The organism is Hylemonella sp. W303a (assembly GCF_046452315.1).
Taxonomy (GTDB): domain Bacteria; phylum Pseudomonadota; class Gammaproteobacteria; order Burkholderiales; family Burkholderiaceae_C; genus Hylemonella.
On sequence record NZ_JBKFDG010000004.1, the window covers coordinates 394958 to 435376 of the forward strand.

Annotated in this window: 40 protein-coding genes (1 of these 40 running past the window's edge); 25 read left to right on the top strand and 15 right to left on the bottom strand. The window is 65.0% G+C overall.

The window, feature by feature from the left end; all coding sequences use genetic code 11:
- The 5 genes from ntrB to ACLBKS_RS10280 form a co-directional block, all read left to right on the top strand.
- On the top strand, nucleotides 1–364 hold the 3' end of the coding sequence (gene ntrB / locus ACLBKS_RS10260; RefSeq protein ID WP_410192702.1) for a nitrate ABC transporter permease. The gene continues 542 nt to the left of window position 1, outside the view; only the last 364 of its 906 coding nucleotides appear in the window; its start codon lies off the left edge, out of view; the stop codon is at nucleotides 362–364.
- Nucleotides 365–419: 55 nt separating this feature from the next.
- Nucleotides 420–1214: an ABC transporter ATP-binding protein gene (locus ACLBKS_RS10265; protein WP_410192703.1), complete on the top strand. Its 795-nt coding sequence runs from the start codon at nucleotides 420–422 to the stop codon at nucleotides 1212–1214.
- A 40-nt stretch (nucleotides 1215–1254) separates the two neighbouring features.
- On the top strand, nucleotides 1255–1698 hold the full coding sequence (cynS, locus tag ACLBKS_RS10270; RefSeq protein ID WP_410192704.1) for a cyanase: 444 nt from the start codon (nucleotides 1255–1257) through the stop codon (nucleotides 1696–1698).
- 148 nt (nucleotides 1699–1846) lie between these two features.
- Complete coding sequence (locus ACLBKS_RS10275; RefSeq protein WP_410192705.1) at nucleotides 1847–2569, top strand: methyl-accepting chemotaxis protein; 723 nt, start codon at nucleotides 1847–1849, stop codon at nucleotides 2567–2569.
- 25 nt (nucleotides 2570–2594) lie between these two features.
- Complete coding sequence (locus ACLBKS_RS10280) at nucleotides 2595–3062, top strand: DUF1348 family protein (protein WP_410192706.1); 468 nt, start codon at nucleotides 2595–2597, stop codon at nucleotides 3060–3062.
- Nucleotides 3063–3141: 79 nt separating this feature from the next.
- On the opposite strand, the gene dmeF is transcribed toward ACLBKS_RS10280, so the two are convergent.
- The 4 genes from dmeF to gatC all read right to left on the bottom strand — a co-directional run bounded on the left by dmeF (nucleotide 3142) and on the right by gatC (nucleotide 7646).
- Nucleotides 3142–4116 carry a CDF family Co(II)/Ni(II) efflux transporter DmeF gene (dmeF, locus tag ACLBKS_RS10285; RefSeq protein ID WP_410192707.1) on the bottom strand — a complete coding sequence of 325 codons (975 nt, stop codon included), beginning with the start codon at nucleotides 4114–4116 and terminating at the stop codon, nucleotides 3142–3144.
- 44 nt (nucleotides 4117–4160) lie between these two features.
- On the bottom strand, nucleotides 4161–5651 hold the full coding sequence (gene gatB, locus ACLBKS_RS10290) for an Asp-tRNA(Asn)/Glu-tRNA(Gln) amidotransferase subunit GatB (protein ID WP_410192708.1): 1491 nt from the start codon (nucleotides 5649–5651) through the stop codon (nucleotides 4161–4163).
- 2 nt (nucleotides 5652–5653) lie between these two features.
- A complete protein-coding gene (gene gatA, locus ACLBKS_RS10295; protein WP_410192709.1) occupies nucleotides 5654–7171 on the bottom strand; it encodes an Asp-tRNA(Asn)/Glu-tRNA(Gln) amidotransferase subunit GatA in 1518 nt (505 codons plus the stop codon).
- A 142-nt stretch (nucleotides 7172–7313) separates the two neighbouring features.
- A complete protein-coding gene (gene gatC, locus ACLBKS_RS10300) occupies nucleotides 7314–7646 on the bottom strand; it encodes an Asp-tRNA(Asn)/Glu-tRNA(Gln) amidotransferase subunit GatC (protein WP_410192710.1) in 333 nt (110 codons plus the stop codon).
- A gap of 233 nt (nucleotides 7647–7879) precedes the next feature.
- Between gatC and ACLBKS_RS10305 the strand changes: the two genes are divergently transcribed.
- From ACLBKS_RS10305 to mrdA, 4 genes are all read left to right on the top strand, one after another.
- Nucleotides 7880–8923 (top strand): rod shape-determining protein, encoded by a 1044-nt coding sequence (locus ACLBKS_RS10305; protein WP_410192711.1) that lies wholly within the window; start codon nucleotides 7880–7882, stop codon nucleotides 8921–8923.
- 51 nt (nucleotides 8924–8974) lie between these two features.
- The gene (mreC, locus tag ACLBKS_RS10310) at nucleotides 8975–9895 is read left to right on the top strand and encodes a rod shape-determining protein MreC (RefSeq protein ID WP_410192712.1); all 921 of its coding nucleotides are present in this window, start codon (nucleotides 8975–8977) and stop codon (nucleotides 9893–9895) included.
- A complete protein-coding gene (gene mreD, locus ACLBKS_RS10315; RefSeq protein ID WP_410192713.1) occupies nucleotides 9892–10422 on the top strand; it encodes a rod shape-determining protein MreD in 531 nt (176 codons plus the stop codon). The genes mreC and mreD overlap by 4 nt, the downstream gene beginning before the upstream one ends.
- 138 nt (nucleotides 10423–10560) lie before the next feature.
- Nucleotides 10561–12732 (top strand): penicillin-binding protein 2, encoded by a 2172-nt coding sequence (mrdA, locus tag ACLBKS_RS10320; RefSeq protein WP_410192714.1) that lies wholly within the window; start codon nucleotides 10561–10563, stop codon nucleotides 12730–12732.
- 112 nt (nucleotides 12733–12844) lie between these two features.
- On the opposite strand, the gene ACLBKS_RS10325 is transcribed toward mrdA, so the two are convergent.
- The 3 genes from ACLBKS_RS10325 to ACLBKS_RS10335 all read right to left on the bottom strand — a co-directional run bounded on the left by ACLBKS_RS10325 (nucleotide 12845) and on the right by ACLBKS_RS10335 (nucleotide 16227).
- Nucleotides 12845–13603: a sulfite exporter TauE/SafE family protein gene (locus ACLBKS_RS10325; RefSeq protein WP_410192715.1), complete on the bottom strand. Its 759-nt coding sequence runs from the start codon at nucleotides 13601–13603 to the stop codon at nucleotides 12845–12847.
- 320 nt (nucleotides 13604–13923) lie between these two features.
- Nucleotides 13924–15663, bottom strand: coding sequence for a GMC family oxidoreductase (locus ACLBKS_RS10330; protein WP_410192716.1), 1740 nt, complete (start codon nucleotides 15661–15663; stop codon nucleotides 13924–13926).
- A 24-nt stretch (nucleotides 15664–15687) separates the two neighbouring features.
- Nucleotides 15688–16227, bottom strand: a complete 540-nt coding sequence (locus tag ACLBKS_RS10335) for a hypothetical protein (protein ID WP_410192717.1) — start codon at nucleotides 16225–16227, stop codon at nucleotides 15688–15690.
- Between the two features lie 126 nt (nucleotides 16228–16353).
- On the opposite strand from ACLBKS_RS10335, the gene ACLBKS_RS10340 reads away from it, so the two are divergent.
- Nucleotides 16354–17403 (top strand): amidohydrolase family protein, encoded by a 1050-nt coding sequence (locus ACLBKS_RS10340; protein ID WP_410192718.1) that lies wholly within the window; start codon nucleotides 16354–16356, stop codon nucleotides 17401–17403.
- Between the two features lie 34 nt (nucleotides 17404–17437).
- Here ACLBKS_RS10340 and ACLBKS_RS10345 read toward each other — a convergent pair whose 3' ends face one another.
- On the bottom strand, nucleotides 17438–18958 hold the full coding sequence (locus ACLBKS_RS10345) for a CoA-acylating methylmalonate-semialdehyde dehydrogenase (protein WP_410192719.1): 1521 nt from the start codon (nucleotides 18956–18958) through the stop codon (nucleotides 17438–17440).
- Nucleotides 18959–19078: 120 nt separating this feature from the next.
- Here ACLBKS_RS10345 and ACLBKS_RS10350 point away from each other — a divergent pair, with 120 nt between their 5' ends.
- On the top strand, nucleotides 19079–20083 hold the full coding sequence (locus ACLBKS_RS10350) for a LysR family transcriptional regulator (RefSeq protein ID WP_410192720.1): 1005 nt from the start codon (nucleotides 19079–19081) through the stop codon (nucleotides 20081–20083).
- A gap of 27 nt (nucleotides 20084–20110) precedes the next feature.
- Here the strand turns inward: ACLBKS_RS10350 and ACLBKS_RS10355 are convergent, their stop codons facing one another.
- From ACLBKS_RS10355 to ACLBKS_RS10365, 3 genes are all read right to left on the bottom strand, one after another.
- Complete coding sequence (locus ACLBKS_RS10355) at nucleotides 20111–21622, bottom strand: DASS family sodium-coupled anion symporter (protein ID WP_410192721.1); 1512 nt, start codon at nucleotides 21620–21622, stop codon at nucleotides 20111–20113.
- A gap of 112 nt (nucleotides 21623–21734) precedes the next feature.
- Nucleotides 21735–22214: a carboxymuconolactone decarboxylase family protein gene (locus tag ACLBKS_RS10360; protein ID WP_410192722.1), complete on the bottom strand. Its 480-nt coding sequence runs from the start codon at nucleotides 22212–22214 to the stop codon at nucleotides 21735–21737.
- A gap of 48 nt (nucleotides 22215–22262) precedes the next feature.
- Nucleotides 22263–23180 carry an RNA polymerase sigma-70 factor gene (locus ACLBKS_RS10365; protein WP_410192723.1) on the bottom strand — a complete coding sequence of 306 codons (918 nt, stop codon included), beginning with the start codon at nucleotides 23178–23180 and terminating at the stop codon, nucleotides 22263–22265.
- 163 nt (nucleotides 23181–23343) lie between these two features.
- Here ACLBKS_RS10365 and ACLBKS_RS10370 point away from each other — a divergent pair, with 163 nt between their 5' ends.
- The 3 genes from ACLBKS_RS10370 to ACLBKS_RS10380 are packed head-to-tail and all read left to right on the top strand — an operon-like array spanning nucleotide 23344 to nucleotide 26320.
- Nucleotides 23344–24438 (top strand): TRAP transporter substrate-binding protein, encoded by a 1095-nt coding sequence (locus tag ACLBKS_RS10370; RefSeq protein ID WP_410192724.1) that lies wholly within the window; start codon nucleotides 23344–23346, stop codon nucleotides 24436–24438.
- A 15-nt stretch (nucleotides 24439–24453) separates the two neighbouring features.
- On the top strand, nucleotides 24454–25002 hold the full coding sequence (locus ACLBKS_RS10375) for a TRAP transporter small permease subunit (protein ID WP_410192725.1): 549 nt from the start codon (nucleotides 24454–24456) through the stop codon (nucleotides 25000–25002).
- Nucleotides 24995–26320 (top strand): TRAP transporter large permease subunit, encoded by a 1326-nt coding sequence (locus ACLBKS_RS10380; protein ID WP_410192726.1) that lies wholly within the window; start codon nucleotides 24995–24997, stop codon nucleotides 26318–26320. The genes ACLBKS_RS10375 and ACLBKS_RS10380 overlap by 8 nt, the downstream gene beginning before the upstream one ends.
- A gap of 22 nt (nucleotides 26321–26342) precedes the next feature.
- Here ACLBKS_RS10380 and ACLBKS_RS10385 read toward each other — a convergent pair whose 3' ends face one another.
- Complete coding sequence (locus ACLBKS_RS10385) at nucleotides 26343–26969, bottom strand: MarC family protein (RefSeq protein WP_410192727.1); 627 nt, start codon at nucleotides 26967–26969, stop codon at nucleotides 26343–26345.
- 17 nt (nucleotides 26970–26986) lie between these two features.
- Nucleotides 26987–27748, bottom strand: a complete 762-nt coding sequence (locus tag ACLBKS_RS10390; protein WP_410192728.1) for an SDR family oxidoreductase — start codon at nucleotides 27746–27748, stop codon at nucleotides 26987–26989.
- Between the two features lie 82 nt (nucleotides 27749–27830).
- Between ACLBKS_RS10390 and ACLBKS_RS10395 the strand changes: the two genes are divergently transcribed.
- From ACLBKS_RS10395 to ACLBKS_RS10405, 3 genes are read left to right on the top strand one after another with little or no spacing between them, the layout of a single operon-like run.
- On the top strand, nucleotides 27831–28520 hold the full coding sequence (locus tag ACLBKS_RS10395; protein ID WP_410192729.1) for a dienelactone hydrolase family protein: 690 nt from the start codon (nucleotides 27831–27833) through the stop codon (nucleotides 28518–28520).
- 19 nt (nucleotides 28521–28539) lie between these two features.
- The gene (locus tag ACLBKS_RS10400; protein WP_410192730.1) at nucleotides 28540–29523 is read left to right on the top strand and encodes an amidohydrolase family protein; all 984 of its coding nucleotides are present in this window, start codon (nucleotides 28540–28542) and stop codon (nucleotides 29521–29523) included.
- A 24-nt stretch (nucleotides 29524–29547) separates the two neighbouring features.
- A complete protein-coding gene (locus ACLBKS_RS10405) occupies nucleotides 29548–30204 on the top strand; it encodes an LON peptidase substrate-binding domain-containing protein (RefSeq protein WP_410192731.1) in 657 nt (218 codons plus the stop codon).
- 31 nt (nucleotides 30205–30235) lie between these two features.
- On the opposite strand, the gene ACLBKS_RS10410 is transcribed toward ACLBKS_RS10405, so the two are convergent.
- Nucleotides 30236–31351 (bottom strand): magnesium transporter CorA family protein, encoded by a 1116-nt coding sequence (locus ACLBKS_RS10410; protein ID WP_410192732.1) that lies wholly within the window; start codon nucleotides 31349–31351, stop codon nucleotides 30236–30238.
- A 16-nt stretch (nucleotides 31352–31367) separates the two neighbouring features.
- Nucleotides 31368–32369, bottom strand: a complete 1002-nt coding sequence (gene hemB / locus ACLBKS_RS10415) for a porphobilinogen synthase (protein WP_410192733.1) — start codon at nucleotides 32367–32369, stop codon at nucleotides 31368–31370.
- A 371-nt stretch (nucleotides 32370–32740) separates the two neighbouring features.
- On the opposite strand from hemB, the gene ACLBKS_RS10420 reads away from it, so the two are divergent.
- From ACLBKS_RS10420 to fusA, 8 genes are all read left to right on the top strand, one after another.
- On the top strand, nucleotides 32741–33169 hold the full coding sequence (locus tag ACLBKS_RS10420; protein ID WP_410192734.1) for a CopD family protein: 429 nt from the start codon (nucleotides 32741–32743) through the stop codon (nucleotides 33167–33169).
- A 26-nt stretch (nucleotides 33170–33195) separates the two neighbouring features.
- Nucleotides 33196–34377 carry a VanZ family protein gene (locus tag ACLBKS_RS10425; RefSeq protein WP_410192735.1) on the top strand — a complete coding sequence of 394 codons (1182 nt, stop codon included), beginning with the start codon at nucleotides 33196–33198 and terminating at the stop codon, nucleotides 34375–34377.
- 65 nt (nucleotides 34378–34442) lie between these two features.
- On the top strand, nucleotides 34443–34784 hold the full coding sequence (locus ACLBKS_RS10430; protein WP_410192736.1) for a (2Fe-2S) ferredoxin domain-containing protein: 342 nt from the start codon (nucleotides 34443–34445) through the stop codon (nucleotides 34782–34784).
- Between the two features lie 25 nt (nucleotides 34785–34809).
- The gene (locus ACLBKS_RS10435) at nucleotides 34810–35469 is read left to right on the top strand and encodes an alpha/beta hydrolase (protein ID WP_410192737.1); all 660 of its coding nucleotides are present in this window, start codon (nucleotides 34810–34812) and stop codon (nucleotides 35467–35469) included.
- The gene (locus ACLBKS_RS10440) at nucleotides 35466–36848 is read left to right on the top strand and encodes a D-alanyl-D-alanine carboxypeptidase family protein (protein WP_410192738.1); all 1383 of its coding nucleotides are present in this window, start codon (nucleotides 35466–35468) and stop codon (nucleotides 36846–36848) included. The genes ACLBKS_RS10435 and ACLBKS_RS10440 overlap by 4 nt, the downstream gene beginning before the upstream one ends.
- Before the next feature lie 152 nt (nucleotides 36849–37000).
- On the top strand, nucleotides 37001–37378 hold the full coding sequence (gene rpsL / locus ACLBKS_RS10445; protein ID WP_006297701.1) for a 30S ribosomal protein S12: 378 nt from the start codon (nucleotides 37001–37003) through the stop codon (nucleotides 37376–37378).
- 165 nt (nucleotides 37379–37543) lie between these two features.
- A complete protein-coding gene (gene rpsG / locus ACLBKS_RS10450) occupies nucleotides 37544–38014 on the top strand; it encodes a 30S ribosomal protein S7 (RefSeq protein WP_410192739.1) in 471 nt (156 codons plus the stop codon).
- 68 nt (nucleotides 38015–38082) lie between these two features.
- Nucleotides 38083–40185, top strand: a complete 2103-nt coding sequence (gene fusA, locus ACLBKS_RS10455; RefSeq protein ID WP_410192740.1) for an elongation factor G — start codon at nucleotides 38083–38085, stop codon at nucleotides 40183–40185.
- Nucleotides 40186–40419: the final 234 nt, after the last annotated feature.

Here is a 40419-nt window from a genome sequence, read left to right on the forward strand (position 1 = left end):
CTGCTCGGTCTGGCCCATGCTGATCAACACGGCCTTCGGTGTGGCGGCGGTCCGGCGAGATTGGCTCAACGTGGCCGCCACGCTGGAAGTCAGCCCCCTGCGCAAGGCGTTTCTGGTCATCTTGCCTGCCGCCGCGCCCACCATCGTCACGGGCATGCGCATCAGCATGGGCATCGCGTGGCTGGTCATCGTGGCGGCCGAGATGCTGGTCGGTGGTACCGGCATCGGTTATTTCGTCTGGAACGAATGGAACAACCTCTCGCTGTCCAACGTGATCTTTGCGATCACCCTCATCGGTGTCGTGGGCATGCTGCTCGACCTGCTGTTCGGCCGCTTGCAGAAAGCAGTGAGCTATGTGGAGTGACGCTCGCAATGCCATTCACCCTGAGACGAACAAGCACGTTGAGGAGCCGGTGGGCGTGAAGACTTTTCTGAAAATCGAGGGGCTGGCCAAGGCCTATGTGCCCGAGCGGCCGGTGTTCGCCGACGTGTCCTTCACCTTGGACAAGGGCGAGTTCGTCTGCATCATTGGCCATTCGGGCTGCGGCAAGACCACCATCCTCAATGTGCTGGCGGGGCTGGACCAAGCCAGTGCCGGGCACGTGTTCATGGACGGTCGTGAAGTCTTGGGGCCCAGCCTGGAGCGGGGCGTGGTCTTCCAGGGGCATGCGCTGATGCCTTGGCTCAGCGTGCGGCAGAACATCGCCTTTGCCGTGCGTTCGCGCTGGCCTGACATGAAGGCGGTCGAGCTGCGCAGCCATGTGGAGCGTTATGTCGCGATGGTCGGCCTGAGTCACGCCATCGATCGCAAGCCCAGCGAACTGTCGGGCGGCATGAAGCAGCGCGTGGGCATCGCGCGGGCTTTCTCGATCGCGCCCAAGATGCTGCTCCTGGACGAGCCCTTCGGCGCGCTGGACGCGCTGACCCGTGGTGCCATCCAGGACGAGCTGATGGCCATCGTGCGCCAGACGCAGCAGACCGTGTTCATGATCACCCACGACGTGGACGAAGCCATCTTGCTGGCCGACCGCGTTCTGCTGATGCGCAACGGCGGCGAGCACGAAGGCCGCTACCAAGCCGGTGGGATCGCCGAGGTGGTGGTCAACCCCTTGCCGCGAGACCGCCAACGCGCTGGCCTGCACCACCTCGACGGCTACTACGCCTTGCGCAACCACATTGTCGATTTCCTCGTCTCGCGCGCGCACGCCCATTGAGGGCACACAGCACGCATTCCCCCAAACCCAGGAGCATTCCATGAACCGCAACGACGTTACCGAAAAAATCATCACCACCAAGGTGTCCAAGGGCCTCAAATGGGAGGACGTGGCCGCCAAGGTGGGCCTCAGCAAGGAATGGGTCACCGCCGGTTGCCTGGGCCAGATGACCTTCGACGCCGCGCAGGCCAAGACCCTCGGCGCCGTCTTTGGCCTGAACGAGGAAGAGCAGAAATGGCTGCAGGTCGTGCCCTACAAGGGCTCGCTCACGACGGCCGTGCCGACCGATCCGCTGATCTACCGCTGGTACGAGATCGTCAGCGTCTACGGCACCACGATCAAGGAACTGATCCACGAGGAATTCGGCGACGGCATCATGAGCGCCATCGACTTCAAGATGGACATCACGCGCGAGGCCGATCCCAAGGGGGATCGCGTCAACGTGGTGCTCTCGGGTAAGTTCCTGCCCTACAAGACTTACTGATTTTCGATCGCCTCGATCATTTCGCGCGCTACGGCCGGTTTGACCGACCCTGGGCTCCCAGCCGCCGCTGCGCTCCACGCGGTCGGGCGTGCGGCGTGGCGGGTGTGCAGGCTCGGGGCCGTGGACGGACCACGGCACTGCGTCATCCATGAACACGACTACTTTTCCCGTCGCGACCACGCGCACGGTTTCCAAGCCCCGCGCCCTGACGCCCGCGCACACCTCGGAAGGACCCGCGCACATCCAGGGGCTCTCCCTGGTCAACCTGTCCGCGCGGCAGCGCATGCTCTCGCAGCGCATGATTTTGCAAACCCTGCTGGCGTCACGCGGCGACGCGCGCAAGCTGGAAGACGCGCAGCGCAGTTTGCGCGTCTTCACCGAAAGCCAGCAGCATTTGCAGGACACGGTGCAGACGCTGGACCCGCCCTCCGCAGAAAAGATCGCCAACACCTACCACGGTCCAAAGGGCGTCGGCCCAGTGATCGCTGCCTTCATGCAGCTCATGCAGCGCACCTTGGAGCAGATCGAGCGCAAGTCGTCTGGCGTGGAAGACTCGATGCTGGAACTGGTGGGGCTGATCGACCGCGTATTGGAGGTGCTCAACATCGCGACCACGGCCTTCGACGAAGTGACGAAGGCCAAGTCCGATACCATGATGACGGAGCTTGTCGGCATCGTGGGCGACATCCAGAGCGTTGCCAAGGAAGCCAAGGTGGTGAGCTTCAATGCCCAGATCATGGCGGCGCGCGCGGGGCAGCATGGCCGTGAATTCGCGGTGGTCGCCAACGTGTTGTCGGACATCACCGGAGAAATCGACCGCCTGACGCGCCAGGCGGTCACGCTCGCGGACCGCAGCAAGCGCGCGACTTGAGTTGCAACCCCTGAGGAGCTTTGCCATGGACCCGAAACCGCCCCTGCCCCCGTTCACGCCCGAGACCGCCGCGCAGAAAGTGCGCATGGCCGAAGACGCCTGGAACTCACGCGACCCCGATCGCGTGGTGCTGGTCTACACCGAGGACACGCGTTGGCGCAACCGCGCCGAGTTTCCCGTCGGGCGCGATCAGGTGCGCGCCTTCCTTCAGCGCAAATGGGCGCGTGAGCTGGACTATCGCTTGATCAAGGAGCTCTGGGCCGTCAGCGAGCACCGCATCGCCGTGCGCTTCGCCTACGAGTGGCACGACGACTCTGGGCAGTGGTACCGCTCCTACGGCAACGAGAACTGGGAGTTCAACCCGCTGGGCTACATGCAGCGGCGCTTTGCCAGCATCAACGATTTGCCCATCAAGGCCGAGGAGCGCAAGTTCCACTGGCCCTTGGGGCGGCGGCCGGACGACCATCCCGGTTTGAGCGATCTGGGCTTGTAAGTTCTTCTGGCAAACCCTTCGATCTTCTCGCGACGCAGATCAATCTACGTGCCCGCCGCATGCAGGTGGGCACGTGCGTTCAGGCGCAGAGGTTGATTTCCACGGTGACGTGCGCGATTTCCTCGTGGATCGCCAGCGCGGTCTTCACACGTTCCGGCGTCAGAGTCCGGTCGTGCGTGACCAGGGCCAGCGCCACGGCGTAGGCGTCCTTGCCCACCCGCCAGACATGCAGGTCGCTCAGCTGGGTTTCGCCTTCCTTGAACCCGCAGGTGATGGCCTCCCGGATTTCGGCGACGACGCCATGGTCCATCTCGCAGTCCAGCAGCACTCTGCCCGTGTCCGCGATCAGCCTGCGCGCCCAGATCACGATCAAGCCTGCGCCCACGATGCCCATGACCGGGTCCAGCCACACCCAGCCCTGCATCTGACCGCCGATCAGCGCCACGATCGCCAGCACCGAGGTGGCCGCATCGGCCACCACATGCAGGTAGGCGGACTTCAGATTGAGGTCGTGGTGGTGCGGGTGCGTTCCGTCGTGGGCGTGATGGTGGTGCCCATGGGCGTGCCCGCCGTGATCGTGGTGTGCGTGGTGCGCGTGACCGGCGCGGTGCAGTATCCAGGCGCACACGAGGTTGACCAGCAGGCCGATCACGGCGATCGGGATGGCTTCCTGGTACAGGATGGGCCGGGGTGACACCAGGCGGTCGATGGAGCCCACCACCATCAGGGCCGCCACACAGACCAGCAGCAGCGCGCTGGTGTAACCCGCCAGCACCTCGATCTTCCAGGTGCCGAAGGCAAAGCGGCGGTCCGTGGCGTAGCGCCGCGCCGCGGCATAGGCCAGGGCACTCAAACCCAGCGCTAGGGCGTGGGAGCTCATGTGCCAGCCGTCCGCCAGCAGGGCCATGGAATTGGACCACCAGCCCGCGACGATCTCCACGGCCATCATGGTCAGGGTGATCCACATCACCGCCTGGGTACCGCGCTCCGCCGAGGCGTTGTCCGCGCGGAACACATGCGCGTGCTGCCATTTCGAAAGGTCGTGGGTGTGCATGGTCTGCTCCTTGGCGCGAGGCGGATCGGAAGGCCTGCCGTGACTTACTCAGCCAGCTTTTTCTTCAGCAGGTCGTTGACCTGCTGCGGGTTCGCCTTGCCCTTGCTGGCCTTCATGGCCTGGCCGACCAGGGCGTTGAAGGCCTTGTCCTTGCCCGCCTTGTACTGGGCCACGTTGTCGGGGTTGGCGGCGATCACCTCGTCGATGATTTTCTCCAGCGCGCCGCTGTCGTTCATTTGCGCTAGACCGCGCTCTTTGATCAGGGTATCTACCGCATCTGCTGCGCCGAGATTTCCATCCCAAATAGCCGGAATGATTTCGTCCTTGGCAATCTTTCCAGAGATAGTGCCGTCCGCAATTCTGCGAACCAAAGACACCACATGCCACGCTGTGACAGGACTGTGGCGAATGTCAGGCAGTTCGGCTTTGTTGATTCGGGCTGAAATTTCACCAGTGATCCAGTTGCAAATGGTCTTTGCATGCCGTGTGCCGCCAGCACCCTCAGCAGCAATCACCTCGCGCATCGCTACGTTGAAATACTCGGCTGTGTGTGTGTAGCTGGTTAGAAGCGCTGCGTCATACTCCGGCAGACCATAGTCCGCCACGAAACGCGCGGCCATGGCGCGCGGCAGCTCGGGCATCTGCGCCTTCACACGTTCGATCCATTCCTGCGCAATCACCAGCGGCGGCAGGTCCGGGTCCGGGAAGTAGCGGTAATCGGCCGCGTCTTCCTTGGTGCGCATGGCGCGGGTCTCGCCGGTGTCAGGGTCGAACAGCACGGTGGCCTGCTGGATGGCATGGCCGTCCTCGATTTGCTCGATCTGCCAGCGGATCTCGTAGTCGATGGCCTGCTGCATGAACTTGAAGCTGTTCAGGTTCTTGATCTCGCGGCGTGTGCCCAGTGGTGCGCCGGGCTTGCGCACCGACACGTTGGCGTCGCAGCGGAAGCTGCCCTCCTGCATATTGCCATCGCAGATGCCGATCCAGGTCACGATCTTGTGCAGCTCCTTGGCGTAGGCCACGGCCTCCTCGCTGCTGCGGATGTCGGGTTCGGTCACGATCTCCAGCAGTGGCGTGCCCGCGCGGTTGAGGTCGATGCCGCTCTGGCCGATGAAGTCTTCGTGCAGGGACTTGCCCGCGTCTTCTTCCAGGTGGGCGCGCACCAGGCGCACCGTTTTCTTCTCGTCGCCCAGGTAGAAGGACACCTCGCCACCCTGCACCACCGGGATTTCGAACTGGCTGATCTGGTAGCCCTTGGGCAGGTCGGGGTAGAAGTAGTTCTTGCGCGCGAAGATGCTGCGCGGCGCCACGTGCGAGCCCAGGGCCAGGCCGAGCTGGATGGCGCGTTCGACCGCGCCCCGGTTCATTACCGGCAGGGTGCCGGGCAAGGCCAGGTCCACCGCGCTGGCTTGCGTGTTGGGCTCGGCGCCGAAGGCCGTGGGGGCGCGGCTGAAAATCTTGCTCTCGGTCGAAAGCTGGGCGTGCGTTTCGAAGCCGATGACGACTTCGTAGCCTTGGATCAACTTGCTGCTCATGGTCAGAAACCTGCGGGGGTGCGGAGGTGGAAATCGGTGGCCAACTGATAGCGGTGCGCCGCGTTGAGCAGTTTGGCCTCCTGCAGGTAGTTGCCGATCAGTTGCAGGCCCACAGGCATGCCGCCTTCGCCGAAACCCACCGGCAGGCTCAGGCCTGGCAGACCCGCGAGCGAGGCGGGCAGGGTGTAGATGTCGGCCAGGTAATCGGCCACCGGGTCGTCGCCATGACCGCCGATCTGCCAGGCCACGCTGGGCGCGGCGGGCCCGGCGATCACATCGCACTGCTGGAACGCGTTCTGGAAATCGTCGGCGAGCATGCGGCGGATCTTTTGCGCCTGCAGGTAGTAGGCGTCGTAATAACCGTGGCTCAGCACATAGGTGCCGATCATGATGCGGCGCTGCACTTCCTCGCCGAAGCCTTGGCTGCGACTCTTCTTGTACATGTCGAGCAGATCGGTGTAGTCCTTGGCGCGGTGGCCGAACTTCACGCCGTCAAAGCGCGAGAGGTTGGAGCTGGCCTCGGCCGGGGCGATGATGTAGTACACCGGGATGGCCAGCTCGGTGCGCGGCAGCGAGATCTCGACCAGCTTGGCGCCGAGTTGTTCGTACTGCTGGAGCGCCGCGTCGATGGCGGCGCGCACGTCGGCGGCGAGGCCCGCGCCGAAGAATTCCTTCGGGATGCCGATGCGCAAACCATCGAGCTTGTCGTTCAGGCTGCGGCTGAAATCCTCGGCCGGCAGGTCGAGCGAGGTGGAGTCGCGGTCCAGGTCCGGCCCGCACAGGGCCGAGAGCAGCAGGGCGCAGTCCTCGGCGGAGCGCGCCATCGGCCCGGCCTGGTCCAGGCTGGAGGCGTAGGCAATCATGCCGTAGCGGCTGGCGCGGCCGTAGGTGGGCTTGATGCCGGTGATGCCGCAGAAGCTGGCGGGCTGGCGGATGGAGCCGCCCGTGTCCGTGCCGGTGGCGGCGGGCGCCAGGCGTGCCGCGATGGCTGCGGCGCTGCCGCCGGAGGAACCGCCGGGCACGCGGGCCGGGTTCCACGGGTTTTTCACCGGCGTTGGGGCGGACTGGCCCACGGCGGGCACGGCGACCGCCTCGTTGGACGAGCCCATGGCGAATTCATCGCAGCTGAGCTTGCCCAGCGTGACGGCGCCGGCGCCAGGGCCTTGGTCCGGCGCGCCCTGGCCCAGCCTGGCGACCACGGTGGCGTCGAAGGGCGAGCGGTAGCCGGCCAGCATCTGGCTGCCCGCGGTGCTCGGGAAGTCTCGCGTCACGAAGATGTCCTTGTGCGCGATCGGCACGCCCAGCAGGGGCGCGGTGTCACCGGCCGCCAGTCGCGCGTCGGCGGCGCGGGCCTGGGCCAGCGTGGCCTCTTCATCCAGCGCCAGGAAAGCGGCCAAGCCTTGGTGCGTGTGGATGCGTTTCAGGAAATGCTGGGCCGCCTCGGTGGCGGACACCTTTTTCTGACGCAGTTGCGCGGCCAGCTCGGCCACGCTGAGTTGATGGAGATCGGTACCGGTCATGTCTGATCGAAAGCCAAGAGGGGGTGAAGACGGATGCGGGGAACTTCGTGGAGTCGGCGTTGCCGTTCCACGGGTGTTGCCCCCTGATTAGGAAAGAGCGTGGCGCCCAAGGAGGCGCGGAGCCTGGAGTTGCGCAACCGCATCACTCAATGACCTTGGGAACCAGGAACAGCCCCCGCTCCACGGCCGGGGCGCTGCGCTGGTTGGCCTCGCGCTGATTGGTCTCGCTGGCGCGGTCGTCGCGCAAGCGCAGGGCCGCCTGCGCGGCCTCGGCCTGCCGACCCGCGGCATGGTAGGCGGCGGCCATGGTCGGGTGCGACAAAGGTTCGATGCCGGTGGTGTCCACCGCGCGCATCTGCTCGACGATGGCGAAGAACCCGTTGATGCGTTCGCGCATGCGTTCGCCCTCGGCGGGGCTCAGTTCCAGCCGGGCCAGGCTGGCGATGCGCGTGATGTCGGCGGAAGTCAGGGACATGGCGAAAACCGTGTTGAGGCAGAAGGATGGCAGGGCGGTTGCCGGAGCGCCTGGGTGCACAGGCCGGTTGCTTGCGCATCCAAGAGGTGGTTGGCAGGCTTGAAACCGCGTGTAAGCGGTGTAATTCCTGGGCTCTTCCTCGTTCCGGCGGGCCTGGCGCAGCCTGGGCGCGCACAGGGGATGGGGTATTATCCCGCCTTCAAGGACACCCGCGGCACCCAAAGGATAGAGCAATGTTTGAAGCGTTTCGCCAGTATTTCTCGACCGACTTGGCGATCGATCTGGGCACAGCCAACACGCTGATCTACGCCCGCGACAAAGGGCTGGTGCTCAACGAACCCTCGGTGGTGGCGATTCGCCACGAAGGCGGCCCCCAGGGCAAGAAGTCCATCCAGGCGGTGGGCCACGAAGCCAAGTCCATGCTGGGCAAGGTGCCGGGCAACATCGAGGCCATCCGCCCCATGAAGGACGGCGTGATCGCCGACTTCACCGTCACCGAGCAGATGCTCAAGCAGTTCATCCGCATGGTGCACCCGCGCAGCATGTTCAAGCCCAGCCCGCGCATCATCATCTGCGTGCCCTGCGGCTCGACCCAGGTGGAGCGCCGTGCCATCCGCGAATCGGCCCTGGGCGCGGGCGCGTCCGAGGTCTACCTGATCGAGGAACCCATGGCCGCCGCCATCGGCGCGGGCCTGCCCGTGTCCGAGGCCTCCGGCTCCATGGTCGTGGACATCGGCGGCGGCACGACCGAAGTCGGCGTGATCTCCCTGGGCGGCATGGTCTACAAGGGCTCGGTTCGCGTGGGTGGCGACAAGTTCGACGAAGCCATCATCAACTACATCCGCCGCAACTACGGCATGCTGATTGGCGAGCCCACCGCTGAAGCCATCAAAAAGGACATCGGCTCCGCCTTCCCCGGCAGCGAGGTGCGCGAGATGGAAGTGCGCGGCCGCAACCTGTCTGAGGGTGTGCCGCGTGCGTTCACGATTTCCAGCAACGAAATCCTGGAAGCGCTCACCGATCCGCTGAACAACGTGGTGTCCGCCGTCAAGAACGCGCTGGAACAGACCCCGCCCGAACTCGGTGCCGACATCGCCGACCGCGGCATGATGCTGACCGGTGGTGGCGCGCTGCTGCGTGACCTGGACCGCCTGCTCTCCGAGGAAACCGGCCTGCCCGTGCTGGTGGCCGAGGACCCGCTGACCTGCGTGGTGCGCGGTTGCGGCATCGCCCTGGAACGCATGGACCACCTGGGCGCCATCTTCACCAACGAGTAAGCCGGACTCATCACACCCGTCTGACTCGCGGGACAAAGGCCGCACACACCTATGGCGCTCGGTACGCTGGACAGATCGCCACCGCCCTTCTTCCGCCAAGGCGCTTCTGCACTTTCTCGGCTTTTGTTGGCCGGTGCGCTGTCGCTCTTCCTGATGGTGGCGGACACCCGCTTCCAAATCACCGGTCCTTTGCGCACGGTGATCTCCGCCGTGGTCTATCCCTTGCAATGGGCGCTGCAGCAGCCGGTGCAATGGAGCCGCAACCTTTATGAAGCGGCGCAAGACCTGCGTTATGCCCGTGACCTTGCCGCGCACAGCCAGGAGCTGCTGCGCCAGCAGACGCCGCGCGTGCTGAACTATGAGCAGCTGGCGCTCGAAAACGAGCAGTTGCGCCGTTTGCTTGATCTGCGGCCGCGCTTGTCCACGGCCAGCCAGGCCGCCCAGGTGCTCTACGATGCTGCCGATCCCTACGTGCATCGCGTGGTCATCGACCGCGGCTTGGTGCACGGCGTCAGCCCCGGTGCCCCAGTCATTGATGATTCCGGCTTGCTGGGCCAGGTGACTCGGGTGCACGCGGCCCTGTCCGAGGTCACCCTGGTCATCGACGCCGCGCAGGCCACCCCCATCGTCAACACACGCACCGGCGTGCGCGCCGTGGTGTTCGGCGAGCCCGATCTGCATGGCGGTCGGCTTGAGCTGCGCTACATGGCTGTCGATGCCGATGTGCAACCGGGCGACCTGCTGGTGACCAGCGGCATCGACGGCGTTTACCCCGCGGGCCTGCCGGTGGCGCGTGTCAGCCGGGTGGAGCGCCGCCCCGCAGCGGCTTTTGCGCAGATCTTCTGTGAACCCCAGGCGCGGGTGGACGGGGCCAGCCAGGTCCTGGTGCTCGAGTCCCTGGCGGGTCGGGTGCCGCCGCGGCCCGCAACAACCGCGCCCGCGCCGGGCACACCACGCAAAGGGGGCGGATGATGCTCAACGTAGGCCAACAACTGCTGCTGCCTGCCAAGCCGACCTTCATTTGGGGCAGCCTGGTGGGCGCCCTGGCCCTGGGCATGATGGGCAATTTCGTGCTCTGGGGCCGCGCGCCTTGGGCGCCGGATCTGCTGGCCCTGACGCTGGTCTTCTGGGGCGTGCATCAACCCCGTCGGGTGGGCATGACGGGTGCCTTTCTATTTGGCTTGCTGATGGACGTGCACCAAGGCAGTGTGCTGGGTCAGCATGCGCTGGCTTACTCGGTGCTGAGTTTCTTCGCCATCGCCGTGCACCGGCGCATTCTGTGGTTCCCCGTGTCTGGGCAAGCCCTGCAGGTGCTGCCCATCTTGGCGGCGGCGCACCTCGTCACCTTGGCGGTGCGCATGATGCTGGGGGGCGAGTTCCCGGGGTGGTCCATGTTCCTGGCGCCCTTGATCGAGGCCTTGCTGTGGCCGGTCGCCACCCTGCTGCTGCTGCTGCCGCAACGCCGCGCACCCGATCCGGATGCCAATCGGCCACTGTGACGCCATGACCTCCCTCCGTGCCCACCCCGCATGCATCGCCGCCGCACGTCCTGCGCGAGCGTGGCGCATTGCTCGCGCCTGGGGCGGCCAGGTGACGTTGAGCCCGCGTCAGTGTCGTTCCTCCTGAATGGGTGAGTCATGGCGTTGACCGAGCTGCGCAACGTCGAAGCGGACCTGCACCGCTTCCGCAACCGCGCCCTGGTGCTCGCGGGGGTGATCGCGGTTTGCTTCCTGCTGCTGATGGTGCGGCTGGTGTACTTGCAGGTGTTCCGCCATGCCGAGTTGCAGGCCCAGGCGGAGGTAAACCGCACCACCATCGTTCCGCTGACGCCCGCGCGCGGTCTGATCCTGGACCGCAACGGCATTCCGCTGGCCACCAACTATTCGGCCTACACCCTGGAAATCACACCCGCCCAGGTGGATGACCTGCCCAAGACCATCGACGAACTCGCACAGTTGGTCGACATTTCCCCGCGCGACCGTCAACGCTTTCGCCGCCTGATGCAGGAAAGCCGGGGGGTTGAATCCCTGCCCATCCGCATCCGCCTGACCGACGAAGAGGTGGCACGCTTCACCGTGCAGCGTTACCGCTTCAAGGGCGTCGAGTTGCGCGCGCGCCTGCTGCGCAATTACCCCTGGGGAGAATTGGGCAGCCACGTCGTGGGTTATATCGGGCGCATCAACACCAGCGAGAAGCGCCGCATCGAAGCCTGGCCCGCCGAAGAGCAGGCCAACTACCGTGGCACTGACTACATCGGCAAGCTCGGGGTGGAGCAAAGCTTTGAAAAGCAGTTGCACGGCCAGACGGGTTTCGAGCGCATCGAAACCTCGGCGGGCGGCGTCATCATGCGCACGCTGGCCACCAAGCCCGACAAGCCGGGTGACAACGTGCTGCTGTCCATCGACATCAAGCTCCAGCACTTGGTCGAGCAGATGTTTGGCGACCGGCGTGGCGCGTTGGTGGCGATGGACCCCAACAACGGTGAGATCCTGGCCTTTGTTTCCAAGCCGACCTTCGATCCCAACATCTTCGTCGAAGGTGTGGACCAGGAATCCTGGCAGGAGTTGAACGAGTCCATCGAGAAGCCCTTGCTCAACCGCGCCTTGCGGGGCATCTACCCGCCTGGCTCGACCTACAAGCCCTTCATGGCCTTGGCCGCCTTGGAGCTGGGCAAGCGTGAAGCTGGCACGACCATCTTGGACACGGGGTCCTGGACCCTGGGCGGTCACACCTACCGCAGCCACGGAGACTTCGGCTTGGGCGTGGTGGACCTGTACCGCAGCATCGTCAAGTCCAGCAATGTGTATTACTACGCCTTGGCCAATGACCTGGGCGTGGAAGCCATCCACGACTTCATGAAGCCCCTGGGCTTCGGCCAGATCACGGGCATCGACATCCAAGGCGAGGTGCGCGGTGTGTTGCCGAACCAAGATTGGAAGCGCCGCGCCTTCAAGCAACCCAATCTGCAGCGCTGGTTCGCTGGTGAGACGATTTCGCTGGGCATCGGCCAGGGCTACAACACATTCACGATGTTGCAGCTGGCCACGGCCACGGCCACGCTGGCCAACAATGGCTTGCGTCAGCGCCCGCACCTGGTCATCGGCACGCAGGACCCGCAGACCTTGCGCATGCACGAAACCGCCAAGACGCCGCCCCAGAGCCTTGGCTACAACCCGCAGAACCTGGAGGCGGTGCGCCGCGCCCTGGTGGGTGTGACGCAAGAAGGCACCTCGGCCCGTTCTTTCGCGGGCGCCAAGTACCTCAGCGCGGGCAAGACCGGCACGGCCCAGGCCGTGACGATCAGCCAGAAAGAAAAATACGACGCCCGCAAACTGGAAGAACACCAGCGTGACCACGCCCTGTACATGGCTTTCGCCCCGGCCGACGAGCCTCGCATCGCCGTGGCGCTGGTGGTCGAGAACGCGGGCTGGGGTGCGGAGCAAGCCGCGCCCATCGCCCGCCGCGTGTTCGATTACTGGCTGCTGGGCCAGTATCCCAGCGTGGAGGATCTGTACGCCGTGAGCCAGGGCCTGGCTGCGTATCCGATAGGCCGCCCGCGCCTCGCCGCCGAGGTGGCTTGGCCACCGCGCAGCATCGACGACGAGGTCAAGGCCCTGGGGGGCTTGAAGCGCGCCTGGTTCCAGAAGCCCCCCGCGCCCTCGCCGCAAGAGCGCCGCGAATCGGTGCTGACCGAGGTGACCGGTCCGGGGCAGGCTGCTCAGCCCGTTCAGACCCAGGTGCCGCAGCCCGAGCCAGCGCCTGCCGTCCCCGCACCGGAAGTCTTCACCAACAGCCCTGGCGCGCAATAAGCAGCGAGTCCACCCGGGGCAGTGGCTGGGCCCGTGCCGAGCCCGAGCCGCCTGATACGGGATGGGTTCACGCGCCTGGGGCGCGTTGTGAGCGGCTTGTGATCAGGCCCTGTCAGGGCCAGAAGGCGTCGCGCCCCGTCTTGAGGATCAGTGCCAGCACGACCAGGATGAACACGCCGCGCACGAAACCCGCGCCATGCTTGAGTGCCAGCCGCGTGCCCAGCAGGCTCCCCGCCACGTTGGCCAAAGCCAGCACCAGCGCGACATGCCACCAGACATGGCCTTGCAGGCCAAACAGCACGATGGCCGCCACGTTGCTGCAGACGTTGAGCAACTTGGCGTGGGCCGAGGCGTGCAGGAAGTCATACCCCAGCAGGCGCACCATCAGGAAGATGAAGAAGCTGCCGGTGCCAGGCCCGAAGAGGCCGTCGTAGAAACCGATCAGCAGACCGATGCTGCCCGCCACCACGGCCTCGGCGCGCCCCGCGTAGCGCGGCGCGTGCGCCCGGCCCAAGTCCTTGCGGGCCAGGGTGTAGATCAGCACGACCAGCAGCACCAAGGGCAACAGCTTGCGCAGGAACGCGGTGGGGATTTGCGTGACCAGCCAAGCCCCTAGGAAGGAACCGGTCAACGTCAGCGCCATCGCGGGGAGCAGGGCGGGCCAGCGCAGCTCGACCCGGCGCGCGTACTGCGTCGCCGAGAACGTGGTGCCCCAAACCGAGGCCGATTTGTTGGTGCCGAACAAGGTGGCGGCGTTGGCGCCCGGGTAGGTGGCGAACAAGGCGGGCACCAGAATGAGGCCGCCGCCACCGACGATGGCGTCCACGAAGCCGGCCAGCAGCGAGGCCAGCGAGACAAACAACAATTCCATGGGAAAAATGTAACAAGCGTCGCCCTGGTGGCCGAGGCCGACGGGCAGGAAGGGGAGGTGTGGAGCGAGGGCCTGGTGAGGCGTGACAAGACAGCCAGCAATAAAAAAGCACCGGGCTTGCGCGCGGTGCTTTTGCAGAGCCATCTGCTATGGATGGTAACTTTATTTTGTTTTCTAGTTCAAGAAGCCAGTGTCGTCCTCGGTTCCTCGCGTCTGCGGCAGCTCGTCTGCCGCACCTTGAGTGCTGTGACTGTATGCCCGGGCACCATTTGAGGGCATCGGGATTTTCCCGTGCGCGTGTTTGCCCTAGCCCCGCCCGGTTATGGGCCTTGGCGCTGACCCCGGCGCAGCAATTCGGCCAGGCGCTCAGCAATCATCAGCGTGGGCGCGTTGGTGTTCCCGCTGGTGATGAGGGGCATCACGCCCGCGTCGGCGATGCGCAAGCCCGTGACGCCGCGCACGCGCAACTCCGCGTCCACCACGGCCATCGGGTCGGCCTCCAGGCCTTCCACGCGCCCCATCTTGGTCGTGCCCACGGGGTGGAAGATGGTGGTGGCGATGTCCCCCGCGAGGCGCGCCAGGTCCTGATCGCTCTGGTCCGGACCACTGGGTGGTAGACCGGGCTTCCATTCCTCGGGCTGGTAAGGCGCGAGTGCGGGTTGCGCCACGATGCGCCGGGTCACCCGCAGTGATTCGGCGGCGACTTGCCGATCTTCCGGCGTGGACAGGTAGTTGGGCGCGATGGCCGGGGCGTCCTCGAAACGGGGGCTGCGGATGCGCACCGTGCCCCGGCTGGTCGGCTGCAGATTGCAGACGCTGGCGGTGAACGCGTTGAAGCCGTGCAGGGGTTCGCCGAAGGCGTCCAAGGACAGCGGCTGCACGTGGTACTCCAGGTTCGGGCGAGCCAGCCCGGGGCGGCTGCGTGTGAAGGCGCCCAGCTGGCTCGGGGCCATGCTCATCGGTCCAGTGCGGCGCAAGGCGTATTCCAGCCCGATCTTGAATTGGCCCCAGGCGCTGTCGGCCAAGGTGTTGAGCGTGAGACCGCGCCGGTCCTTCGCGCCCTTGACCTTGTAGACCGCGCGGATCTGCAGGTGGTCCTGCAGGTTGGCGCCGACGCCCGGAATGTCCCGTAGCACGGGCACGCCGTGTTCTTGCAGCAGCGCACCGGGGCCCAGGCCGGAGAGCTGCAGGATCTGCGGCGTACCAATGCTGCCCGCGCACAAGATGACCTCGCCGGTACCGTCCTGGGGCAGCCGGGCGGTGAGCTGCTCGTGCCCAGTCCAGACTTCCGCGCCTGTGCAGCGCGGCCGGCCATCGGTGCCTTCTTCGAACAGAAGGCGCGAGACTTGGGCCGAGGTCCACAGCTCGAAGTTCGGGCGTGCATAACAAGTGGGCCGCAGAAACGCTTTGGCCGTGTTCCAGCGCAGGCCGTTCTTCTGATTGACCTCGAAATAGCCAACGCCTTCGTTGTTGCCTCGGTTGAAGTCTTCGGTGGCGGGAATGCCCGCCTGCTCGGCCGCCCGTGCGAAGGCGTCCAGCACCTCCCAGTGCAGGCGCTGCTTGTCCACGCGCCATTCGCCGCCGACGCCATGGAAGGCCGCGAAGGCCGGGTCTGGCGCATGGGTTTCGTTCTTCTCGACTTGGCCCGCAGGCTCGCCTCGGTAGTGGTCTTCATGCCGCTTGAAGAAGGGCAGCACCTGCTCCCAACCCCAGCGCATGTCGCCCGTCAGTTGCGCCCACTGGTCGTAGTCTTGGGCCTGACCGCGCATGTAAATCATGCCGTTGATGCTGGAGCTGCCACCCAGCACCTTGCCGCGCGGGTAGCGCAGCGCCCGGCCATTGAGTCCGGCATCCGGCTCGGTCTGGTAGAGCCAGTCGGTGCGCGGGTTGCCGATGCAATGCAGGTAGCCGACCGGTATGTGGATCCAGTGGTAGTCGTCCTTGCGGCCAGCCTCGATCAGCAGCACGCGCTTGGATGGGTCAGCGCTCAAGCGATTGGCGAGCAAACTGCCCGCCGTGCCCGCGCCGACGATGATGAAGTCGAACGTTGTCTCGCTCATGGATGTTGTTGTTGGAATCAATGTTCAGAAGGGCAGCCAGCGGAAAAGGTCGCCAAAGCCGCGCGCCAGGACGGCCGTGGGTAGGGGCTGGCCCAGCGCGGTCAGCGCCGTCTGGTAGTCAACCCAGCGCCGGTGGGCGAGTGCCTGCAGCGTGGGCGTGCCCCTTTGGTGGGCCCATTGTTGCAGCTCCTGCCAACTTGCCAGCGTCGGCACGCTGCTGAGCCTGACCAGGCGCGTCGATCCGAACAGGTACCAGCGCCAAGTGGCTGACCGTCGCGCAAAGGCCCAGGCCAGCAGCGGCGCGGCGATGTAGAAACAACCCGGCAGAAGGAAGAACGGCAGCCAATTGCCCCACAGCACGGAGATCAAGGGTGCGCAAAGCAGGAGGCCCACCAGCCAGAGCGGTGCCAGCACACGGTAAAGCCCTAGGCGTGCCGCATAGTCCGCGGCGTCGGGTATCCGCTGGCCAAAAGCTTCACGTTCCAAGCGGTCTATCCATGCAAGGCGCTCGGCCTCGGTCGACACGGTCATGGGCGGGTCAGCAACACTGTGGAGTTCGCTCATGGGCGGTGCTTGCGCGGGTCGTGCATGACTAGAATGAACTGGATCATACGCATTGCACTGGACGGTCATGAGCAAGAAGAGGCCCGCAGTGGTTTGCCCCGCATCGGTCCAAGGCCCCGCTTTCCCATGAATCGGCGACGCTTCATCACAACCTTCGGCGCGTTTACCGTGGCGGCGGGTTTGCCTCGGTTCGCGATGGGCCAAGCCGCGTCGCTCGACGTGCCTTCCCTGAAAGCGGGCTACGCGCTGCGCCTCAAGAAGCTGCTCGCAGCCGGGGCCTTGCCTTACATCGACATCGAAAGCTCTTGCAATTCGACGAAGATTGACGTGCAGGCCGTCGCCAAAGCGATGGACGAGTTGAACATCGGCTTGATGGCGCTGTCCGCCGACATCGGCAAAAACCGCTTTGCAGACGGTGTTCGCTACGATGACCTCTCGCAACGACTGCTGGCCAGTTTTCCGGACCGCTTCATTCCCATCGGCAATGGCGGGCAGCCCCCCGCGCTGACGGATGCGCCCGGCGAATTCCTGGATGCGCAGGAGCAAGCGGCGCGCGATGGGAAAATCCTGCTGTTGGGCGAATACGAGTTTCGCCATTACCCGTCACCCCGGCAAGCCAAGCGTGAACCCGAAGAGCGTGACGTCGATATTCCTCTGGACGGGCTGGAGGGCCACCGCTTGTTCCGTCTGAGCGAGGCGACCGGCCTGCCTTTCCAGATTCACTACGAGATCGAGGACGTCTTGCTCCCGACGCTCGAAAAGATGCTGGCGCAGTATCCCGGCGCCCGAGTGGTGTGGTGTCATCTCGCGCAGGTTCGTTACCTGGAGCGTGCCTCGCGTTATTCACCCACGTATGTCGAAGGCTTGATCCAGCGCTTCCCCGGGCTGTGCTTCGACACCGCGTTTGGCGACGGTGCCTCGGTGTATCCGCCGAGCGGGCAAAAGCATGCGCGCATCTGGAATGGCGAAGCTCTCAAGAAGGAATGGCGCGATCTGATCGTCGCGCACCCTCGGCGATTCCTGTCCGCCCTCGATCTGGGGCAGGACCGCATGCATCGCATGCATGAATACGACGCCAAGCACCGGCGCTTCCTGGCTCAACTGCCCGAGGAAGTCCGGCACCAGGTGGCCTGGCGCAACGCCTGGCGCTTGATGTTTGGCGAGGAGTTCGGCTGAGGCGACGAACCGGCGCAGACCTTGCGCTGCTGGCTTACTTGCTTGTCGGCATCACAAACTCGGCCCCCTTGCCGATGCTCTCGGGCCAGCGCTGCATCACGCTCTTTTGCTTCGTGTAGAAGCGCACGCCTTCCTCGCCATAGGCGTGCATGTCGCCGAAGAGGCTCTTCTTCCAGCCGCCAAAACCGTGCCAGGCCATGGGTACCGGAATCGGCACGTTGATGCCCACCATGCCCACCTGGATACGGCGCGCGAATTCACGCGCGGCGTTGCCATCGCGCGTGTAGCAAGACACCCCGTTGCCGAATTCGTGGCCGTTGATGAGTTGCACGGCGCTGGCGAAATCGGGCACGCGCACGCAGGAGAGCACCGGGCCGAAGATTTCTTCTTTGTAGATCTTCATCTCGGGCGTCACGTGGTCGAACAGCGTGCCGCCCAGCCAGAAGCCCTGGTCGCAGCCCGCGCCAGCTTGGGCGCCCGGAAAGCCACGGCCGTCCACCAGCAGCTGGGCGCCTTCCTTCGCGCCCTGTTCGATGTAGCCGGTGATGCGTTGCCGCGCCGCTTCGGTGACGATGGGGCCCATCTCGGCGGCGAGGTTCATGCCGTCCAGCACCTTGAGCGCCCTCGTGCGCTCGATCAGCTTGGGGATGACTTTGTCCGCCACGTCGCCCACCAGCACCGCCACCGAGATCGCCATGCAGCGCTCACCGGCCGAGCCGTAGGCCGCGCCGATCAAGCCGTCCACCGCCTGGTCCAGGTCCGCGTCGGGCATGACGACCATGTGGTTCTTCGCGCCGCCCAAGGCCTGAACGCGTTTGCCGTTGCGCGCGCCGGTCTCATAGATGCTGTTGGCCACCGGCGTGGAACCGACAAAGCTCACGGCCTTCACGTCGGGGTGGGCCAGCAGCGCGTCCACCGCGCCTTTGTCGCCCTGCACCACGTTGAACACGCCGTCGGGCAGGCCAGCTTGTTTCAGCAGTTCGGCCATGCGCAGGCTGGGGCTGGGGTCCAGCGGGCTGGGCTTGAGCACGAAGGTGTTGCCACAGGCGATGGCCACGGGGAACATCCACATGGGCACCATGACCGGGAAGTTGAAGGGCGTGATGCCCGCCACCACGCCCAAAGGCTGGCGCATCGTCCAGTTGTCCATGCCGGTCGAGACCTGCTCGGTGTAGTCGCCCTTGAGCAGTTGCGGGATGCCGGTGGCGAACTCCACGATCTCGATGCCCCGTGTCACTTCGCCTTGCGCATCGGTGAACACCTTGCCGTGTTCGGCGGTGATCAGGCGCGCCAGTTCGTCGCGGTGTTGGTTCAGCAGTTCGAGGAATTTGAAGAGGATGCGCGCGCGGCGCAGCGGCGAGGTGTCGGCCCAAGCCGGGAAGGCGGCCTGCGCGGCGGCCACGGCGGCATCGACCTCGGCGCTGGATGCCAAGGCCACCTGACCGGTGACCGCGCCCGTGGCCGGGTTGGTCACGTCTTGCTGGCGGCCGGAGGTGCCAGGCCGAACCTGGCCAGCGATGTAGTGCCCGATGGGGGCGAGGGTGCGAGCGTTCATGGCGGGGCCTCCGTGGCAAGCCGAGGTGGGTGAAGAATGCGGCGCAGTCTAGGCCGCGCCAAGGCGCTTGAGAAGGTCGGAAATCTGACCACATTGTTCATTTCGATGAACAATGGCGCCATGAGCAGCGACACTCCTACCCTGGCCTACGCCGACTTGCACCTGCTGACCGTGCTGGCCCAAACCCGCAGTTACACCCAGGCGGCCCGCCGCCTGGGCGTGTCCAAGGCCTCGGCCAGCATGCGCATCGCCGAGTTGGAGCGCAGCCTGGGCCTGCCCCTGGTGCGCCGCACCACCCGCGCGGTGGGCCTGACGGCGGCAGGGCAGCAGCTGGTGGACGACATCGGCGCGGCCTTCGCGCGCATCGAGCAGGGCGTGGCCAGCGCCAAGGACCTGGCGGGCGCGCCGCGTGGTCTGGTGCGCGTGAGCGCACCCGTGGCCCTGGGGCGGCAGCACATCGCGCCCACGTTGCCCACCTTCGCTCGGGCCTGGCCGGAAATCCGCATCGAGCTGGACCTGAGCGACCGCTTCGTCAATCTGGCGCAGGAAGGTTTTGACCTCGCCATCCGCCACGCCCAGGCCGCGCCGGACACGCAGGTCGCCACGGTGCTGTGCGACACACGCTCGGTGCTGGTGGCCAGCCCGGACTACCTGGCGCGTGCGGGCGAGCCCAAGCATCCTGCCGAGCTGGCGCGGCACCAATGCCTGCTCTACCTGCGCGGCGCAGCCGGGCAGAGCTGGGCGTTCGAGAAAAGCGGGGGCCGGCGGGCTTCGGGCGCATCGGCAGCATTGGCAGCATTGGCAGCATCAGCCGCAAGGGACGCCGCGCCAGAGCGCGTGGCCGTTGCCGTGGGCGGCCCGCTCAAGGCCAATAACAGCGAGGTCTTGCGCGAGGCGGCGCTGGGCGGACTGGGCATCGCCCTGCTGCCAGACTTCAGCGCGGCCGAGGCCCTGCGCGCGGGCCGCTTGCGCCGCGTGCTGCCCGCGTGGTCGCCGCGCGATTTTTTCGGCGAGCGCATCTACGCCATCCGACCCTGGTCACCGCAGCCGCCGCGGGCCGTGCAGTGCTTGGTGGATCATCTGAAGGAGACGCTCGGAAGGGGGTTTGCGTTGCCTGTCGCGTAGTGTTTGATCGGTCGTTGCCACGCAACCTCAGTGCGTCAGGTATCCCATCCAAGACCAGTACGTCGCGCCCAGCAGCAGCACGAGCGCATAGCCAATCACCGTGAGCACCAGACCCGTGCGCACGAAGTCTTTGGCGCTGAAGGTGTCGGTGCCGTAGGCCACCATGTTCTGCGGCGCGTTGACGGGCAGGATGAAGCCGAAACTCACCACGAACTGCAGCAGCAGGGTCATGCCGATCAGGTTGAGCGGTGCAGCATCGGGGCCGCCTGCGATCCGCTGCAGCACGCTGATCATGATGGGGACCATGGCCGAGGCCAGGGCGGTGGCGCTGGCGAAGCCCAGGTGCACCACGATCAGGAAGAGCGAGAGCAGGGCCAGGATCATGAAGGCCGAGGCACCCGCCAGGCCCAGGTTGGCCACGATGATGTTGGCCAGCCAGGCGGCGGCTTGGGTTTGCAGCAGCGCCGTGCCCAGGCTGATGCCGGTGCCGAAGAGCACGATGGTGCCCCACGGAATCTTGGATTGCGCCTGCTTCCAACCCATGACGCCGATGCCGGGCGTGAACATCAGCGCAATGGCCGCGATGGTGGTGCTGGAGGTGTCAAAGGGGTGCAGCACTTTCTCGGTCGCCCACAGGCCCAGCAGTGCCAGCATGATGGCGAGCAGCCGCCATTCGGCCCCGGTCATGGGGCCGAGCGCGCGCAAGGCCTGGCGGATGGTGTCCTTGCCGCCGGCGATTTCTTCGGTCTCGGGCGGCATCATCCGCGTCATCACGAAGTACAGCGCGATGGACATGAGGATGGACCAGGGGGCAGCCGCGATCAGCCAGTCCAGCCAGGTGATGGTCTGACCGAAGGCCTTCTCGATGAAGCCGATGGCCACCATGTTCTGCGCGGCCGCCGTCTTGACGCCCACGTTCCAGATGGACGCTGCTTGCGCGGTGGCGATCATCAACAGGCCTGCGAAGCGCGAGCGTTGGTCCACGCCGAAGGCCAGGATGATCCCCATGACGATGGGCACCAGGCAGGCCACACGGGCCGTGGTCGAAGGCACGAGGAAAGACAGCACGATGCCGACCAGGATGGCGCCCACCACCACGCGCTTGGTGCGCGCGCCCACCTGGGACAGGATGAAGAGGGCGATGCGCTTGTCCAGGCCGGTGAGGGTCATGGCGGCTGAGATGAAGCAGGCCGCGCCGACAAGTGCCAGCGCCGTATTGGCGAAACCGCTCAAGGCCAGGGTGAGCGCGGCCGTCGTGCCGAGCGCCGCCTCGGGTTTGGCGGCGTTGGGGGCCAGCCCCAGCAGAAAGGCCATGAGGGCTGTGATCAGCACCGCGCTGATGGCGTAGTCCACGGCCTCGGTCATCCAGAGGATGACGGAGAACAGCAGCAGGCCCAGCATGATCTGCCCCGCCACCGGCAGACCTTCGGGGCGTGGCAGCAGGAGAACCAGGACCAGGCTGACCAGCGCGGCCAGCAGACCGGTGACGTGGACCGGTTCGCGCACCGGGGCGGAACCGATGGGGGTGCTTGTCGCCATGGCGTCTCCTCCATTGTGGATGTGCAGCCATGCTAGGGCGTGCGCCCGTGTCCACCTTGATGTGGATCAAGCACCGGTCGCTTGGTGGTCGGCGTTTGTGCAAGGCCCTCGCTCAGATCAGGCCGGCCTTGTCCAGGCCGTAGGCCCGGTCTTGCGAACCCGGCACGGCGGCGAAGCCGACGGAGAGGCGATTCCAGCCGTTGATGGCCACGATCGCGAAACTCAGGTCGGTCAATTCCTGCTCGTTGAACTCAGCACGCACGGCCTCGTAGTCGGCCTCGCTCACGCCTTGTGCAGGCAGGCGCGTGAGCACTTCCGTCCAGGCCAGGGCGGCGCGTTCGCGCGGGGAGAACAGCGGGGATTCGCGCCAAATGGCCACGTGGTGCAGGCGCAGCTCGCGCTCGCCGTCGATGCGTGCTTCCTTGACGTGCATGTCCACGCAGAAGGCGCAGCCGTTGAGTTGCGAGGCGCGCAGGGTGACGAGGTGTCGCAGGCCGGGCTCCAGGTGGCTCTTTTTCAGCGCCAGGCTGAAGTCCAGGTACTTCTTGAACAGTTCGGGGGCGTGTTGGGCGTAATCGAGGCGTTGGCTCATGGTGAGGAACTCCGTGCTGAGGTTGAAGGAAGTGGATGCATCCACCCCTCAAGACGCGTTGCCACCCACGTTTGTGACAGCCCAGGCCTCGGCGATGCGGTGAAGTTTGTCGGGGTTGCGCTGCGTGTGGATGCGGGTGATGCGTTCTCCATCGCTCTCGAAGCTCTGCGCCGACTCAAGTTGACCGTCGATGAAGCGCAAGAGGCCCCACTGGCCATTGAGTTGCACCAGCTCCATGCGCAGAGAGCGCCCGCCCTTGCCGGTGCGCAGCCAGACGGCCAGGTAGAGCCTGGCGATGCGCGCCGCGCCCAGCAGCACCTTGCCGAAGCTGGGCACCTTGCCGCCGCCGTCGCTGACCAGCTCGGCGTCTTCGGCCAGCAGGGCCTGCAGGGTTGCGAAGTCACCGCGCCGCGCGGCTTCGGCAAAGCCGCTGAGCAAGCGGTAATGCGTGTCGGGCGAGACGGCCTGGCGCACCCGGCCTTCTTTCAGTTGTGCCTTGGCGCGAGAAACGATCTGTCGGCAGGCGGCCTCGCTCTTGCCCAAGGCGCGAGCCACGTCGGCGTAATCGGCGTCGAACACTTCTCGCAAAAGGAAGGCCGCGCGCATCTCCGGCGTCAGGCGTTCCAGCAGGGCGAGGAAAGCCATGGAAATGTCGTCGGCGCGTTCCAGCAACTCTTCGGGGCTGGCCGGTCCGGCGTCCGGGGTGAGCTGGGGTTCGGGCAGCCAGAAGCCAGTGTAGTGCTCGCGTTGCACCTTGGCCGTGCGCAGACGGTCGATGGCCAGGCGCGTGGTCACGGTGACCAGCCAGGCCTCGGCGCTGTCGAGCGTCTCGGTCTCGGCCTCGTGCCAGCGCAGCCAGACGTCTTGCACCAACTCCTCGGCCTCGGCCACCGTGCCCAGCATGCGGTAGGCGATGGCCTGCAAGCGAGGGCGCAAGCGGTTGAAGAAAAGGTTTCTGTCGTCCATGGGGCCTAGACGGATGGGGCTAACGATTTGTGACAGCTTTCCATCGGCAGCGACGGTGTGTGTCATTGGGCATTCTGAATCAGGCATGCGCCTTGCATGCAAGTAAGCATTTCCTGAATTGTTTTCCCTCACCCTTTTCAAATCATTTCCCTGGAGTACCCCTATGAAACTGGACCGCCGTTCCTTCGTCTCCAAGAGTGTCACCGGCGCCGCCGCAGCGGGCACGCTCGCTTTTCCCATGGTCGCCAAGGCGCAGCAATCCTTCAACTGGAAGATGACCAGCGCCTATGCCAAGGGCGCGCCCTTCTACATGGACGGCCCAGGCAGCGCGACGGACCTGGCCAAGCGCATCCGCGAGATGTCGGGCGGTCGCTTGAACATCCAAGTCTTTGGTGCGGGGGAACTCATCCCGGCCTTCGAAGGCTTCGACGCCGTGCGCGCGGGCACGGTGGAGATGAACCACGCCAACAGCTACTTCTGGACCGGCAAGACCTTCGCGGCCCAGTACTTCACCGCCGTGCCCTTTGGCATGAACTTCCAGGGCATGAACGGCTGGCTTTATGACGGCGGCGGCATCGACCTGTGGAACGAGGTGTATGCCCCTTTCGGCATGGTGGCCATGCCCTGCGGCAACACCGGCGTGCAGATGACGGGCTGGTTCAAGAAGGAGATCAACACCGTCGCCGACTTCAAGGGCTTGAAGATGCGCATCCCCGGCCTGGCGGGCAAGGTCTACGCCAACCTGGGCGTGGATGTGAAAGTGCTGCCGGGAGGCGAGATCTTCCCCGCGCTGGAGCGCGGCGTGATCGACGCGGCTGAGTTCGTCGGGCCCTTCCAAGACCGTCGGCTGGGCTTGCAGAAAGCCGCCAAGTACTACTACACCACGGGCTGGCACGAGTCGTCCACGGTGTCGGAGCTGCTCATCAACAAGGCCGCCTGGGACAAGCTGCCCAAGGACTTGCAGGCCATCGTGAGCAATGCCGCTGCTGCGTGCAACGTGATCAGCGAAGGTTGGTGCCAAAAGGCCAACTCCGAGGCCATGGAAGACCTGGTCAAGAACCAGAAGGTCATTGCCAAGCCCCTGCCGGACGCGGTGGTCAAGGCCTTGCGCGTCGAGACGGAGAAGGTGCTGGCCGAGGCCGTGGCCAAGGATCCATTGGTCAAAAAGGTGCACGACTCCTATTTCGCCTTCAAAGCCAAGTACGACCGTTGGGTGGAGGTCAGCGAAGAGCAGTACCACACCCGAATCCGCGGCTGAACGGGAGCACTGCGCGTGAAAAAAACGATGGGCGCCTTGATGGGCGCAATCGAGGCTGGGACCGATTTCATCGGGCGCGTCACGCTCTGGGTGACGCTGCTGATGATTGGGCTGGTCGCGGTCAATGTGCTGTTGCGCTACCTGTTCAGTTTTGGCTCGGTCTGGGCGCAAGAGCTGGAGTGGCATTTGCTGGCGGCGCTGATCCTGCTGGGCATGAGTTACGCCCTGCAGCGGGGCGACAACGTGCGCGTCGATCTGTTTTATGCCGGGTATTCGCCGCGCGTGAAATTCGGGGTCGATGTGGTCTCGGTGCTGTTGATGCTGGCCGTGTCCGTGCTCTTCATCAAGTTGTCGCTCAACTACGTGGCGCAGTCCTGGAGCATCAACGAGACCTCCCCCGATCCGGGGGGCATCCCCTGGCGTTGGGCCATCAAGTCGCTGATACCGCTGGGCTACGCGCTGGTGGCTTTGCAGTCCGTGGGCGCTTTGTTGCGCCTCTTCCATGAACGCCGTGCAGCCCTGGATGGCGCGACGACCGCGGTGGGGAAGTCTGATCATGTTTGAACCCCAAACCTATGCGCTGCTGATGCTCGCGGCCTTCTTCGCGTTGCTGATGATCGGCGTGCCCGTGGCCACGACCTTGGCCGTGACGGGTTTCATCTTCGGTTACCTGGGTTTCGGCGATGGCTTGTTCGCCCTGCTGCCCGCGCGTTTCTACGGCGTGGTCGCGGGTTACCAGTGGATGTCGATCCCGCTCTTCGTCTTCATGGGCGTGATGCTGGAGAAATCGCGCCTGGCCGATGACCTGTTGGATGTGATGGGCCACATCGCCGGTGGCGTGCGCGGCGGCATGGGCGTGGGCATCATCCTGTTTGGCGTGCTCATGGGCGCGACCACGGGCATCGTGGGTGCCACCGTCATCACGCTGGGTCTGCTGACCTTGCCCACGCTGATCAAGCGGGGCTATGACAAGAGCATCGCCGCGGGCGCGATCTGCGCCTCAGGCACGCTGGGGCAGATCATCCCGCCCAGCCTGATCCTGATCCTGCTGTCGGACATCATGCAGCTCTCGGTTGGCACCCTGTTCGCGGCGGCGGTTGGGCCCGGCATGCTGCTGGCGGCGGTCTACATCATCTACCTGCTGGTGCGTGGGTGGATGAACCCCGCGCTGATGCCACCCATCCCGCAGGACGAGCGCGACGCCGTCTCGCGCGGCGAGCTGTGGAAGCGCTTCTGGAAGGTGGTGGTGCCGCCCATCTTGCTGGTGGTCGCGGTGCTGGGCTCCATCGTCGGGGGCATCGCCGCGCCGACGGAAGCCGCCTCGATGGGCGCGGTGGGCGCGGTGCTGATCGCGGCCGGTGCCCGGCGCCTCACGCTCAAGATGCTCAAGGCGGTGGCGCTGGAGACCAGCAAGATCACGGCGATGATGATGCTCATCCTGATGATGGCTCAAGTCTTTGCCCTGGCATTCCGGGGCCTGCATGGCGAGGACCTGATCAGCGAAATGTTCGCGTTGCTGCCCGGTGGGGTGAACAGCGACATCTGGTTCATGATGGCGCTGATCTTCGTGCTGGGCTTCTTCATCGAGTGGATCGAGATCAGCTACATCGCGGTGCCCTTGTTCATGCCCGTGTTGTTGTCCCAGGGCGTGGACCCCGTCTGGCTGGCCATGCTGATCACGGTCAACCTGCAGTCGTCCTTCCTGACCCCACCGTTCGGTTGGGCGCTGTTCTACCTGAAGGGCGTGGCGCCGCCGGAGGTGACGATCAAGGACATCTACAAGGGCGTGGTGCCTTTCATCGCGATGCAGGGCGTCACGCTAGCCCTGGTGTTCTTCTACCCGCAGATCGCGCTCTGGTTGCCCAAGGCGATCGGCTGGTGATGCCGCACACGGCTGACCGTATTCAGGTGCGTCCGGCCAGCGCCGGGAACAGCTGCACCAAGCCGTCGGACATGATCTCGACGGCGATGGCCGCGAGCACCAGGCCCATCAATCGGGTCATCACATTGATGCCGGTCTTGCCCAGCCGACGTGCGATGCGCTCGGCCAGGGTGAAGCACAGCAAGACAGCCAGGGCGACCACGGCGCCGTAAAAGATCAGCGTGGCGTGCTGCAGCACCGTGTGTGCCTTGTCCGCGTAGATGACCACGGTGGACATGGTGGCCGGGCCGGTCAGCAGTGGGATGGTCAAAGGCACCACCGCGATGCTGGCGCGCGCGGCCGAGTCCTGGATTTCGCTGGCGGTGGAGCGGGCCTCGGCGGGCTGCGCGTTCAGCATCGACAGCGCCGAAGTCAGCAGCAGCATGCCGCCGCCAACCTGGAAGCTGGCCAGCGAAATGCCGAAGAAAGCCAGCAAGTGTAGGCCCAGCAAGGCGCTGGTCGCGATCACGATGAAGACGGTGCGCGCCGCGATCATGATGGTGCGGCGGCGCTGCTCCTTGGTGTAACCCTCGGTGTAATGGATGAAGAAGGGCAGGGCCGACAGCGGGTTGACCACGGCCAGCAAGGTGATGAGGGCTTTGAAGTCCATGGTGTCGCGCGCTGGTCTCAGCGACCTCCCGAAATGTCGAGCACGGCGCCGGTCGCGTAACCGGCTTCGCTGGAGAGTAGCCAGAGGATGGCCTGGGCGATTTCTTGGGCTGTGCCGGGTCGTTGCATGGGAATCACGGATGCCATGCGCTGGGCGCGGTCTGGCTGTCCGCCGCTGGCGTGGATGTCGGTCTCGATGACACCCGGCCGCACCGCGTTGACGCGGATGCCTTCGCTGGCCACCTCGCGTGCCAGGCCTCGGGTGAATGAGTCCACCGCGCCTTTGGCCGCCGCGTAGTCCACATACTGACCCGCCCCACCCAGTTGCGCGGCCACGCTGCTGAGGTTGACGATGGCGCCACCTTTGCCTCCGCCGTATGCATCGCCCTGCTTCGTGCTCATGCGCTTGACCGCCTCGCGCGAGCACAGCAGGGTGCCAAACACGTTGATGGCGAACATGCGCTGCCAGCGAGCCAGACTTTGCTCATCCAAGCGCTGCGTACTGTCCACCACGCCTGCGTTGTTCACCAGGGCAGTGAGCGGGCCGAGTTCGCGGTCGACGCGGGCGTACATGGCCAACACCTGGGCTTCGTCGGATACATCGGCCTGCACGGCCAAGGCCTGTCCGCCATCTGCGCGGATGCGTTCCACGACGGACGCCGCCGATGCCGCGTCGGACGCGTAGTTCACGGCCACGGCGTAGCCGCGCTGTCCGGCCAGCAAGGCCGTCGCGGCGCCGATGCCGCGCCCGCCGCCCGTCACCAACAGTATTTGTGCCACGTGGAGCCCCCTGCGTTTGCGAGGGCGACAAGATACCATTGTCGTGATCAAACCCTCTACTGGAAATACAAGGAGTCCTCCCTTGGGACAGTTCATCGATCTTCAGGCCGCCGATGGCCTATCCATCCCGGCCTACCTGGCCCGCCCGTCGGCCCAGGCCCGTCGCGCGGTCGTGGTCGTGCAGGAAATCTTTGGCGTCAACCGCCACATCCGGGAGGTCGCCGATGGCTACGCGGCAGCGGGTTATCTCGCCATCGCGCCCGCCACCTTCCACCGTGTGCAGACCGGTGTCGAACTGGGTTACACGGAAGCAGACATGAAGCAGGGCATGGCGCTCAAGGCCGCGGTGGAAGCCTTGCCCGCGCCCGGCGTGCTACAGGACTTGCAGGCCGCAGTGGATTTTGCCGCCCGAGAAAGCGGCGGCAAGGTCGGCATCGTCGGGTACTGCTGGGGCGGCTTGTTGGCCTGGCGCGCCGCGAGCAAACTCAAAGGACTGAGCGCCGCCGTGCCGTATTACGGCGGTGGCATGACGCAAGCGCAGGAAGTGGCCTCCAAGCCCCAGGTGCCCGTGATGGCGCACTTGAGCGACAACGACGCCCATGTGCCCATGGAGGGTGTGGCGGTCTTGCAGAAAGCCCACCCCGAGGTGATCGTGCACATCTACCCGGCGCGTCACGGCTTCAACTGCGATCACCGCGCGGCTTACCACGCCGAGGCTGCTCGCCTGGCGCGCGAGCGCACGCTCGATTTTCTGGCGCGGCACCTCGGCTGACAAGGAACGGAGGCAGGCCATGTCACACCTCTGGATGAAGCGCGTGTCGCCGTTGGCTTTGTGGGCCTCGCTGGTGTTGGCCGCCGTTCCAGTTTCGCGCGCCACCGAGGGCGCCACTGCGGGAGGCTATGTTGGCCCCCTCTTTGACGCCCACCTGCACTACAACGTCGAAGCCTATGAGGGGCCGCATCCCTTGAACGATGTGCTGGCGCGCATGCGTGCCAGCGGCGTGCGTGCGGTCATCGCCAACAGCCGTCCCAACGAAGGCACCCAGATGCTGGCGCGCGCCCACGCCGAGGCGCAAGCGGGCGAGCGCATCAACGTCGTGCCTTTCATTCGCCTGTATCGCAACCGCATGGACTACGGCACCTGGCACGAGGATGAGAGCATTTACGCCATGGTGCGCGAGGAACATGCCCGGGGCACCGCCGCGGGGCCTTACCGGGGCATTGGCGAATTCCATCTTTACAACAGCGCCAACGCCAACGGCCCGGTCGCGAAGAAACTCATGCGCTACGCGCAGCAACACGGTCTGGCCGTGCTGGCCCATGTGGATGACACGGCGTTGGATCTGCTGATGGCCCATGCCCCGCGCGCTCGTCTGATCTGGGCTCACACCGGCATCGGAGGGCCCTCGCCGACACGGGTGCGTGCCCTGTTGGAGAAGTACCCAGGGTTGCTGGGCGAGCTGTCCTATCGGCCGGGCTTGGTATGCGGCTTTGCTCCGCGTCCGACAGGCGGTTCGGGGCCCTTGCCGGACGCGGCTGCGGATACGTCGGCGCCTTCGCGGGCGAGTCAGCTCTGTCCCGAATGGCGGGAACTGCTGCTGAAGTTCCCGGATCGTTTTCTGATCGGCTCCGACACCTGGATCAACGACCGCTGGGAGAGCTATGGCGACCTGATGCGCGACTACCGCAGCTGGCTGGCCGACCTCCCTCCAGACGTCGCGCGCCGCATTGCCTGGGGCAACGGCGCCGCGCTGTTCCAGCTGAACTTGCCCTGAACTCGCGCTCCAGGCCTCACCACCATGGCGACCGTCCAGATTCCCTTGTTTCCGCTGCAGTCGGTGCTGTACCCCGGCGGTGTGCTGTCGTTGCGGGTGTTCGAGGTGCGTTACCTGGATCTGGTCCAGCGCTGTCACAAGGAAAAAGTGCCCTTCGGCGTGGTCTGCCTGCGGCAAGGCAGCGAGGTGAGGCGTGCTCCTGCGTTGGGCGAGACGGAGCCCCCGGTGGAGGTGCTGCACGACATCGGCACCCTGGCTCACATTGAAGTCTTTGAGCGACCCCAGCCCGGCCTGATGCTGATTCGCTGCCGGGGCGGCCGGCGGTTTCAGTTGCAGCGCAGCGAGCAGCTCAAGCACGGCCTGTGGGTGGCTGACAGTCTGCTGCTCGACGAACCGGCGCCAACGCCTGTGCCCGATGAGCTCTTGCCCCTGCGCGACGATTTGCAGCGCCTCTACCGCAGCCTGCAAGGCGACGCGTCCGGCCGCGACGACGCCATGTTGCCCATCCAGCCGCCACTGCAGTGGGACGACAGTGGCTGGCTCGCTTACCGTTGGTGCGATGTGTTGCCGGTGAGCCCCCAACTCAAGCAGAAGTTTCTCGCCGTGGAGAGCCCGCTCGTGCGTCTTGAGTTGGTGGGCGATCTGCTCAAGCGTCTCAAGACCGGCGCCGGACCTCAATGACGCCTGAGCCGCTGCCGAGCGCCTGGTCAGGTCAGCGTGCCTGGCGATCCAGGTAGCGGTTGCGCCAGAACAGCAGGGCCAGCCCGACCGCCGCCACGCCCATGATCGCTGCCGCCCACCAAATGCCGCGGGTGTTGTGGATCAGCGGCAAGAAATCGAAGTTCATGCCAAAGAACCCGGTGATCAAGTTGAGCGGCAGGAAGATCGCGGTCAGCGCAGTCAAGGTGCGCATGATGTCGTTGGTGCGGTTGCTTTGCACGTTGAAATGCATCTGAACCGCGGTCTCCGCGCTTTGCTCCAGCCGGCGCACGTGGTGCACCACGCGCTCGATATGTTCCAACACGTCACGGCTGCGCACCAGCAGCAGTTCACGCTCCTGGCGCCCGAGCGCGTCCGTTGGCATGGCCCAGGTGGTGATGGCGTCGATCCAGTCCTGCATGGCCGCGCGCTGGTCCTCGCAGATTTCATCCAGGTGATGCAGCGACAGCCGCGCGTCGAGCAGCGCGCTCCAATTGTTGAAGCGCGTGCGTGGGTTGAGCAGTTCGGCCTGCCAGTGGTCCAGCTGGCGAGTGAGTTCGCGCCGCAGATCGAGGTAGCCGTCCACCATCTGGTTGACGATGCGCAGCATCAGGTCGGGCGGACTGGTCGGTAGGCGCGCGCTGCCGCCGCGTGTGTCGGAGGCAGCCATGTAGAGCCGCGCCGCGTAACTGTCGCGCACGGCGCAATCCGCCGGATGCACGGTCAGCAGCAGACGATCAAACACGGCGAAACCCACCGGACTGGTATCGATGCGCCGTAGCACGGGCGGGCCGCTGTGCCGCACCGGCGCGTGCAAGGGCTCGCCCGGGTGCTCCATGTCCGTGTCCCGCGTGCCCGCGGCCAGGCGGCGAAACACCAGCAGGTCGTATTGCGAGGTGTAGTCGTAGTGCGAGGGCAGCTGCTTGTTGAGCAGGTCGCTCAGGTGCAGGTCCACCAATTGCGCGCCACACAGGGACTGCAGCATGACCTGCACCTGGGCTTGCATGACTTCGAACTCGCGCCGCGCGCACGCGACCCACAGGAATCCGCCTTGGTCGGCACTTGGCAGTGCCGTGGGGAGTTGATTACTCTCGGTGACGCCACCAGGGCCGATATGGAAGACGCGCATCGTCGAGGTTCCTGGTTCAGGTGCGCAAGAGACGCGCCGCCTCGCGGGCGAAGTAGGTCAAAACGCCGTCCGCGCCCGCGCGCTTGAAGGCAAGCAGGCTCTCCATCATCACGGCATCGTGTGCCAGCCAGCCGTTCTGAGCAGCAGCCTTGAGCATCGCGTATTCGCCGCTGACTTGATAGGCAAACGTTGGCACGCGGAATTCGTCCTTCACGCGGCGCACCACGTCGAGGTAGGGCATGCCGGGCTTGACCATCACCATGTCCGCGCCTTCGGCGATGTCCATGGCGACCTCCTTCAGCGCTTCGTCGCTGTTGCCCGGGTCCATCTGGTAAACCTTCTTGTCCGCCTTGCCCAGGTTGCCCGCCGAACCGACGGCATCGCGGAAGGGGCCATAGAAGGCGCTGGCGTACTTGGCGCTGTAAGCCATGATGCGCGTGTGGATCGCGCCGCTGGCTTCGAGGGCCGTGCGGATCGCACCGATGCGGCCGTCCATCATGTCGCTCGGGGCCACGATGTCCACGCCCGCGGCGGCCTGGGCCTGGGCCTGCTTGACCAGCACCTCGATGGTCTCGTCGTTCAAGATGTAGCCCGTTTCGTCCAGCAGGCCATCTTGGCCGTGGCTGGTGTAAGGGTCCAGCGCCACATCCGTCATGACGCCGAGTTCCGGGAAGCGTTGCTTGAGGCCGCGCACGACGCGCGGCACCAAGCCATCCGGGTTGTAGGCTTCGCGACCATCGGATGCCTTGAGTGTGGCGTCAATGACCGGGAACAGCGCCATCACCGGGATGCCTAGCCGCACGCAGTCCTCGGCCACGGGGAGCAGCAAATCCAGGCTCAGCCGTTCCACGCCGGGCATCGAGCCCACGGACTCACGGCGGTTTTGACCGTCGAGCACGAACACCGGATAGATCAAGTCGTGGGGACTGAGTGCGTGCTCGCGCACCAAGTTGCGTGTGAAGCTGTCACGCCGGAGGCGACGTGGGCGGCCTGAGGGGTAGGGTGCGTAAGGTGTCATGACTCATGCGGGAGAGAGGGAAAAATTGTGCCCTAATCCCTACCGGGGTGTCGGTGAGCGCACAAAGAAGGCCGCGCAACGATCTCTTGGCTTGTCTCTCAGCGTGCGCTGGGCGGGGCCATGGAATTGCAACAAAACTGTAGCCAGTTGTTGCATTGGGTACTCGTTTTTGCTAGATTAACGCCCGAGGACCTTGCGTCCTCCCCGCTTTTCCTCCCTGAGCGGGGCCTTGATGTGTGACAGCAAAAAAGGCTTCCAACCCCGGCTTTTGCCGGGGTTTTTTTTTAGCTCCGGCGCCACTTTGCCGATGGCACAGTTAGCCTCGTGTTGCGCAGCCGCAGTGCGGTTTGCGCACTCAATGGACACCAATCATGCTCTGGATCAAAGCCCTCCACATCGTCTTCATTGCTGCCTGGTTCGCCGGGCTGTTCTACCTGCCTCGCATCTTCGTCAATCTAGCCCAAGTGCCTGCGAATTCGCAGGCCGAGCGGGATCGTCTGCTGCTGATGGCGGACAAGCTGCTGCGTTTCACCACGATGCTGGCCGTGCCTGCCCTCGTGTTCGGCCTGTGGCTGTGGCTGGGGTACGGCATCGGCAAGGGCCCTGGCAATGGCTGGATGCATGCCAAGCTCACGGTGGTGCTGCTGGTGCTTGGGTACCACCACGCTTGCGGCGTGCTTCTGCGCAAGTTCCACCGGGGTGAGAACCGGCGCAGCCATGTGTGGTATCGCTGGTTCAACGAACTCCCCGTGCTGCTGTTGCTGGCTGCCGTGGTGTTGGTGGTGGTCAAGCCCTTCTGAGGCCTGCGGCCATCCCCGTGAGCAGCATGTCCCGCGCCCCGCACAAGACTTCGGCCTGGCCTCTGGCGGGGATGTATGTCGTGCTGGTGGTTTACGCCAGCCTGTATCCCTTCGAGGGCTGGCGCGATCAGGGGCCGTTGCCCTTGGGCTTCTTGCTCGCGCCCTGGCCTCAGTACTGGACCGCGTTTGACTTATGGGCCAACGTGCTGGGCTACGCCCCTCTGGGCTTCCTCCTGGCCCTGGGTGCGCTGCGGACCCGATCCGGCGACGGTGTGGTCGGTTGGGCCGGTTGGGCAGTCGGTGGCGCGACGCTTGCGGGCTGTCTGCTGTCTTTGTTGCTGGAGGCGATGCAGGCCTACCTGCCGCTGCGTGTCGCGTCCAACGTCGACTGGATCTTGAACACGGGTGGGGCGTGGTTGGGTGCGCTCGCCGCAGCGTTGTTGGAGCGCCTGGGAGCGCTTGACCGCTGGGGGCGCTTTCGCTCGCGGTGGTTTGTCTCCGAGGCACGCGGCGCGCTGGTGCTCCTGGCCTTGTGGCCTTGCGCCTTGCTGGCGCCTACCGCCGTGCCCCTGGGCCTGGGACAGGTTTACGAGCAGACCGAATCTGGCCTGCGCAGCCTGCTGGAGGGAACCCCTTGGCTGGGCTGGCTGCCGCCCTTGCCCATGGTTGGCCCCTCCTTGCTGTCCCCTGGCTTGGGGGTGGCGCCGCTCGCTCCGCTGATGGTGTGGGCCTGCGTGGTGCTGGGGGTGTTGATCCCTTGCTTGCTGGGCTATTGCGTGATCCGTGCTTACATGCGGCGAGCTGTGTTCGTCGTGGTCTTGTTGTTCGCTGCCGTGGGCGCCAACCTGTTGTCCGCCGCCATGAGCTACAGCCCTGCGCATGCCTGGACCTGGTTGAACACGCCTGTGCAGACCGGTCTGGTGGTCGCCACGGTCCTTGCCTTGCTCTTGCTGCGCGTGCCGGTGCGCGTGGCCGCGGCCCTGCTGTTGGTGCTCTTGGGGGTGTTTCTGAGCTTGATCAACCAGGCGCCCACAAGTCCCTATTACGCCCACAACTTGCAGGTTTGGGAGCAAGGGCGTTTCATCCGTTTTCATGGCGTCACGCTCTGGCTGGGGCGGCTGTGGCCCTATGCGGTGCTGGGCTATGTGCTGGCCCGAGTGTGGCGTGAGCGGCGCGAACGGCAGGAGCCGAAGTCCGGCGCGGCTTGAGTTGCCCGCGCGGTCTCTCGCAGGCGCATGGCCGTGGTTTACAGGGCGCTCTTAGAATTCCCGCCATGAGCAGCAAGCCCCCGTCGTATTTCCGGCAACACATCTTTTTCTGTCTCAACCAGCGCGCCAATGGCGAGGCCAGTTGTGGCGATCACCAAGCCGAGGCCGCCTTCGCGCATTGCAAGAAACAGGTGCACGAGGCGGGCCTCTCTGGCAAGGGTAAGGTGCGCGTCAACAAGGCGGGCTGCCTGGACCGCTGCGCGGGTGGTCCGGTGGCGGTGGTTTATCCCGAGGAGACTTGGTACACCTACGTGGACCTCAAGGACATCGATGAAATCGTCGAGTCGCACCTGAAGCGAGGCCAGGTGGTCCAGCGTCTGCTGCTCTCCCCCGAGGTCGGGCGATGAACGTGCCCGCAGCGAGGAGGGTGCCATGAACGCTCAGACCGAACGCCTGCACATGCAGGGCGTTGCGGGTCGGATTGAGGTGTTGCGCGACTCGCCAGCGCCCGAGCTTGCGCTGCGTGGCGTGGCGGTCATCGCGCACCCCCACCCCTTGTTTGGCGGCACGATGGACAACAAGGTGGTGCAGACCTTGGCGCGGGCGTTCCTACAGTGTGGCTGGCAGACGGTGCGCTTCAACTTCCGGGGCGTGGGCGCCAGTGAAGGCGTGCATGACGAAGGTCGGGGTGAAGCCGAAGACTTTCTGGCCGTCGTCGAGCAGTTCGCGCCGGCTTCCGAGCAGCGGCCGTTGGCGCTGGCGGGTTTTTCTTTCGGGGCGTTCGTGATGAGCCACGTCATGGCGAGCTTGGCCCCAGTCCGACCTCTGGAAAAATTGGTGTTCGTCGGCACGGCGGCCAGCCGCTTCCGAGTGGCTGCCGTGCCCCCGGAGTTGCATGAGCGCGCCCTGGTTTTGCATGGTGAGCACGATGACACCGTGCCCTTGGCCGCCGTGATGGACTGGGCGCGCCCCCAAGTGTTGCCCGTGACCGTGGTGCCTGGCGGCGGTCATTTTTTCCACGGGCAGTTGCCTCTGTTGAAGAGTCTGGTGGCGCGCCACCTGAGTGCCACGCAATCGGGCAGTCTGACATGAAGCTTTGGCGGGTGGAGACGGGCCTGTCACGTGCTGCCGCACTGCTGGCGGTGTGTGCCGTCATGCCCACGTTGGCCACCGCGCAGGCCATGCCCACTGCGGCCTTGCGGACCGCAGCCATGGAAACCTCTGTCGTCGCCAGCCCGACGTCCGCGCCCAGAGCCTTGGCGACGGAAAGCGAAGCTCCCGCCGTTGTGCTGCTGTCGCCCCAAGGGACGGTCGCCTGGGCCGGGAGCCCTCACCTGGGCGTGCAGCCAGCTTGGCAAAGCCTGGCGCCGAAGCCGCCAGAGTTGGCGGCGCGCGCGTGGCTGTTGCTGGACCTCAGCAGTGGCCAGTCCTTGGCCGCCAGCAATGCGGACCAAACCCTGCCGCCTGCTTCCCTTACCAAGCTGATGACCTCCTATTTGGTGTTCGAGGCGCTGCGCGATGGTCGTCTGAGCCTCGAAAAACAGCTGGTCGTCAGCGAGCGAGCCCGCCGTCAGCCGGGTTCGCGGATGTTCCTTGAGGCGGGCATGCGCGTGCCGGTGGAAGACCTGATCAAGGGTTTGCTGGTGCAGTCGGGCAATGACGGTGCCGTGGTGCTCGCCGAGGGGGTCGCAGGCAGCTTGGAGAATTTTGTCCAGGCCATGAACGAGAAGGCGCGAGCCCTCGGCTTAGGCGCCACGCATTTCGCCAACCCCACGGGCCTGCCGGTCGATGGTCAGCACAGCACGGCGCGCGATCTCGGTGTGTTGGCGCAGCGGCTGCTGAGTGATTTTCCCGAGCACGCGCATTACTACGGCATTCGCAAGTACCGTTATGGAGGCACACCGCCTGCGAACGACAGCAACCGCAACCTGCTGTTGTTTCGCGATCCCTCGGTGGATGGCATGAAGACCGGCCACGTCGAGGCCGTGGGGTACTCCATGGTGGCCACGGCGCAGCGCGAATTCCCGCATCTGGGTCCGGCGGGTGGACCGGGGCCGCGCCGACTCCTGGCCGTGGTGCTGGGCGCCGCCAACGAGCAGGCCCGCGCGGCCGAGGCCCAGCGGCTGCTGAACTGGGGCTACACCGCCTTCGAGGCGGTCAAGCTGTTCGAGGCCGACCAGGCGGTGCTGACCGCCGCGATCTGGAAAGGGCGCGCGGCCCAGGTTCGGCTAGGGCGTCCGCAAGCCATCGTGGTCACCGTGCCTGCGGGGCTGGGGGTGCAGTTGCGCATGGATGTCGTGCGGGCCGATCCGCTGATCGCGCCCTTGCGGCGGGGGCAGGCTACTGGCTTGCTACGTATACGCGAGGGTGAGCGCACGCTCTTCGAAATCCCCTTGCTTGCGCTGGATGACATCGGCGAGGCTGGCCTGATCGGACAGGCCTGGGATGCCTTGCGGCTTTGGTTTCAGTAGCCTTCCCAGGAGCCGCCTTTGGCGCGGCAGACTTGCCCGCGCTTGGGCTTCCCTGCTACACTCGCGGGCTTTTCGGAAATTCCGAAGGGTTTCACGTTTTCGTTTTTCAGGTCGCACTTCAAGTGCGTCAAACGTTTAGGGACGTTTTTTCAATGCCAACCATCAACCAGCTCGTGCGTCAGGGGCGTGAGGTCGAAACGACCAAGTCCAAGAGCCCCGCGATGCAAAACTCCCCGCAGCGTCGCGGCGTGTGCACCCGCGTGTACACCACGACGCCCAAGAAGCCGAACTCCGCTCTGCGTAAGGTCGCCAAGGTGCGCCTGACCAATGGCTTCGAGGTCATTTCCTACATCGGCGGCGAAGGCCACAACCTGCAGGAGCACTCGGTCGTGCTCGTGCGTGGCGGTCGTGTCAAGGATCTGCCCGGCGTGCGTTACCACATCGTTCGCGGTTCCTTGGATCTGCAGGGCGTGAAGGATCGCAAGCAGGCCCGTTCCAAGTACGGCGCGAAGCGTCCGAAGAAGGCCTGATCGGTTTTTGATTTTTCGGTGCTTGAGTCGTTCCACGCGGGCGAACCAAGCGTAGTGACCCCAAGCTTGTGATCGAACTGAATCCGGGTGGGTCGAGTAAGTGGGAGTCTGATGGCTCTCGCGGTGCCCGAAAGGGTGCCAACTGAAGCAAACATGAGGTGAAATATGCCGCGTCGTCGCGAAGTCCCTAAACGTGAAATCCTGCCGGATCCGAAGTTCGGCAATGTCGAGCTGTCCAAATTCATGAACGTGATCATGGAAGGCGGCAAAAAGGCGGTTGCCGAGCGCATCATTTATGGTGCCCTCGACACCATTGAGCAGAAGACGGGCAAGGACCCGCTGGAGCTGTTCAATATCGCCATCAACAACGTGAAGCCCATGGTGGAAGTCAAGTCCCGCCGTGTCGGTGGCGCGAACTACCAAGTGCCCGTGGAAGTGCGCCCCGTGCGTCGCCTGGCCTTGTCCATGCGCTGGATCAAGGAAGCCGCTCGCAAGCGTGGCGAGAAGTCCATGGCCCTGCGCTTGGCCAATGAGCTGATCGAGGCCACGGAAGGCCGTGGCGGCGCCATGAAGCGTCGCGATGAAGTGCACCGCATGGCCGAGGCCAACAAGGCCTTCAGCCACTTCCGTTTCTAAGCATCGTTCCCAATCTGACGGATCGGGCCCGCCACGAGCGGGCCTGACTCGTTCAACGAAAGATCATCATGGCACGCAAAACGCCCATCGAACGCTATCGCAACATCGGCATCTCGGCGCACATCGACGCCGGCAAGACCACGACGACCGAGCGTATTCTTTTCTACACCGGTGTGAACCACAAGATCGGCGAAGTGCACGACGGCGCCGCCACCATGGACTGGATGGAGCAGGAGCAAGAGCGTGGCATCACGATCACCTCCGCCGCCACGACCTGCTTCTGGAAGGGCATGGACATGTCCTATCCCGAGCACCGCTTCAACATCATCGACACCCCTGGTCACGTGGACTTCACCATCGAAGTGGAGCGTTCCATGCGCGTGCTGGACGGTGCCTGCATGGTCTACTGCGCCGTGGGTGGCGTGCAGCCCCAGTCGGAAACCGTCTGGCGTCAGGCCAACAAGTACAAGGTGCCGCGTCTGGCCTTCGTGAACAAGATGGACCGCACCGGCGCCAACTTCTTCAAGGTCGTGGACCAAATGAAGGTGCGCCTCAAGGCGAACCCCGTGCCCATCGTGATCCCGATCGGTGCCGAGGACAACTTCACTGGCGTGGTGGACCTCATCAAGATGAAGGCCATCATCTGGGACGAAGCGTCCCAAGGCATGAAGTTCGAATACAAGGACATCCCGGCCAACTTGGTGGAAGAAGCCAAGAAGTGGCGTGAAGGCATGGTGGAGGCCGCGGCCGAAGCCAGCGAAGAGCTGATGAACAAGTACTTGGAAGAGGGTGACCTCTCTGAGCAGGACATCAAGTTCGGTCTGCGCACGCGCACCATTTCGACCGAAATCCAGCCCATGATGTGCGGCACCGCCTTCAAGAACAAGGGTGTGCAGCGCATGCTGGACGCCGTGATCGACTTCCTGCCCTCGCCCGTGGACATTCCCCCGGTGGCTGGCACGGACGAAGACGAGAAGGAAACAACCCGCCAGGCCGACGATGGCGAGAAGTTCTCTGCCCTCGCGTTCAAGCTGATGACCGACCCCTTTGTGGGCCAATTGACTTTCGTGCGCGTCTATTCCGGCGTGCTGACCAAGGGCGACACCGTTTTCAACCCCGTCAAGGGCAAGAAAGAGCGTATTGGCCGTATTGTGCAGATGCACGCCAACAACCGCCAGGAAATCGAAGAAATTCGCGCCGGCGACATCGCTGCTTGCGTGGGCCTGAAGGAAGTGACCACGGGTGAAACCCTGTGTGATCCGGATGCCGTCGTGACGCTGGAGCGCATGGTGTTCCCCGAGCCCGTGATCTCGCAGGCCGTGGAGCCCAAGACCAAGGCCGACCAAGAGAAGATGGGCCTCGCCCTGGGTCGTCTGGCTGCTGAAGATCCGTCCTTCCGCGTGCGCACGGACGAAGAGTCTGGCCAGACCATCATCTCGGGCATGGGCGAGTTGCACCTTGAAATCATCGTGGACCGCATGAAGCGCGAGTTCGGTGTTGAGGCCAACGTGGGCAAGCCGCAAGTGGCCTACCGCGAAACCATCCGCAAGAAGGTCACCGACGTCGAAGGCAAGTTCGTGCGTCAGTCCGGCGGTAAGGGTCAGTACGGTCACGTGGTGTTCACCGTTGAGCCGAACGAAGCTGGCAAAGGCTTCGAATTCGTCGATGCCATCAAGGGTGGCGTGGTGCCGCGCGAATTCATTCCCGCGGTTGAGAAGGGCACCTTGGAGGCCATCAACACTGGCGTGCTGGCGGGCTTCCCCGTGGTGGACGTCAAGGTCACCCTGACCTTCGGTTCCTACCACGACGTGGACTCGAACGAAAACGCGTTCAAGATGGCCGCCATCTTCGGCTTCAAGGAAGGCTGCAAGAAGGCCAATCCGGTCATCCTCGAGCCCATGATGGCCGTGGAAGTCGAGACCCCTGAGGACTACGCCGGCAACGTGATGGGTGACCTGTCGTCCCGCCGCGGCATGGTTCAGGGCATGGATGACATGCCTGGCGGTGGCAAGGCCATCAAAGCCGAGGTTCCGCTGTCCGAGATGTTTGGTTACTCGACCACGCTGCGTTCGATGTCCCAAGGCCGTGCCACGTACACCATGGAGTTCAAGCACTACAGCGAAGCTCCGAAGAACGTGGCCGAAGCCATCATCGCCGCGCGCGCGAAATAAGAAGAACCCCCCCTGAGGCGCTGCGCGCCTTCCCCTTGAACGCCGACCTGCGGTGGCAAGGGGGACGCAGCCAGTGGCCCGGCAAAGCCGGTTCCATGGCTGCCCCGCTTCAGGCGTTGGTTTGCAAAGGTTTTTGTCTGCGACTGTGTGCCCTTCGTTGCCCGTGGCGAAGGATTCAGCAACACCGTGCAGACGTTAAAGCAACACACGGGCATTGCTCTTTGGAGAATAGAA

Bases quoted from the DNA above. Each gene is read 5' to 3' on its own strand.
- ACLBKS_RS10345 (WP_410192719.1), bottom strand. From the start codon at position 18,958: ATGAACGCTCGCACCCTCGCCCCCATCGGGCACTACATCGCTGGCCAG.
- ACLBKS_RS10360 (WP_410192722.1), bottom strand. From the start codon at position 22,214: ATGAGCCAACGCCTCGATTACGCCCAACACGCCCCCGAACTGTTCAAG.
- dmeF (WP_410192707.1), bottom strand. From the start codon at position 4,116: ATGCACACCCACGACCTTTCGAAATGGCAGCACGCGCATGTGTTCCGC.
- rpsG (WP_410192739.1), top strand. From the start codon at position 37,544: ATGCCGCGTCGTCGCGAAGTCCCTAAACGTGAAATCCTGCCGGATCCG.
- ACLBKS_RS10350 (WP_410192720.1), top strand. From the start codon at position 19,079: ATGAGCAGCGACACTCCTACCCTGGCCTACGCCGACTTGCACCTGCTG.
- gatB (WP_410192708.1), bottom strand. From the start codon at position 5,651: ATGAGCAGCAAGTTGATCCAAGGCTACGAAGTCGTCATCGGCTTCGAA.
- ACLBKS_RS10430 (WP_410192736.1), top strand. From the start codon at position 34,443: ATGAGCAGCAAGCCCCCGTCGTATTTCCGGCAACACATCTTTTTCTGT.
- ACLBKS_RS10330 (WP_410192716.1), bottom strand. From the start codon at position 15,663: ATGAGCGAGACAACGTTCGACTTCATCATCGTCGGCGCGGGCACGGCG.
- cynS (WP_410192704.1), top strand. From the start codon at position 1,255: ATGAACCGCAACGACGTTACCGAAAAAATCATCACCACCAAGGTGTCC.
- ACLBKS_RS10355 (WP_410192721.1), bottom strand. From the start codon at position 21,622: ATGGCGACAAGCACCCCCATCGGTTCCGCCCCGGTGCGCGAACCGGTC.
- ACLBKS_RS10280 (WP_410192706.1), top strand. From the start codon at position 2,595: ATGGACCCGAAACCGCCCCTGCCCCCGTTCACGCCCGAGACCGCCGCG.
- ACLBKS_RS10420 (WP_410192734.1), top strand. From the start codon at position 32,741: ATGCTCTGGATCAAAGCCCTCCACATCGTCTTCATTGCTGCCTGGTTC.
- hemB (WP_410192733.1), bottom strand. From the start codon at position 32,369: ATGACACCTTACGCACCCTACCCCTCAGGCCGCCCACGTCGCCTCCGG.
- ACLBKS_RS10380 (WP_410192726.1), top strand. From the start codon at position 24,995: ATGTTTGAACCCCAAACCTATGCGCTGCTGATGCTCGCGGCCTTCTTC.
- ACLBKS_RS10435 (WP_410192737.1), top strand. From the start codon at position 34,810: ATGAACGCTCAGACCGAACGCCTGCACATGCAGGGCGTTGCGGGTCGG.
- ACLBKS_RS10425 (WP_410192735.1), top strand. From the start codon at position 33,196: ATGTCCCGCGCCCCGCACAAGACTTCGGCCTGGCCTCTGGCGGGGATG.
- ACLBKS_RS10365 (WP_410192723.1), bottom strand. From the start codon at position 23,180: ATGGACGACAGAAACCTTTTCTTCAACCGCTTGCGCCCTCGCTTGCAG.
- ACLBKS_RS10385 (WP_410192727.1), bottom strand. From the start codon at position 26,969: ATGGACTTCAAAGCCCTCATCACCTTGCTGGCCGTGGTCAACCCGCTG.
- ACLBKS_RS10405 (WP_410192731.1), top strand. From the start codon at position 29,548: ATGGCGACCGTCCAGATTCCCTTGTTTCCGCTGCAGTCGGTGCTGTAC.
- rpsL (WP_006297701.1), top strand. From the start codon at position 37,001: ATGCCAACCATCAACCAGCTCGTGCGTCAGGGGCGTGAGGTCGAAACG.
- ACLBKS_RS10305 (WP_410192711.1), top strand. From the start codon at position 7,880: ATGTTTGAAGCGTTTCGCCAGTATTTCTCGACCGACTTGGCGATCGAT.
- mreD (WP_410192713.1), top strand. From the start codon at position 9,892: ATGATGCTCAACGTAGGCCAACAACTGCTGCTGCCTGCCAAGCCGACC.
- gatA (WP_410192709.1), bottom strand. From the start codon at position 7,171: ATGACCGGTACCGATCTCCATCAACTCAGCGTGGCCGAGCTGGCCGCG.
- mreC (WP_410192712.1), top strand. From the start codon at position 8,975: ATGGCGCTCGGTACGCTGGACAGATCGCCACCGCCCTTCTTCCGCCAA.
- fusA (WP_410192740.1), top strand. From the start codon at position 38,083: ATGGCACGCAAAACGCCCATCGAACGCTATCGCAACATCGGCATCTCG.
- ACLBKS_RS10325 (WP_410192715.1), bottom strand. From the start codon at position 13,603: ATGGAATTGTTGTTTGTCTCGCTGGCCTCGCTGCTGGCCGGCTTCGTG.
- ACLBKS_RS10335 (WP_410192717.1), bottom strand. From the start codon at position 16,227: ATGAGCGAACTCCACAGTGTTGCTGACCCGCCCATGACCGTGTCGACC.
- ACLBKS_RS10400 (WP_410192730.1), top strand. From the start codon at position 28,540: ATGTCACACCTCTGGATGAAGCGCGTGTCGCCGTTGGCTTTGTGGGCC.
- ACLBKS_RS10440 (WP_410192738.1), top strand. From the start codon at position 35,466: ATGAAGCTTTGGCGGGTGGAGACGGGCCTGTCACGTGCTGCCGCACTG.
- mrdA (WP_410192714.1), top strand. From the start codon at position 10,561: ATGGCGTTGACCGAGCTGCGCAACGTCGAAGCGGACCTGCACCGCTTC.
- gatC (WP_410192710.1), bottom strand. From the start codon at position 7,646: ATGTCCCTGACTTCCGCCGACATCACGCGCATCGCCAGCCTGGCCCGG.
- ACLBKS_RS10340 (WP_410192718.1), top strand. From the start codon at position 16,354: ATGAATCGGCGACGCTTCATCACAACCTTCGGCGCGTTTACCGTGGCG.
- ACLBKS_RS10370 (WP_410192724.1), top strand. From the start codon at position 23,344: ATGAAACTGGACCGCCGTTCCTTCGTCTCCAAGAGTGTCACCGGCGCC.
- ACLBKS_RS10275 (WP_410192705.1), top strand. From the start codon at position 1,847: ATGAACACGACTACTTTTCCCGTCGCGACCACGCGCACGGTTTCCAAG.
- ACLBKS_RS10410 (WP_410192732.1), bottom strand. From the start codon at position 31,351: ATGCGCGTCTTCCATATCGGCCCTGGTGGCGTCACCGAGAGTAATCAA.